The sequence below is a fragment of the Paracoccus sp. SCN 68-21 genome, from assembly GCF_001724535.1.
Taxonomy (GTDB): Bacteria; Pseudomonadota; Alphaproteobacteria; order Rhodobacterales; family Rhodobacteraceae; genus Paracoccus; species Paracoccus hibiscisoli.
In genome coordinates this window covers 1-54463 of record NZ_MEES01000013.1, presented here as the reverse complement: position 1 = coordinate 54463, position 54463 = coordinate 1, and the positions used below count along the sequence as shown (strand labels likewise).

51 protein-coding genes are annotated in these 54463 nt (G+C 67.4%); 27 read left to right on the top strand and 24 right to left on the bottom strand.

Features of this window, described 5'->3' with window-relative positions; genetic code table 11:
* Window positions 1-209: 209 nt before the first annotated feature.
* Window positions 210-683, bottom strand: coding sequence for a DUF6538 domain-containing protein (locus tag ABS73_RS06300; protein ID WP_277019255.1), 474 nt, complete (start codon window positions 681-683; stop codon window positions 210-212).
* A 233-nt stretch (window positions 684-916) separates the two neighbouring features.
* Here ABS73_RS06300 and ABS73_RS06295 point away from each other — a divergent pair, with 233 nt between their 5' ends.
* The gene (locus tag ABS73_RS06295; RefSeq protein ID WP_277019253.1) at window positions 917-1609 is read left to right on the top strand and encodes a superoxide dismutase; all 693 of its coding nucleotides are present in this window, start codon (window positions 917-919) and stop codon (window positions 1607-1609) included.
* A gap of 27 nt (window positions 1610-1636) precedes the next feature.
* Here ABS73_RS06295 and ABS73_RS06290 read toward each other — a convergent pair whose 3' ends face one another.
* The 12 genes from ABS73_RS06290 to ABS73_RS06235 form a co-directional block, all read right to left on the bottom strand.
* Entirely contained in the window at window positions 1637-2866 is a 1230-nt protein-coding gene (locus tag ABS73_RS06290; RefSeq protein WP_277019251.1) for a calcium-binding protein, read from the bottom strand.
* A gap of 122 nt (window positions 2867-2988) precedes the next feature.
* Complete coding sequence (argC, locus tag ABS73_RS06285) at window positions 2989-3906, bottom strand: N-acetyl-gamma-glutamyl-phosphate reductase (protein ID WP_277019249.1); 918 nt, start codon at window positions 3904-3906, stop codon at window positions 2989-2991.
* 67 nt (window positions 3907-3973) lie between these two features.
* Complete coding sequence (locus tag ABS73_RS06280) at window positions 3974-4303, bottom strand: DUF779 domain-containing protein (RefSeq protein ID WP_136854930.1); 330 nt, start codon at window positions 4301-4303, stop codon at window positions 3974-3976.
* Complete coding sequence (locus tag ABS73_RS06275; RefSeq protein WP_277019246.1) at window positions 4300-5355, bottom strand: DNA topoisomerase IB; 1056 nt, start codon at window positions 5353-5355, stop codon at window positions 4300-4302. The genes ABS73_RS06280 and ABS73_RS06275 overlap by 4 nt, the downstream gene beginning before the upstream one ends.
* A gap of 85 nt (window positions 5356-5440) precedes the next feature.
* Window positions 5441-6967 (bottom strand): aldehyde dehydrogenase, encoded by a 1527-nt coding sequence (gene adh / locus ABS73_RS06270; protein ID WP_277019243.1) that lies wholly within the window; start codon window positions 6965-6967, stop codon window positions 5441-5443.
* A 117-nt stretch (window positions 6968-7084) separates the two neighbouring features.
* Window positions 7085-8053, bottom strand: coding sequence for a GAF domain-containing protein (locus ABS73_RS06265; protein WP_277019241.1), 969 nt, complete (start codon window positions 8051-8053; stop codon window positions 7085-7087).
* A 99-nt stretch (window positions 8054-8152) separates the two neighbouring features.
* Window positions 8153-9376 (bottom strand): ABC transporter ATP-binding protein, encoded by a 1224-nt coding sequence (locus tag ABS73_RS06260; RefSeq protein WP_277019239.1) that lies wholly within the window; start codon window positions 9374-9376, stop codon window positions 8153-8155.
* Between the two features lie 15 nt (window positions 9377-9391).
* On the bottom strand, window positions 9392-10933 hold the full coding sequence (locus tag ABS73_RS06255) for an alpha-amylase family glycosyl hydrolase (RefSeq protein WP_277019237.1): 1542 nt from the start codon (window positions 10931-10933) through the stop codon (window positions 9392-9394).
* Window positions 10930-12063 carry a carbohydrate ABC transporter permease gene (locus ABS73_RS06250; protein WP_277019235.1) on the bottom strand — a complete coding sequence of 378 codons (1134 nt, stop codon included), beginning with the start codon at window positions 12061-12063 and terminating at the stop codon, window positions 10930-10932. The genes ABS73_RS06255 and ABS73_RS06250 overlap by 4 nt, the downstream gene beginning before the upstream one ends.
* Window positions 12063-13058 (bottom strand): carbohydrate ABC transporter permease, encoded by a 996-nt coding sequence (locus tag ABS73_RS06245; protein WP_277019233.1) that lies wholly within the window; start codon window positions 13056-13058, stop codon window positions 12063-12065. The genes ABS73_RS06250 and ABS73_RS06245 overlap by 1 nt, the downstream gene beginning before the upstream one ends.
* Before the next feature lie 61 nt (window positions 13059-13119).
* Window positions 13120-14424, bottom strand: a complete 1305-nt coding sequence (locus ABS73_RS06240) for an ABC transporter substrate-binding protein (protein WP_277019260.1) — start codon at window positions 14422-14424, stop codon at window positions 13120-13122.
* A 138-nt stretch (window positions 14425-14562) separates the two neighbouring features.
* The gene (locus ABS73_RS06235) at window positions 14563-15621 is read right to left on the bottom strand and encodes a quinoprotein relay system zinc metallohydrolase 2 (protein ID WP_277019232.1); all 1059 of its coding nucleotides are present in this window, start codon (window positions 15619-15621) and stop codon (window positions 14563-14565) included.
* Between the two features lie 147 nt (window positions 15622-15768).
* On the opposite strand from ABS73_RS06235, the gene pqqA reads away from it, so the two are divergent.
* The 11 genes from pqqA to ABS73_RS06180 all read left to right on the top strand — a co-directional run bounded on the left by pqqA (window position 15769) and on the right by ABS73_RS06180 (window position 24103).
* Window positions 15769-15861 (top strand): pyrroloquinoline quinone precursor peptide PqqA, encoded by a 93-nt coding sequence (gene pqqA / locus ABS73_RS06230; RefSeq protein ID WP_136854938.1) that lies wholly within the window; start codon window positions 15769-15771, stop codon window positions 15859-15861.
* A gap of 73 nt (window positions 15862-15934) precedes the next feature.
* A complete protein-coding gene (gene pqqB, locus ABS73_RS06225) occupies window positions 15935-16816 on the top strand; it encodes a pyrroloquinoline quinone biosynthesis protein PqqB (RefSeq protein ID WP_277019229.1) in 882 nt (293 codons plus the stop codon).
* A gap of 5 nt (window positions 16817-16821) precedes the next feature.
* Entirely contained in the window at window positions 16822-17565 is a 744-nt protein-coding gene (pqqC, locus tag ABS73_RS06220; RefSeq protein WP_277019257.1) for a pyrroloquinoline-quinone synthase PqqC, read from the top strand.
* Entirely contained in the window at window positions 17562-17855 is a 294-nt protein-coding gene (gene pqqD, locus ABS73_RS06215) for a pyrroloquinoline quinone biosynthesis peptide chaperone PqqD (RefSeq protein WP_277019227.1), read from the top strand. Before pqqC ends, pqqD begins: the two co-directional genes overlap by 4 nt.
* The gene (gene pqqE, locus ABS73_RS06210; RefSeq protein ID WP_277019225.1) at window positions 17852-18988 is read left to right on the top strand and encodes a pyrroloquinoline quinone biosynthesis protein PqqE; all 1137 of its coding nucleotides are present in this window, start codon (window positions 17852-17854) and stop codon (window positions 18986-18988) included. Before pqqD ends, pqqE begins: the two co-directional genes overlap by 4 nt.
* A gap of 4 nt (window positions 18989-18992) precedes the next feature.
* Window positions 18993-19787: a quinoprotein dehydrogenase-associated SoxYZ-like carrier gene (locus ABS73_RS06205; RefSeq protein WP_277019224.1), complete on the top strand. Its 795-nt coding sequence runs from the start codon at window positions 18993-18995 to the stop codon at window positions 19785-19787.
* A 120-nt stretch (window positions 19788-19907) separates the two neighbouring features.
* Window positions 19908-20615: a response regulator transcription factor gene (locus ABS73_RS06200; protein ID WP_136854943.1), complete on the top strand. Its 708-nt coding sequence runs from the start codon at window positions 19908-19910 to the stop codon at window positions 20613-20615.
* Window positions 20615-21766 (top strand): FIST N-terminal domain-containing protein, encoded by a 1152-nt coding sequence (locus tag ABS73_RS06195; RefSeq protein WP_277019222.1) that lies wholly within the window; start codon window positions 20615-20617, stop codon window positions 21764-21766. Before ABS73_RS06200 ends, ABS73_RS06195 begins: the two co-directional genes overlap by 1 nt.
* Window positions 21756-23075, top strand: a complete 1320-nt coding sequence (locus ABS73_RS06190) for an ATP-binding response regulator (RefSeq protein ID WP_277019220.1) — start codon at window positions 21756-21758, stop codon at window positions 23073-23075. Before ABS73_RS06195 ends, ABS73_RS06190 begins: the two co-directional genes overlap by 11 nt.
* Before the next feature lie 84 nt (window positions 23076-23159).
* Window positions 23160-23768, top strand: coding sequence for a hypothetical protein (locus ABS73_RS06185; RefSeq protein ID WP_277019218.1), 609 nt, complete (start codon window positions 23160-23162; stop codon window positions 23766-23768).
* The gene (locus ABS73_RS06180; RefSeq protein ID WP_277019216.1) at window positions 23765-24103 is read left to right on the top strand and encodes a hypothetical protein; all 339 of its coding nucleotides are present in this window, start codon (window positions 23765-23767) and stop codon (window positions 24101-24103) included. The genes ABS73_RS06185 and ABS73_RS06180 overlap by 4 nt, the downstream gene beginning before the upstream one ends.
* Window positions 24104-24113: 10 nt before the next feature.
* Here ABS73_RS06180 and ubiB read toward each other — a convergent pair whose 3' ends face one another.
* Both ubiB and ubiE read right to left on the bottom strand, forming a co-directional pair.
* Window positions 24114-25646 carry a 2-polyprenylphenol 6-hydroxylase gene (gene ubiB, locus ABS73_RS06175; RefSeq protein WP_277019215.1) on the bottom strand — a complete coding sequence of 511 codons (1533 nt, stop codon included), beginning with the start codon at window positions 25644-25646 and terminating at the stop codon, window positions 24114-24116.
* A 4-nt stretch (window positions 25647-25650) separates the two neighbouring features.
* The gene (ubiE, locus tag ABS73_RS06170) at window positions 25651-26397 is read right to left on the bottom strand and encodes a bifunctional demethylmenaquinone methyltransferase/2-methoxy-6-polyprenyl-1,4-benzoquinol methylase UbiE (RefSeq protein ID WP_136854949.1); all 747 of its coding nucleotides are present in this window, start codon (window positions 26395-26397) and stop codon (window positions 25651-25653) included.
* A gap of 76 nt (window positions 26398-26473) precedes the next feature.
* Here ubiE and mutM point away from each other — a divergent pair, with 76 nt between their 5' ends.
* The 8 genes from mutM (at window position 26474) to ABS73_RS06130 (ending at window position 36263) form a co-directional block, all read left to right on the top strand.
* On the top strand, window positions 26474-27319 hold the full coding sequence (gene mutM, locus ABS73_RS06165; protein ID WP_277019212.1) for a bifunctional DNA-formamidopyrimidine glycosylase/DNA-(apurinic or apyrimidinic site) lyase: 846 nt from the start codon (window positions 26474-26476) through the stop codon (window positions 27317-27319).
* Between the two features lie 69 nt (window positions 27320-27388).
* A complete protein-coding gene (locus ABS73_RS06160) occupies window positions 27389-28165 on the top strand; it encodes an enoyl-CoA hydratase (RefSeq protein WP_136854951.1) in 777 nt (258 codons plus the stop codon).
* A 162-nt stretch (window positions 28166-28327) separates the two neighbouring features.
* Window positions 28328-28597, top strand: a complete 270-nt coding sequence (rpsT, locus tag ABS73_RS06155) for a 30S ribosomal protein S20 (RefSeq protein ID WP_277019210.1) — start codon at window positions 28328-28330, stop codon at window positions 28595-28597.
* Between the two features lie 542 nt (window positions 28598-29139).
* Window positions 29140-30498: a chromosomal replication initiator protein DnaA gene (gene dnaA / locus ABS73_RS06150; protein ID WP_277019208.1), complete on the top strand. Its 1359-nt coding sequence runs from the start codon at window positions 29140-29142 to the stop codon at window positions 30496-30498.
* 85 nt (window positions 30499-30583) lie between these two features.
* Entirely contained in the window at window positions 30584-31702 is a 1119-nt protein-coding gene (gene dnaN / locus ABS73_RS06145; RefSeq protein WP_277019206.1) for a DNA polymerase III subunit beta, read from the top strand.
* Complete coding sequence (gene recF / locus ABS73_RS06140) at window positions 31699-32781, top strand: DNA replication/repair protein RecF (protein WP_277019204.1); 1083 nt, start codon at window positions 31699-31701, stop codon at window positions 32779-32781. Before dnaN ends, recF begins: the two co-directional genes overlap by 4 nt.
* A gap of 134 nt (window positions 32782-32915) precedes the next feature.
* A complete protein-coding gene (gene gyrB, locus ABS73_RS06135; RefSeq protein ID WP_277019202.1) occupies window positions 32916-35351 on the top strand; it encodes a DNA topoisomerase (ATP-hydrolyzing) subunit B in 2436 nt (811 codons plus the stop codon).
* Window positions 35352-35516: 165 nt separating this feature from the next.
* Entirely contained in the window at window positions 35517-36263 is a 747-nt protein-coding gene (locus ABS73_RS06130; protein WP_277019200.1) for an outer membrane protein, read from the top strand.
* A 53-nt stretch (window positions 36264-36316) separates the two neighbouring features.
* Here the strand turns inward: ABS73_RS06130 and pdeM are convergent, their stop codons facing one another.
* The 7 genes from pdeM to ABS73_RS06095 form a co-directional block, all read right to left on the bottom strand.
* The gene (pdeM, locus tag ABS73_RS06125) at window positions 36317-36982 is read right to left on the bottom strand and encodes a ligase-associated DNA damage response endonuclease PdeM (RefSeq protein WP_277019199.1); all 666 of its coding nucleotides are present in this window, start codon (window positions 36980-36982) and stop codon (window positions 36317-36319) included.
* Complete coding sequence (locus tag ABS73_RS06120) at window positions 36979-39354, bottom strand: ligase-associated DNA damage response DEXH box helicase (protein ID WP_277019197.1); 2376 nt, start codon at window positions 39352-39354, stop codon at window positions 36979-36981. Before ABS73_RS06120 ends, pdeM begins: the two co-directional genes overlap by 4 nt.
* Window positions 39351-40901: a cisplatin damage response ATP-dependent DNA ligase gene (locus ABS73_RS06115; protein ID WP_277019196.1), complete on the bottom strand. Its 1551-nt coding sequence runs from the start codon at window positions 40899-40901 to the stop codon at window positions 39351-39353. Before ABS73_RS06115 ends, ABS73_RS06120 begins: the two co-directional genes overlap by 4 nt.
* Window positions 40898-41890 (bottom strand): ligase-associated DNA damage response exonuclease, encoded by a 993-nt coding sequence (locus ABS73_RS06110; RefSeq protein WP_277019194.1) that lies wholly within the window; start codon window positions 41888-41890, stop codon window positions 40898-40900. Before ABS73_RS06110 ends, ABS73_RS06115 begins: the two co-directional genes overlap by 4 nt.
* A 60-nt stretch (window positions 41891-41950) precedes the next feature.
* The gene (locus ABS73_RS06105; RefSeq protein ID WP_277019193.1) at window positions 41951-42841 is read right to left on the bottom strand and encodes a DMT family transporter; all 891 of its coding nucleotides are present in this window, start codon (window positions 42839-42841) and stop codon (window positions 41951-41953) included.
* Between the two features lie 122 nt (window positions 42842-42963).
* On the bottom strand, window positions 42964-43263 hold the full coding sequence (locus ABS73_RS06100) for an HU family DNA-binding protein (protein WP_136854963.1): 300 nt from the start codon (window positions 43261-43263) through the stop codon (window positions 42964-42966).
* Between the two features lie 147 nt (window positions 43264-43410).
* Entirely contained in the window at window positions 43411-44892 is a 1482-nt protein-coding gene (locus ABS73_RS06095; protein ID WP_277019191.1) for an AMP nucleosidase, read from the bottom strand.
* A gap of 93 nt (window positions 44893-44985) precedes the next feature.
* On the opposite strand from ABS73_RS06095, the gene ABS73_RS06090 reads away from it, so the two are divergent.
* From ABS73_RS06090 to ABS73_RS06080, 3 genes are read left to right on the top strand one after another with little or no spacing between them, the layout of a single operon-like run.
* Window positions 44986-45837, top strand: coding sequence for an SDR family oxidoreductase (locus ABS73_RS06090; protein WP_277019189.1), 852 nt, complete (start codon window positions 44986-44988; stop codon window positions 45835-45837).
* A 49-nt stretch (window positions 45838-45886) separates the two neighbouring features.
* The gene (locus ABS73_RS06085) at window positions 45887-47110 is read left to right on the top strand and encodes a UbiH/UbiF/VisC/COQ6 family ubiquinone biosynthesis hydroxylase (protein WP_277019187.1); all 1224 of its coding nucleotides are present in this window, start codon (window positions 45887-45889) and stop codon (window positions 47108-47110) included.
* A gap of 54 nt (window positions 47111-47164) precedes the next feature.
* Entirely contained in the window at window positions 47165-48076 is a 912-nt protein-coding gene (locus ABS73_RS06080; protein WP_277019185.1) for a glutaminase, read from the top strand.
* A gap of 4 nt (window positions 48077-48080) precedes the next feature.
* Here the strand turns inward: ABS73_RS06080 and ABS73_RS06075 are convergent, their stop codons facing one another.
* Entirely contained in the window at window positions 48081-49502 is a 1422-nt protein-coding gene (locus ABS73_RS06075; RefSeq protein ID WP_277019183.1) for a UdgX family uracil-DNA binding protein, read from the bottom strand.
* Window positions 49502-50734, bottom strand: a complete 1233-nt coding sequence (locus ABS73_RS06070) for a putative DNA modification/repair radical SAM protein (protein WP_277019181.1) — start codon at window positions 50732-50734, stop codon at window positions 49502-49504. The genes ABS73_RS06075 and ABS73_RS06070 overlap by 1 nt, the downstream gene beginning before the upstream one ends.
* A gap of 151 nt (window positions 50735-50885) precedes the next feature.
* Between ABS73_RS06070 and ABS73_RS06065 the strand changes: the two genes are divergently transcribed.
* The 4 genes from ABS73_RS06065 to ABS73_RS06050 all read left to right on the top strand — a co-directional run bounded on the left by ABS73_RS06065 (window position 50886) and on the right by ABS73_RS06050 (window position 54371).
* On the top strand, window positions 50886-51476 hold the full coding sequence (locus ABS73_RS06065) for a LolA family protein (RefSeq protein WP_136854970.1): 591 nt from the start codon (window positions 50886-50888) through the stop codon (window positions 51474-51476).
* 84 nt (window positions 51477-51560) lie between these two features.
* Complete coding sequence (locus ABS73_RS06060) at window positions 51561-52802, top strand: MFS transporter (protein WP_277019179.1); 1242 nt, start codon at window positions 51561-51563, stop codon at window positions 52800-52802.
* Between the two features lie 76 nt (window positions 52803-52878).
* Window positions 52879-53634, top strand: a complete 756-nt coding sequence (locus tag ABS73_RS06055) for an HAD family acid phosphatase (protein WP_277019177.1) — start codon at window positions 52879-52881, stop codon at window positions 53632-53634.
* 62 nt (window positions 53635-53696) lie between these two features.
* The gene (locus tag ABS73_RS06050; RefSeq protein WP_277019175.1) at window positions 53697-54371 is read left to right on the top strand and encodes an HAD family acid phosphatase; all 675 of its coding nucleotides are present in this window, start codon (window positions 53697-53699) and stop codon (window positions 54369-54371) included.
* Window positions 54372-54463: the final 92 nt, after the last annotated feature.

Here is a 54463-nt window from a genome sequence, read left to right as displayed (position 1 = left end):
CCGACAATCCCGATGTCAGGCTGCCCGCCGTGGCCACCTGATCAGACTCGGACCTTTCCGGAGGTCGGCGCTCTTACACCAGTCGGTGGGACACTATCTCCGTCTGGTCCACATGCTTCTGCATCTGGGCGTGGATGCGGGGGTGCATGTCGTCGGAGATCCCAAGCACCCGCAGACGTTTGGTGTTGATCGAACGGACCCCTGCGGCATCATCCATGAACCGCTGCACGAGGACCCTTCCGGTGAACCTCTAACGGGTCATGTTCACATGCGACATCCCCGAGGCCACAGAGGCGACCATCTGCGGCAAGCTCTCTGGCTAAGTCCAGCGCGTCAGGGTCATCGGCATCTCTGGCGTTGGTGATCGCGTCACGCCACAAAGCGCCCCGCTGGGCTGGCCCTAGAGTGGTAGGCTTAGCTGGTCCTGCGGGATTCCATCCGGGTAACTCTAGGGTGGCCCTGCGGCCCGTCTTGATCTGGCGAAACTGCATGGCTGTTTGTGCTTCCAGTTCGTCGCGGCCCTTCTTGGCTTCGATGACGTCAGCGGTGTGCAGGTTGACCATGATAAACTGTGGCCCTGCGATCACCTTGCGGACTGCTGCCGGGACCTGCTGGCGGAACCACCACACGTTGCGACTGAGGAGGAGAAGGCGAGTTGCGCCCTTGCTACTCTTGCCTGCCATTAGGCTGTCCTTCCCTCGCCATGCCGATAGCACCATGCTGATAGCGTATTGCTCAAAAAATATCTAACAACAGCTACTTATTGTTTTCATCCACTTTGGTTTAGCTTTCCCTCGGCTCCACCAGATTTCCGGAACCGGCCCTTTTTCGGCGACTTTGCGCCCCCTCGCGCAGGCGTGTCGGAACTTCGTCCTGCGGTTGCTGTTGGCTTGGCAGTGACGACCAGGAGGATCACATGTTCCAGAAGATAGCAATCGCCACGCTGCTTGCGTCCCTGCCCATCAGCGCCATGGCGCAGGACGCGGAGGGTGCCTTTACCCTGCCCGATCTGCCCTATGCCGCCGACGCGCTGGAGCCGGTGATCGATGCCGAGACGATGGAGCTGCATCACGGCCGCCACCATCAGTCCTATGTCGACAACCTGAACAACTCCATCGAGGCGGGCGACGCCCCCGAGGGCACCGCGCTGGAGGATCTGGTCGCGCAGGCCGGCACCTTCACCACCGCGATCCGCAACAATGCGGGCGGTCATTGGAACCATACCTTCTTCTGGGAGAGCATGGCCCCCACCGACGAGACCGGAGAGATGTCGCCTGAACTGACCGAGGCCATCGACACCGTCTTTGGGTCGCAGGAGGCGTTCCGCACGGCCTTTCAGGAGGCCGGCACCGGGCAGTTCGGGTCGGGCTGGGTCTGGCTGATCGTCAATGATCAGAACCAGCTGCAGATCACCGCGACGCCGAACCAGGACAACCCGCTGATGGACGTGGCCGAACAGCCGGGCACGCCGCTGTTGGGCAATGACGTGTGGGAGCACGCCTATTACCTGAACTATAACAACCGCCGCGCCGACTATCTGGAAAGCTGGTGGGACGTGGTGGATTGGGACGTGGTGTCCGAACGCTATCAGGCGGCACTGGCCGACTGATGCGCGCCCTCTGACCCGCGGCGCTGGTCAGAGGATGAAATCGGCCTCCGACAGGTTCAGCTGACCGGTCAGGCGGATCACCCCATCCGCCTGACCGTCGCCATTCGTGTCCAGCAGGATGCGGGTGGTGCTGGTCTGCGGCAGGCGCTGAACGACCAGCTGCGCGCCCTCTCCTGCGTTCAGGCGGTCGGTGATCTCGAACGCCTGGTTGCCGGGCGTGCGCCAATCCGCGTCGATGGCCGACAGGTCGATCCGGTCGGTGCCCCGGCGAAAATCGGTGATCAGATCCGCCGCGCCGAGTGGACTGTCGCCGATGCTGCGGAACACGAACAGATCGGCCCCCGCGCCCCCGGTCAGCGTGTCGACGCCCTGCCCGCCGATCAGCGTGTCATTGCCCAGACCGCCCATCAGCCGGTCCGCGCCCATGCCGCCATGCATCCAGTCATTGCCCATTCCGCCTTCCAGCAGGTCGGCGCCCGCGCGCCCCTCCAGTCGGTCATGGCCCGCGCCGCCGCGCAGCAGGTTGTTTTGCGCATTGCCCAGCAGCGTATCCTGACCCGCGCCGCCCTCGATGTTCTCGACCCCGCGGATGATGTCCAGGCCCATGCGGGTGTCCTGGCGCCCCGTCACGCCCAGGTCGATGCGAACGCCTTGCGCGCCCTGGATCACCACCCAGTCGGTCCCGGCACCCCCATCCAGCAGATCATTGCCCGCATCCATCAGCAGCCGATCCTGGCCCGCGCCGCCGAACAGCATGTCATCGCCCGTGCCCCCGCCCAGGGTGTCGTCGCCGCCATTGCCATAGAGCGTGTCATTGCCCGCCATTCCGAAGGCGCGATCCGCCTCGAAGCTGAGCCGGAACACATCGTTGCCGGACAGCGCGCGTTCGATCAGGCGCAGGTCATCGGCGCGCGACAGGGTCTGGGTGGCCGCGTCGATATCCGCCAGGGACAGGTTGATCCGGTCGAATTCCCACAGCTGTTCATAGGAGCTGCCGACCAGCCGCACCTCGGTGATGACGGTGACCGTCCCGCCGGTGACGCGCACGCCGTCGCTGCGAAAGCCGGACCCGCCGAAGCCCACACCATAGATGCCGTTGCCCGCCTCATAGGCCACCACCAGCAGATCCTGGATCAATCGGCCACGATTTTCGGAATAGCTGTCGTCGTAGAACTCCGCCCCCAGGGCATCGTAATAAAGGACGCTGAGATCGAACCTGGTCTGATCGAACCCGCGAAATGCGTAAATGTCTGCCATCGTGATATCCCCGGGACCGGCCCACACGGAAACAGCCCGCTTCCACCGGTTAACACATCATTAACCTTTGTGCCGGGAACGCGTCAAAGCCTATCGGCGGTCGTCCTTAATGATCGCGCGGCCTAGAGGCCCGCATCTTCGGGCAGGCCCAGCATGATGTTCAGGTTCTGCACCGCCGCCCCCGACGCGCCCTTGCCCAGGTTGTCCAGCACCGCGACGATGGTGGCGCAGCCCGCCTCGTCATCGCCATGCACGCTGATGCGCAGGACGTTGGTGCCGTTCATCGCCGTCGGGTCGATCCGCGCGCCGATCTGATCGGCGGGCACCACCTGGACGAAGGGTTCGGCGGCATAGTGATCCGCCAGCGCCTGGTGCAGGGCGGCGACATGGCGGTCGTCGTCCAGATGCAGCGGCAGCTGCACCGCCATCCCTTGGGCGAAATTGCCGACCGCGGGCGCAAAGACCGGCTGCAGCAGCAGACCGCCATGGGTCATGATTTCGGGGATGTGCTTGTGGCGCTGGTTCAGGCCATAGACGAAATGCGCGGGCGCCGTGCCCGCGTCATATTCCGCGATCAGCGCCTTGCCGCCGCCGGTATAGCCGCTGACGGCGTTGATCGACAGCGCCTCGGATTCCTGGATCAGGCCGGCGGCGACCAGGGGCGCCACGATGGCGATGGCTCCGGTGGAATAGCAGCCTGGGTTGCTGACATGGCGCGCGGCGGCGATCATCTCGCGCATTTCGGGGGCCAGTTCGGGAAAGCCGAAGACCCAGGCCGGGTCGATCCGATAGGCGGTCGAGGCATCGATCAGCCGCACGTCCATGTCGGCGGTCAGGGCCACGGCCTCGCGCGCGGCATCGTCGGGCAGGCACAGGATGGCGACATCGGCCTGCGCGAAACAGGCGGCCCGCGCGGCGGGGTCCTTGCGGTGGGCGGGGTCCAGCTGAACCAGGCGGATGTCGTCGCGTCCCAGCAGGCGGTCGCGGATCTGCAGGCCGGTCGTGCCGGCCTCGCCATCGATGAAGACGCTGTGGGTCATGGTGTCAGCCTTTCGCGGGTGTCGCGCCCTTTTAGCGGATCGCCGCCGGGGTCACAACGCCGACGCGTCAGATGCTGCAGATCTCGGACCGGGTCAGGAAGCGTTTCTCGCGGCCGTTATCCAGGCTGAACATGCCGCCGCGCCCGGCGACCACGTCGATGATCAGGTCGGTATGCGCCCAAGCCTCGGCCTGGCTGGCCGAGATGTAGAAGGGCGCGCCGCCGATCTCTCCCAGTTTCACATCCCGCTCTCCGACGCGGAAATCGCCCTGCGGATAGCACATGGGCGAGGACCCGTCGCAGCAGCCCCCCGATTGGTGGAACAGGACCGGGCCGTGATCGGCCACGATCTCCTCGATCAGCTGCAGGGCGGCGGGGGTGGCGGTGACGGTGCTCATGTCTTCAGCCTTTTCTTGAGAAACCGCAGGACCTGCTCCTCCTCGGGGCGCAGGGCGGCGGTGGTCAGGGTGTCGTCGATCCTGCCGCGCAGATCCAGCTTTAGGTCATCGGCCAGATAGGCGTCGATGATCTGGGGATGGACATAGCACTGCCGGCAGATGGTCGGCGTGTTGCCAAGCCGCGCGGCCACGGCCTCGATCGCGTCGCGGACGTTGCGCTTGGCGGCGGCCTCGCTGTCGGCCTTCTCATATTCGGACAGGGCCAGGGCGGCCAGGACGGTGCCCGTCCAGGTGCGGAAATCCTTGGCGGTGATCTGGCGGCCCGTGACCGCGCGCAGATAGTCGTTCACCTCGGTCGAGGTGACCTGACGGCGCGCGCCCTCCTCATCGACATATTGGAACAGGTGCTGGCCGGGAATCTCCTGGATGGCGCGGATGATGCGCGCCACCCGGCGGTCGCGCAGGCCCAAGTCCCATTCCTTGCCCGACTTGCCCTTGAAGCGGAACCGCACCTGGTTTCCCTCCAGCGCGACATGGCGCATGCGCAGCGTGGTCAGGCCATGGGACTTGTTCTCGCGCGCATAGCGGGTGTTGCCGACCCGGATCATGGTGTTTTCCAGCAGGAACACGATGGTCGCCAGAACCTTTTCGGCGGGCAGGCCGCGCCGCGCCATGTCCTGTGCGATGCGGGCGCGCAGATCGGGCAGGCCGCGCGCGAAATCCAGCATGCGGTCATATTTGCTGCTGTCGCGCAGGGCGCGGAAATCGGGGTGATAGCGATATTGCTTGCGCCCCTTGGCGTCCCGCCCGGTCGCCAGGATATGGCCACGCGGATCGGGGCAGATCCAGACATCGGTATAGGCGGGCGGCACCGCCAGCGCGGCCAGCCGCTTGCGTTCGGCGCGGTCGGTGATGGTGCGCCCCTCCGCGTCCTTGTAGGAGAACCCCTTGCCCGCGCGCCGCCGGGTGATGCCCGGCATGTCGTCGTTCACATAGGTCAGGCCCGCCGACAGGGCGGCGTCCTCGGGGTCGGTGATGCTGTCCTTGGGCATGGGCGCGTCCGTTGCTGGCCTTGTGCCCCAACGCCAGGGGATCGGTCGGGGTTGCGGACGGCCCGACGGGCCGTCCGCGATGGCGTCAGAAAAAGCCCAGCTTCTTGGGGCTGTAGCTGACCAGCATGTTCTTGGTCTGCTGGTAATGGTCCAGCATCATGCGGTGGTTTTCGCGGCCGATGCCAGACTGCTTGTAGCCGCCGAAGGCCGCATGGGCCGGATATGCGTGATAGCAGTTGGTCCAGACCCGGCCCGCCTGGATCGCGCGGCCAAAGCGATAGCAGGTGTTCGCATCGCGCGACCACAGCCCCGCGCCCAGACCGTACAGCGTGTCATTGGCGATCGACAGCGCCTCGTCATGGTCCTTGAAGGTGGTCACGGACACGACCGGGCCAAAGATCTCCTCCTGGAAGACGCGCATCTTGTTGTGGCCCTTGAAGACCGTAGGCTTGATGTAAAAGCCGCCCGACAGCTCTCCGCCGTGATCCGCGGCCTCGCCGCCGATCAGCACCTCGGCGCCTTCCTTGCGGCCGATGTCGAAATAGCTGAGGATCTTCTCCTTTTGCTCGCTGCTGGCCTGCGCGCCGATCATCGTGGCGCTGTCGCGCGGGTCGCCCTGCACGATGGCCTCGACGCGCTTCAACGCGCGCTCCATGAACTGGTCATAGATCCGCTCATGGATCAGGGCGCGCGACGGACAGGTGCAGACCTCGCCCTGGTTCAGCGCGAACATCACAAAGCCCTCGATTGCCTTGTCGAAGAAATCGTCATCCTCGCGGCAGACATCCTCCATGAAGATGTTAGGCGACTTGCCGCCCAGCTCCAGCGTGACCGGGATCAGGTTCTCGGACGCATACTGCATGATCAGGCGGCCGGTGGTGGTCTCGCCGGTAAACGCGATCTTGGAGATGCGCGGATTGCTGGCCAGCGGCTTGCCGGCTTCCAGACCGAAGCCGTTGACGATGTTCAGCACGCCCGGCGGCAGGATGTCGGCGATCAGCTCGGCCCAGACCATGATCGTGGCGGGGGTCTGCTCGGCCGGTTTCAGCACCACGCAATTGCCGGCGGCCAGCGCGGGGGCCAGCTTCCAGCAGGCCATCAGCAGCGGAAAGTTCCACGGGATGATCTGGCCCACGACGCCCAGAGGCTCGTGGAAGTGATAGGCGATGGTGTCGTCGTCGATCTGGCTGATGCCGCCCTCCTGCGCGCGCAGGACGCCCGCGAAGTAACGGAAATGGTCGATGGCCAGCGGCAGGTCGGCGGCCATCGTCTCGCGGATGGGCTTGCCATTGTCCCAGGTCTCGGCCGTGGCCAGCAGATCCAGGTTGGCCTCCATCCGGTCCGCGATCTTCAGCAGCGCGTTCGAACGGTCGGTGGTCGAGGTGCGGCCCCAGGCCCCCTTGGCCTTGTGGGCGGCGTCCAGCGCGGCCTCGATGTCATCGGCGTTCGACCGGGCGATCTCGCCGATCTCGGCGCCGGTGATGGGGGTGGTGTTGGTGAAATAGCGGCCCGACTTGGGCGCGACCCATTCCCCGCCGATGAAGTTGTCATAGCGGCGGGCAAAGGGCATCACGCCCACGCCCTTGAATTCATGCGTCTGGTCGTTCGGCATCGGTTCCTCCTCCTCAGGATGTCAGACCCCGGATCTCCCGGTCCGGGTATGGCATCACGGTCCCGCAAGGGCCGATTCGGGGCAACAGCCCATCCACGCCGCAGCGCAGAAGATGTCTCAATCGTGAGACAGTCGTGCCGGTTCGTCGCCGATCCCCAACCGCGCCATGCGCCGGTACAGCGTCGCGCGGCCGATCCCCAGGGCGCGGGCGGCCTGCGTCACATTGCCCTCGGCACGCGCCAGGGCGCGAATGACGGCGGCGCGTTCGCCCCGGTCGAAACCGTGCAGGTCGTCCTGGCGGCCCAGCAGGTCGGCGGCGGGGCGGGGGCGGATCGCGCCCTCGCGCTCCAGCCCCAGGGCGCGGCGGGCGGCGCGGGTGGCGCCGATGGCCAGATCGTCGCGATCCACCGCCAGCAGCATGGCCTGTTCCGACGGGTCGTCCGAGGCCACCACGATCCGCGCCCCCGGAAAGCTGGAGCGGAAGAACACCGCCTCGATCGCGCGCGCGGTCGAGGCCACCTGCGCCGAGATCAGCCGGTTATAGCGTTCGGTCTGGTCGGCGCGCGCCGAGCTGACATCCAGCGCCGCCAGCAGCCGCCCGTCCGGGCCCCAGATCGGCGCGTCCATGCAGGACATGGCGGTGTTGCGGGTGTGGAAATGTTCGTCGCGGTGGATGGTCAGGGCGCGCCCCTCGGCCAGGCAGGTGCCGATGCCGTTGGTGCCCTGCGCGGCCTCGGACCAGTCGGCGCCCTGCCACAGGCCCCAGTCGCGAAACTGCTGGGCGTCGCCGTCCGACACCCGCTGGTCCAGCACGATGCCATGCGCATCGGTCAGCAGCACGTTGCAGCCCGACAGGCCGACCAGGTTGTACAGCTGATCCAGCTGCGGCCCGGCGACGGTCAGAAAGCCCTGCATCGCCTGATGACGGTCGGCCAGCTCGCGGTCGGACAGGCGGTCGGGGCGGCGGTGGTCGGCGGGGTCCAGCCCGTGCTTCAGCATGGACCGCCGCCAGGACGCGGCCAGCGCAGAGGTGGCGCTGCGCGATTGCGATTGCGCGGCCACACGGTCGGCGTGATTGCGGTGCATCGTGGTCTTCCTCCCCCCGATGCGGTGACTATAGCACGGTTTGCGGGGTGCGATCTGCGACTTTGGTCGCACCCCGCGGGCAGGCCTAGCGGACCGGGTTCACCGCACGGGGCCCTGCGGCTTGATTAGGCCTTCCTCGATGCGGTCATAGCCGTGACCGGGGGCCGCGGGCGTGCCGCCCATGCTGCCCGAAGGCGCGGTCATGCGCGGCTGATAGGGCGGCAGGCTGTCGGCCCCGTCGCGATACAGCAGCGACTGTCCCTTGTGGAACAGGTGCAGCGCCTGCGGGTCGGCGGTCAGGCGCACGCGCCGCCCCTTGAGGTCGGGGTGGATGCCCGGCAGCTTGGCGGTGATGGGTGCGGTCTCGGCCCCGGTCCCGAAATACAGCAGCGTGACCTCGCCCAGGGCCTCGGTCAGGTCGACCACGTCTTCGAAGACCGGGGTGCCCTCGGTCTCGCGCATGTCCTCGGGGCGGACGCCCAGATTGACGGCCATGCCTTCGTCGCCGGCACGGGTCGGGATGGCCACCTCGGCCTCCAGACCGCCGTCCAGCGCCACGACGGTCGTGGCACCGACCGACTTGATGCGGCCGGGCAGCAGGTTCATCGCCGGGCTGCCGATGAACTGCGCCACGAATTCGTTCACGGGCCGCTGATACAGCTCCAGCGGGGCGCCGACCTGGGCGATGCCGCCGCCCGCCAGCACCACGATGCGGTCGGCCAGGGTCATCGCCTCGGTCTGGTCATGGGTGACATAGATCATCGTGCGGTCGGGCATCGACGCCTTGAGCTGCGCGATCTCGATCCTGGTGGCGACGCGCAGGGCGGCGTCCAGGTTCGACAGCGGTTCGTCGAACAGATAGACCTGCGGGTCGCGCACGATGGCGCGCCCGATGGCCACACGCTGACGCTGGCCGCCCGACAGCGCCTTGGGCAGGCGGTCCAGATAGGGCGTCAGCTGCAGCATCCTGCCCGCGCGGTCGGTGGCGGCCTTGATCTGGTCCTTGCTCTGGCCCGCGATCTTCAGCGCAAAGGCCATGTTGTCGCGCACCGTCATGTGCGGGTACAGCGCATAGGACTGGAACACCATCGCGATGCCGCGCTGGCTGGGCGGGATGTCGTTGACCACCTGGCCCGCAATCTGCAATTCGCCCGCGGTGATCTGCTCCAGCCCCGCGATCATCCGCAACAGCGTCGATTTCCCGCAGCCCGAGGGGCCGACGAAGACGATGAACTCGCCCGAGCGGATGTCCAGGTTGATGTCGCGCAGCACCTGGACATCGCCATAGGCCTTGGCGACGTCCCTCAGTTTCAACTCGGCCATTGCGGTGTTCTCCCCCTACCCTTCGATGATCTGGACCTGCCACGGCATCAGCCCGCCCGTCTCGTCATCGGACAGGTTCGCGCGGATCAGCAGGGTCTGCTTGTCGTCACGGCGGCGGAAGGACAGCACCGGTCCCTCGGCCTTGATGTCGGTCATGTTGCCACAGCGCAGCGCGCTGTGCTTGCGGCGCAGGCCAACGGCCCATCGGTAATGGTGCAGCATGGACTGGGCGTCGGCCTCCTGGCTGACGACGGTGCGCTGCAGATGCGTATGCGGCACGGGCAGCCAGGGCTGGCTGGTCGAGAACCCGCCATTCACGCCCATGTCCCAGACCATCGGCGTCCGGCAGCCGTCGCGGCCCTTGAATTCCGGCCAGAATTCAATGCCGTAAGGATCGCGCAGATCCTCAAAGCGCAGCTCGGCCTCGGGCAGGCCCAGCTCCTCTCCCTGATAGAGGCACACCGACCCGCGCAGGCACAAAAGCACGGTGGCATAGGCCTTGGCCGCCTGGTCCGACAGGTTCCAGCGCGTCGAATGGCGCACCACGTCATGGTTCGACATGGCCCAGCAGGGCCAGGCATTGGGCGCGATCTCGTGCAGCTTGTCGAACACCTCGACCACGCGCGCGGCGGGCAGGTCGTCGCCCGACAGGAAGTCGAAGACATAGGACATCTGCACCCGGCCCGGCACGCCGGTATATTCCTCCAACAGCTCCAGCCCGCGTTCGCTGTCGCCGATCTCGCCGACGACGGCGGCGCCATAGGGGACCAGCGCCTGGTTGAAGCGCTCCAGAAAGGCCAGATTCTCAGGCTGGGACTTGCTGAACTGATGGCTCTGGTGGTTGTAGGGGTTCACGGCGGGAGCCGTGTCGGCCTTGCGCAGTTCGGGCGCCAGGGGCGGGTTGTCGCGCAGCTGGGCGTCGTGGAAATAGAAGTTGATCGTGTCCAGGCGGAATCCGTCCACGCCCTTGTCCAGCCAGAACCGCGCCATCTCAATCAGGGCGTCCTGGACGGCGGGGTTGTGAAAGTTCAGGTCCGGCTGCGATGACAGGAAGTTGTGCAGGTAATACTGTTCGCGCCGCGCGTCCCACCGCCAGGCGCTGCCGCCAAAGATCGACAGCCAGTTGTTGGGCGGCGTGCCGTCGGGCCGCGGGTCCGACCAGACATACCAGTCCGATTTCGGGTTGTCGCGGCTGGCGCGGCTTTCCTTGAACCAGGGATGCTGGTCCGAGGTATGCGACATCACCAGGTCGATCATGACCTTCAGCCCCAGCTCATGCGCGCTTTGCACCAGCCAGTCGAAATCCTCCATCGTGCCAAAGATCGGGTCGATGCCGGTGTAATCGCTGACGTCGTAGCCGAAATCCTTCATCGGCGAGGTGAAGAACGGAGAGATCCAGACCGCATCCACGCCCAGGGACGCGACATAGGGCAGGCGTTGGGCGATGCCGCCCAGATCGCCCGTGCCGCTGCCGGTCGTGTCCTGAAAACTGCGCGGGTAGATCTGATAGATGATCCCGCCCTTCCACCAATCCGTCGTCTGTTCAGTCAAGATCATCCACCTTTCACGGACCCGGCCAGCAATCCGCGGACCAGGTATTTCTGCATGGCAAAGAACACCAGCAGCGGCACCGCTATCGAGATAAAGGCAGAGGTTGCAAGGATCTCCCATTCACCTCCGCGCGATCCCATCAGCTCGCGCAGCAGGCCGGTCATGACCAGCTGTTCGCGCGTATTGCCCAGAAACACGGTGGCCACCAGCAGGTCGTTCCAGACCCACAGGAACTGGAAGATCGCAAAGCTGGCCAGCGCCGGGAAGCACAGCGGCAGGATGATCCGGCGAAAGATCTGGAATTCGGTCGCGCCGTCGACGCGCGCGCTCTCGATCACCTCGCGCGGCAGGCCGACCATGTAGTTCCGCAGCAGATAGACCGCCAAGGGAAGGCCGAACCCGGTATGGGCCAGCCAGATGCCCAGATAGCCCTTGCCGATGCCCAACTCGTTATGCAGCCGCAGCAGCGGGATCAGCGCCACCTGCAGCGGCACGACCAGCAGGCCCACCACGCAGGCGGTCAGCAGCGCGCGGCCGGGAAACTGCATCCAGGCCAGCGCATAGGCCGCGAAGGCCGCGATCAGGATCGGGATCACGGTCGCGGGGATGGTCACCGTCATGGTGTTCATGAAGGCCCGCCCCAGCCCGCCCGCCGTCAGCACGCGGTTATAGTTTTCGGTGGTGAAGCTGGGCGGGCTGACGGTGGTGGTGAAGATCCGCTCTCCGCGCGTGATCTCGAAGGGCTGGGCCGAGGTCAGGCGATAGGCGCCGTCTTCCGCCACGGTCAGGCTGATGCCGTCCCCCAGATCGGCGGTGTCGCCCGGCTGATATTCCGCCGGGTTGCGCGCGCCGGTGCCCCAGGCCTTGAGCGCCTGCGTGCCCTCAATCGCGCTGCCCTCGATCACGTAAAGCCCGTCCTGCTGCACCTGATCGCCCGCCACGCCCGAGCGTACGAAGCCCGTCTGTTCGGACCCCGAGAACGACTGCCACCACCCCGAGGTCGAGATCTGGTCGCGGTCGCGGAACGACGACACGAACAGCCCCAGGGTCGGGATCGTCCACAGCAGCACCAGCAGAAAGGCGGAAATGTTGACCGCCCATGCCAGCGACGATTTCTGTCCGGCCATCCCCTCCATCAGCGGACCTCCTTGCGGGCGTTGTAGATGTTCCAGACCATGATCGGCGTCACCAGGATCATCAGCACGATGGCGATGGCCGATCCACGCCCGTAATCGGGGGTGCCGCGGAACATCCAGTCATACATCAGGTTCGCCAGCACCTGCGTGCCCCATTGGCCGTTGGTCATGACAAAGACGATGTCGAAGACCTTCAGCACCACGATGGTGATGGTGGTCCAGACCACCGCGATGGTGCCCATGATCTGCGGCACCTTGATCTTGAAGAACACCTGCAGCGACGATGCGCCGTCCAGGATCGCGGCCTCGATCGTCTCCTCGGGGATGCCGCGCAGGGCGGCGGACAGGATGACCATCGCGAACCCGGTCTGGATCCAGACCAGCACGATCATCAGCAGAAGGTTGTTCCACATCGGCAGGGTCAGCCAGATCTGCGGCTCTCCTCCCAGCTGGGTCACGATCCAGTTCAGAAGGCCGATCTGCGTTTCCCCTGATGCGCGGTATTCATAGATGAATTTCCAGATGACGCCCGCGCCGACAAAGCTGATGGCCATGGGCATGAAGATCAGCGACTTGCCGATATTGCCCCATTTCAGCCGGTCGGTCAGCTGCGCCGCGATCAGGCCGAACACCGTGGACAGGGCCGGGACGACCAGCAGCCACATCATGTTGTTGACCATCGATTCGCGGAACTTGGCGTCGTTCACCAGCCAGACATAATTGTCCGCACCCACGAATCGCGTGCCGTTCGCGTTGAACAGCGACCGCCAGAAACTGTCCAGCACCGGATAGACCAGGTAAGCTCCCAGAAACAGGATCGCCGGGCCCAGAAACAGCCAGGGCCGGATCTGGTTCGCGCGGCGGATGTTGTCGCCCGCCTTGCCGCCCCGCGGCGGAAAGATCCGGTCCAGCAGCCAGTTCGACCCCCAGAACCAGGCCACGCAGCCGAACACGCCGATCGCGATCGTGCTGACCGCCAACCACAGCAATTCCATCCCTGATCTCCTCCCCCTGAAGAATAGGCGCGGCAGCCGGGGCAGCCGCGCCGGTCGGTCGTCAGTTCAGCGACGCCCAGGTCGCCTGGATGCGATCGGCCACGTCCTGCGCCGAGGCGCCGCCGACGAAATCGATCATCCCGGTCCAGAAGGCACCCGCGCCGATGGCACCGGGCATCAGGTCGGACCCGTCAAAGCGGAACACCGTGGCATCCAGCAGGATCTCTCCCATGCGGCGCACGGTCGGGTCGTCATAGGCCTCGACATTGGCGCCGGTATAGGGGGTCACGAAACCCTGCTGCGCCATCCAGATCTCGTGTGCGGCGGGGTTCTTCAGGAACTCGACAAAGGCCATGGCGGCAGGGTTGTCGGACAGCACCGCGAACATGGTGCCGCCGCCCAGCACGGGCTGGCCCAGATCACCCGAAGCGGGGGCGGGCATGTAGAAGAAGTCGGCATCCTCGCCCACCACGGTCCCTTCCGGGAAGAAGGTGGTGATGAAGCTGGCCTGGCGGTGCAGGTAGCAGGCGGGCGGGCTGGCGAACAGGCCCGCGGGGCTTTCGCGGAAATCGGTCGCGCTGACCGAACCCACGCCGCCCGCGACGAAATCGGGATTCTTGGCGAACCAGCCGAATTCCTCGATCGCGGCCACGACCTTGGGGTCGTTGAAGGGCATGCCGTTCGTCGTCCAGGCGTCGTAATCCTCGGGGGATGCGGTGCGCAGCATCAGATCCTCGACCCAGTCGGTCGCGGGCCAGCCGGTCGCGCCACCCGATCCCAGGCCGATGCACCAGGGCGTCTCGCCGTCGGCGGCGATCTGTTCGGTCAGCGCCTTGAGGTCCTCATAGGTCTCAGGCACAGCATAGCCTGCATCCTCGAGGTTCTCGGGGACGTACCAGACCAGCGACTTGACGTCCGCCTTGTACGGGAAGGCGAACAGCTCTTCGGTCCCGTCCTGGCCCTCATAGGTGCCAAGCGCGGCCCAGCTTTCGCCGGCGGCGTAATTCTCGACCAGCCAGTCGGCGGTCTCCTGGCCCAGGGGCCGCAGGAACCCGCGCGCCGCCAGGTCGGAGGCCAGACCCGGCTGCGGAAAGATCGCCATGTCGGGGGGCGATCCGGCCTCGCTGTCGATGACGATCTGCTGCTCGAAGCTGTCCGATCCGGAATAGTTCGCCCGCGCGCCGGTGACCTCGTTGAAATAGGCGATGACCGACTGGAACAGCTCCTGGTCGCCGCCCAGCCACGGCCCCAGCATGTCAAAGCTCTGGCCCTCCAGATCGGGATGGGCGGCCGCGAACTCCTCCAGGCTGGCCCAGTTGATGCGGTCGTCGCTGCCCGGTTCGATCACCAGCTGCGCCTGCGCCATGCCCGCGGACAGCGCGATGATGGCGGCGGTCGTATAGAATACGGTTTTCAAGTCGTCCTCCCTGAACGTCTCCGGGCCCTCGTCGCCCGGTTGTTAACGCGAACATTTGCCAGTTCTGGCGAATCTGTCAAACGCTTCTCATTCCCACTCCAGTTCCTTGTAGGCGGCGGTCGCGTTGCGCGCCACGGTCTCGGGGTAGGAATTCCATGAATTCTGCAAGGGCTGCAGGGCATTGGCAATGACCAGAACGGCGGACGACAGGGCCAGCCCGTCACCGATTGCCTGTCGTGTGCGGTCTGCAAGCGCTTTCAAAAACGTCTGCTGGGGGGCCGCGGCGGATGCCCATGATTCGCTGACCGGGCCGTGACCCGGCACGATCAATCCTGCCCCGGCGGCAGGGTCGCTGTCCATCCAGGCCAGCCAGCCGCGCAGCGACCCGTCCACCACCGGCGTCAGGTCGCGAAACAGCAGATCGCCCGTGAACAGCGTGCCGGTCGCCTCGTCCAGGACCGTCAGGTCGCTGTCGGTATGCGCCGGGGGCCAGGCCCTCAGCTGCAGCCGCCGGTCGCCCAAGTCGATCATGGCGCGGTCCTGAACCAGGCTGTCGGGCATCACCACCTGCGTGCCGATCCATTCGGCGGCGGGATACAGCCGCGCGATCAGATCCAGATAGCTGCCCGCCCGCATCTGCAGCGCCTGCGGCAGCGCGTGATGGGCGGTGACGGTGGCGCCCGCCTCGACCATGACCTGCGCGCCCAGCACGTGATCGGGGTGCATGTGGGTCAGGATCAGATGCGTGACGGGCCGGTCCGTCAGCCGCCGGATGGCGACATGCAGGGCCTGCCCCTCGGCCCGCGAGACGCCCGCGTCGATCACCGCGACGCCGTCGCGGCCGACGATCACGCCCAGATTGGCAATGCGGCCGTCGGGGGTCTCCTCCATCTGCTGGCTGGTGCCGAAATGGACGTGGATGCCGGGCGCGATCTCCTGCAGGGCGGCGGCGGGCAGATCGGCATTCGCGCGGCACGCGATCGCGCCGCCCACCAGATCGGGCCGGTCCTCCAGCCAGTCCGCCGCCAGCCGGTCGGCGCCCGCGCGGCACGCCTGCTGGGTTGGCGAATCACCCCGGGGCAGCAGGATCGTGCCGCACTGATCGGGCGACAGGGCCAGACAGACGCCCAGAATCACGTGAAACATCGGGTCAGAGGCCCTTTTCCATCGTCATGATCACGAAATGGTCACATGGCTACGACCTTTGTCGTGTTGATTCATCCTGCCCCCATACTAGATTTGAATCCAGTCGCCTTCTGTAGCGGCATCATCGGCATGTAGGAGGAGCACAACATGGCCTGGACCAAACCGACTCTGATCGAGATTGCTTGCGGCATGGAAATCAACATGTACGCACCCGCCGAGGACGAGCCCGTCCTGTTCTGAGCCTGACCTGTCAGGCAAAATTGCGGCCCCGTCCGATTCGTTCGGTCGGGGCCTCATCATAAGGCGGAACCCGATGCGGATCATCATCCTTGGGGCGGCAGCCGGCGGCGGCCTGCCGCAATGGAACTGCGGCTGCGGCAATTGCGATGCGGCCCGCGCAGGGCGCATTCCGTCGCTGACGCAAAGCTCGGTCGCGGTCAGCGCCGATGGGCGGGACTGGGCGATCCTGAACGCCTCGCCCGATATCCGCGCGCAGCTGGCGGCGACGCCCGCGCTGCATCCGACCGGCCCGCGCGACATGCCGCTGCGGTCCGTGCTGGTGACGAATGGCGATATCGACCATGTCGCGGGGCTGCTGACCCTGCGCGAAAGCCAGCCCTTTGATCTGTTCGCAACGCAGGCCATCCACGACGCGCTGGCAGCGAATCCGATGATGGCGGCGGTGAACCCCGGTTTCGTGCCGCGCCGGGTCGTGGCGCTGGACCAGACGATCCCGCTGACCCCCGGCCTGACCGCGACCCTGTTCGCGGTGCCGGGAAAGGTGCCCCTGTATCAGGAGAGCGCGGTGGTCGAGACCGGCTTGGTCGGAGAGACCACCGTGGGGGTGGAACTGCGCAGCGCGGACCGGCGCGCCTTCTACATTCCCGGCTGCGCGGACATGCCAGATTGGTTGCGCGACCGGATCGCGGGGGCCGATGCGCTGTTCTTTGACGGCACCCTGTGGGATGATGACGAGATGATCCGCATGGGCCTGGGCCGCAAGACCGGCCGTCGCATGGGCCACATGGCGGTGACCGACACGATCCCCGCGCTGGCCGGGGTGAGCTTGGGCCAGCGCATCCTGGTGCATATGAACAACTCGAACCCGCTCTGCGACCCCTCCAGCCCCCAGGTGGCCCAGGCCACTGCCCAGGGTTGGCAGGTCGCCCGCGACGGAATGGAGATCACGCTGTGAAGGACATCCAGGCGACCCCCCAATCGCGCGAGGATTTCGAGGCGCGGCTGCGCGCCATCGGGGCCGCGCGCTATCACGACCGCCACCCGTTCCACGCCCGCCTGCATGGCGGCGACTGCACCTCGGATGAGGTGCGGGCCTGGGTCATCAACCGCTGGATGTATCAGTCGCGCATCCCGATGAAGGACGCCGCCTTCATGAGCCGCGTCGAGGACCCCGACCTGCGCCGCGCCTGGCGCAAGCGGATCGAGGATCACGACGGCGGCGCGACCGAGGGCGGCGGCATCCGCCGCTGGCTGGCCCTGGCGCAGGCCGTGGGGCTGGACCCCGACTATGTCGCATCGGGCGTGGGCATCATGCCCGCGACGCGGTTCGCGGTGGACGCCTATGTCCGCTTCGTGCGCGACATGCCGCTGCTGGATGCGGTCGCCGCCAGCCTGACCGAACTGTTCGCGCCCCGCATCCATGCGCAGCGGATCGAGGGTCTGCTGCAGCATTACGATTTCGCCGACGACAGCAGCCTGTCCTATTTCAAGAAACGCCTGACCGAGGCGCCCGAGGACGTCAAGTTCGGCCTGGACTATGTCCTGACCCATGCCGACACGCTGGAAAAGCAGGACGCCGCGGCCGCCGCGCTGACCTTCAAGACCGACGTGCTGTGGGCCCAGCTGGACGCGCTGTGGCACGGCTATGTCGAGGGGCGCACACCCCCCGGCGCCTGGCGGCCCGGAGAGGGGATGCGCGCATGACAGCATTGATCGGACCCGACGACATTCCCTATTTGCCGCGCGGCGTGAGGCTGCAGGGCGACCGCGTGCGCGGCATCCGCGTGCTGCAGGCCCCGGAACGCGCGATGCAGCTGGACCAGATCGGAGAAGCGATCCTGTCCGAACTGGACGGCGCCCGCAGCCTGGACCGAATCGTGCGCGACTTGGCCGCACGTTACAATGCGCCGGTCGAACAGATCGGCGGCGACGTGCGCGATTTCCTGACCGGGCTGATCGAACGGCGCATGGTCTTTGTCAGGGACAGCGCATGAAGGATCAGCAGCACCAGCCCCGCGATCTGGACGGCAACCCCGTCACCCCCGGCCTGCCCATGGCGATGCTGGCCGAGGTCACGCATCGCTGTCCGCTGGCCTGCCCTTACTGTTCCAACCCGGTCGATCTGGTCCGCGCGTCCAAGGAGATCAGCGCCGATGACTGGGGCCGCGTGTTCCGGCAGGCCGCCGATCTGGGCGTGCTGCAGGTCCATATCTCGGGCGGGGAACCCGGCGCGCGCAAGGATCTGGCGCAGATCGTGGGCCATGCGCGCGACGCGGGCCTGTATGTGAACCTGATCACCTCGGGCATCGGCATCACCCGCGACCGCCTGATCGAGCTGGACCGCGCGGGCGTGGACCATGTTCAGCTGTCGCTGCAGGGCATCCGGCCCGACATGGCCGACCGCATCAGCGGCCATCCGGGGTCCTGGGACAAGAAGATGGCCTTCAGCGATTGGGTCACGGAAATCGGCTTTCCGCTGACCATCAACGCGGTCGTCCATCGCCAGAACATGGAACGCCTGCCCGACATGATCGACCTGGCCGAACGCCTCGGCGCGCGGCGGATCGAAGTCGCGACCGTCCAGTTCCACGGATGGGCCGACCGCAACCGCGGCGCGCTGATGCCCACGCGCGAACAGGCGGAATTCGCGCGCCAGGTGGTGAATGCCGGGCGCATCCGGCTGCGCGGGCGGATGGTGATCGACTATGTCCCCGCCGATCACCACGCGATCTATCCCAAGGCCTGCATGGGGGGCTGGGGCTCGACCGGGCTGAATGTCGGCCCGGACGGCACCGTCCTGCCCTGCCACGCCGCCCAGACCATCGACTGGATGCGGTTCGAGAACGTGCAGGAGCGGTCCCTGTCCGAGATCTGGCACCTGTCAGACAGCTTCAACGCGTTTCGCGGGACCGCCTGGATGCCAGAACCCTGCCGTGGCTGCGACCGCAAGACCGTCGATTTCGGCGGCTGCCGCTGTCAGGCCATGGCGCTGGCGGGCGACGCGCGGGCGACCGATCCGGTCTGTTCGAAATCTCCGCTGCATGCCGGGGTGGTGGCACGGGCCGAGGAGGATGCGGCCGCCATCACCACCGACTTCGTCTATCGGAGGATGTCCAAGGGAGGATGAGGCAATGAGACTGTGGCTGACCCTGACGGCGGCCCTGCTGGCCGGGCCCGCGCTGGCGCAGGACAACGCGCTGCGACCCTCGCCCACATGGGAGGATCTGCGCGGCGCGGTGCTGGACCTGGACACCGACCCGCCGCTGGACGCATCCGTCCTGGACCTGGAGGCCCCGACCCGCGCCCATGACGCGGCCATCGTGCCCATCCGCCTGACGCAGGCGCCCGACGCGCCCGCCATCGGCGCCCTGACTCTGGTCATCGACGAGAATCCCGCCCCCGTCGCCGCCGAATACACCTTTGGCGATGCGCTGATGCCCCTGGATTTCGAGGTCCGCGTCCGCGTCGACAGCTATTCCGACGTCCGCGCCATCGGCACCCGCGATGACGGGGCGCAGGTCATGGCCGGGCGGTTCGTCAAGGCGGCCGGGGGATGTTCGGCCCCGGCGGGCAAGGACATGGCCTCGGTCCGCGCCACGATGGGCCAGATGCGCTGGCGCACCGCCAGCGAGGAGGGCCAGACCATCGGCACGCTGATGATCCGCCACCCGAACTTTTCAGGGTTGCAGCGCGACCAGTTGACGCTGCTGAGCATTCCCGCGCATTTCATCGACCGCCTGGATGTCCGCCAGGGCGAGGATCTGCTGTTCACGATGGAGGCCGGAATTTCGATCAGCGAGGACCCGGTCTTTCGCTTTCGTTACAATCCCAACGGCCAGCCGATCCATGTCCGGGTCGAGGACACCAACGGCAACCAATGGGCCGAGACCTTTGCGGCGGATGCGGCGGGCGTTAACAAAAGCTGATCGACCCATCCGACTTTCGTCGCAGGAACAGCCTTGCTTTATGTGCAGTCCTCTTTACACTTGAATTCTGGCCGCGCCTTGGAGGAGGAGCGTGCCGCCGGACATTCAGGGAGGAATGCCATGACAGCAGCCGCCATGCAGGCGCGTCCTGTGTCGTCTCCGCGACCCACCGCAGATCAGGTCAAGGAGATCCTGATCGTCGATGACCACCCGTTGATGTGCGATGCCCTGGCCCTGACGCTCAAGATCAGCTTTGGCCTCAAGAACGTGCGCACCGCCCGCAGCCTGGCCGCCGCGGTCGAGCAGATCCGCGTGCAGGGCGCCCCCGATGCGGTGATCCTGGACCTGAACCTGCCCGACGCCCGCGGGTCCGAGGGTATCGTGACCCTGCGTCGACAATTGCCCGGCGTGCCGATCACGATGATCTCGGCCGATCTGGAGGGGGCGATGATCTCGACCGCGATGGCGGCCGGGGCGCAGGGTTATATCAGCAAGTCCCTGTCCCGCGAGGCGCTAGTCGACAGCCTGCGCCGCATGTGGGAGGGAGAGCATGTCACCCCCGAGGGATATTGCTCGGGCGATGACAACGCAGAAGGCGATGCCAAGGCCGAACTGGCGCGGCGGTTCTCGTCGCTGACGCCGCAGCAGATGAAGATCCTGCGGCTGATCTGCAAGGGCAAGGCCAACAAGGAGATCAGCTACGAGCTGTCCATCGCCGAGGCCACGGTCAAGACCCACATCACCGCGATCATGTCCAAGATCAACGCCCGCAGGCGGACCCAGGCGGTGTTGCTGGCCAATTCGATCCGGCTGTTCGAGGCCGGTTGATGAACACCGACCCGGCTGCGAGGGAGGGCGCATCCGGGCCGGTCGCTGTGCAGGCCGACCGCGGCGGGGCCGATCTGGTCCCGACCCTGCTGGACGGCCTGCGCGGCACCAATCCCGCGCTGGTCCTGCTGTTCGGGGCCACCGGCGACGCCTTGGGCGCGCTGCATGCGGGGCTGAGGCCGCATCTGCCGCAGGATTGCGTGATCGCGGGCTGCTCCTCGGCCGGTGAGATCGGGCCTGCGGGCTATGCCAGCGACAGCGTGGTGGCCATCGGCTTTCCGGCGCGCCATTTCCGGGCGGCGGCGCTGGTGCTGCCCGATCTGGCGGCGCTGCCGGTGTCGGACTGGATGGCGCGGCTGCGCAGGCTGATGCGCGATTTCGCCCCCGACCCCGCGCGCCAGCTGTTCGGCCTGCTGCTGACCGACGGGCTGGCCGGACAGGAGGACGCGCTGGTTGCCACGCTGGACGCGGCGCTGCCCTCGGTGCCGGTGCTGGGCGGATCGGCCGGGGACGGGCTGGATTTCCGCCAGACCTCGCTGCTGGCGCAGGGCGTGGTGCAGTCGGGCGTCGCGGTCTTTCTGCTGGTGCAGACCGACCTGACCATCCACGAGGTCACCTTTGCCCATTTCAGCCCCACGCCCACCCGCGCGGTCGTGACAGCCGCCATTCCCGAACGCCGCCGCATCCTGGAGCTGAACGCCGAACCCGCCGCCCAGGAATACGCCCGCCTGACCGGCCTGCGCCGCGACGACCTGACGCCCACGGAATTCGCGCGCCATCCCCTGCTGCTGCGCATGGGCGGCCGTCATCACGTGCGCGCAATCAGCGCGGCCACCGATGATGAGGGGCTGTCGCTGCTGTCCTCGATCGACATCGGCACGGTGCTGACCCTGGGCCGGTCCGAGGATCTGATCCAGGGCTTTTCCGACATGCTGGACGCCCTGCCCGCGCGCCCGCTGATGGTGCTGGCCTTTGACTGTATCCTGCGCCGCCTTGCGCTGGAGCGTGCGGGGCTGACCGGGCGCATGTCGGACCTGTATCGCCACCACCGCGTCGCGGGGTTCAACACCTATGGCGAACAGCACAGCGGCATGCATGTGAACCAGACCTTTGTCGGCCTGGCCTTCCTGGAGCCGCCCGATGCTGCGTGACGACGACCCGCCCGCCCGGCAGATCGAAAAGCTGACCCGCATCAACGCCGTCCTGATTGACCGGATCGACCGGCTGGAAGAGTCGCGTGGCTCTGCCTGGTCGATGTTCCAGGGCGCCGTCGCGCTGGAACAGGAGGTCCTGGCCCGCACCCGCGATCTGGAACGCGCCATGGACGACCTGTCCCAAAGGAACCGCGAACTGGCCGTCGCCCGCGCCCTGGCCGAGGAGGCCAACCGATCGAAAACGCGGTTCCTGCGCGCGGCCAGCCACGATCTGCTGCAGCCGCTGTCGGCGGCGCGGCTGTTCCTGTCGGCGCTGACCGACACCGCGATGGACCCGCACCAGACGGAGCTGACCGACAGGCTGGGCAGCGCCTTCGAATCGGTGGAACAGCTGATGCATGCGGTCCTGGATATCTCGCGGCTGGACAGCCAGCGGATCGAGTTCAACCGCCAGCCGGTGCCGCTGGATGATCTGTTCCGCCGCCTGGCCGCCGAATTCGCGCCGATGGCCCAGGCCAAGGGGCTGCGGCTGCGGTTCATGCCGACCACCGCGGTGGTCGACAGCGACCCGATCTTTCTGCGCCGCATCGCGCAGAACCTGGTCTCGAACGCGATCAAGTACACGCAGCGGGGCGGGGTCGCGGTGGGCGCGCGGCGCAAGGGGGCGCTGTGCTGGCTGTCGGTGCATGACACCGGGATGGGTATCCCGGCGGTGGACCGCAACCGCGTCTTTGACGAATTCCAGCGCCTGACCCATGACGGAGGGGCGCCCGGCATGGGGTTGGGTCTGTCCATCGTGCGCCGCGCCTGCGCCAAGCTGGGCCATCCGATCAGCCTGACCTCAGAGCCGATGCGCGGCACCGTGTTCCGCGTCGGCCTGCCGCTGGTCGGCGCGCTGCCGGAACCCGTGCGGGGGGCGGATGCCCCCCTGCCCGTGCTGCGCGGTCGCGTGGCTTTGGTGATCGAGAACGACCCCGAGATGCGGCGCGGCTATCAGATGATCCTGGCCGACCGTCTGGGGATGGTCCCGCGCATCGCCGGCGGCACGGCCGAGGCCTTGGCGACAATGGGAGAGGAACCCCCCGACGTCATCCTGGCCGATTACCACCTGGAGAACGGCGACACGGGCTTTGCCGCGGTCGAGGCGTTGCGCGCGGCCGCCGACCGACCGGTGCCCGCGGTGATGATCACCGCCCATCGCGACCCGGCCATCGCGCGGCGCTGTGCGGCCATGGGCATCCACCTGCTGGAGAAACCCGTCCGCCCGCCCGAGCTGGCCGAGATCCTGGGCCGCCTGCTGGCCTAAGACCAAGGGGGGATGCGCGGCCCTGCGGGGCTTGCGCGCGCCCCCTGCCCCGCCCATCATGAGTCCACGTTTGGGAGGACGACCATGAAGACCCGCGCCATCGCACTTGCCCTGTTGCTGGGGCTTGCGCCCCTGTCCGTCGCCGCCGCCGAGGCGGGGGATGCGGTCTTTGCCGAACGCGGCCCCTGGGATCTGGGCGACCGGGCGCTGGAATGGCGCATGACCGTCGAAGGCCCCGCCGCCGAGGGCTTTCGCCCGACCGAGGACGGGTCGCTGACCCTGTCGCAGGCCATCGACCCCAACGATCAGCAGCCGATCCTGCAGATGACCCAGAAGGCCGGTCCCATCGACCGCACGATCGGGCCGTTCCCGATCTCCTCGGGCGACCCGGTGCTGACGTTTTTTCTGGAACAGACCACCCGCGACATGGCCGCGCTGACCGGCGGCAGCCCGCATTACATCCGCAACCGCATGAAGGAGGCGCTGTTCCGCGGCGGAGAGATCGCCGCCACCGATGACGGCGTGACGGCGCGATTTCAGCCCTTTGCGGCCGATGCCAATGCCGCGCGGATGAACGGGTTCCAGTCGCTGACGCTGACCTTCCTGATGGCCCAGCCCGATCAGCCGATCCGCGAATTGCGCGCCGAAACCGACGCCGCCCCCGGCTATCGCAACCGGCTGGTGCTGCAATGATCCGCATGGCCGCCCTGGGGGTCGGGCTGGTGCTGGCCAGCCCCGTCCTGGGGCAGGCAGTGAACGATTATCCGACCAATGCGCGCGTCGAATACGCTTTCGCCTGCATGGCCACCAACGGCCAGACCCGAGAGATGATGGACCGCTGTTCCTGCGCCATCGACCGCATCGCCGAGGTGCTGCCCTATGCCGATTATGTCGGTGCGGAAACCATCCTGCGGATGCGCCAGACCACGGGCGAACGCTCGGGGATGTTCCGCGGCATGGCGACGATGACCGAGACCGTGGCCACCCTGCGCCGCGCCGAGGCCGAGGCCGAGATCATCTGTTTCTGAGCGCCGCGCCCTATAGCGACAGGCCGATCCCCGCCCCTGCCGCCAGCGCCAGCACCGCGACCAGCCACAATGGCACCGGATGGCGCGCCTGGATCAGGGTCAGCCGCGCCTCCTCGGGGTGGGCGCGCTCCCACAGGGCCTGCTCGATCATGCGCGGCAGCAGCGGGCCATAGCGGCCCACGGTCTGGGCGATATGGGCCAGGTCGCTGATCGCGGCCTTGGGACCGACGCTGGCCTTGATGTAATCCGACACGACCGGCTTGGCCGCGTCCCAGATGTTCAGCTGCGGGTCCAGCGACCGGGCCACGCCCTCGACCACGACCATGGTGCGCTGCAGCAAGATCAGCTCGGTCCGGGTCGGCATGCCGAAACGCTCGGTCACCTCGAACAGATAGGACAGCAGGTTGCCCATGCTGATGCGGCTGGCATCGGCGCCAAAGATCGGCTCTCCGACGGCGCGCAGGGCGCGGGCGAAGGCGGCCTCATCGCGGTCGCGGGGGACGTAACCGGCCTCGAAATGCACGCGGGCCACCAGCCGGTAATCGCGCTGGATGAACCCGTACAGGATCTGGGCATAGACGCGGCGGGTATATTCGTCGATCTCGCCCATGATTCCGAAATCATAGGCGATGACATTGCCGTTCGCCGCGACCTTGAGGTTGCCGTGATGCATGTCGGCGTGAAAGAACCCGTCGCGCAGCGCATGCGACAGGAACAGCTGGATCACCCGGCGCGCCAGTTCGGTCGTGTCGTGACCCGCCGCGATCAGCGCGTCGCGGTCGCCCATCGGCAGACCCTCGGCCCAATCGGCGGTCAGAACGCGGCGCGACGACAGCTCCCACACGGGCATCGGGATCTGGAACCCCGGATCGGTGGCGGTGTTCTCGCCGAATTCGGATGCGGCGGCGGCCTCCAGGCGCAGGTCCTGTTCGCCCATCACGGTTTTCTCGAAATGGCTGACCACGTCGCGGGGGCGCAGGCGGCGCGTGCCGGGCGACAGGAATTCGATCAGCCGGGCGCCGAAATGAAAGGCGTCGATGTCGCGCTTGAAGGCCGCGCCGATGCCGGGGCGGACGACCTTGACCGCGACCTCGCGGCCCGTCTCGCGCACCCGGGCCCGATGGACCTGCGCGATCGAGGCGGCGGCGACGGGTTCGGAGAATTCGCTGAACAGCTGATCGACCGGGGCGCGCAGCTCATCCTCGATGGCCTTCTTGGCGATGGCGGTCGGAAAGGGCGGCAGGCGGTCCTGCAGCATGCGCAGCTGCATGGCCATTTCAGGACCGACCACATCGGCGCGCGTCGACAGGATCTGGCCGAACTTGATATAGGCGGGCCCCAAGGCGGTGATCGCCCGCGTGATCGGCGGCAGGGTCGGATCGCCCTTGTAGCCCAGCCAGCGGAACGGCCAGCCCAGCACCCGCGCCGCCAGCCGGATGCGCATGGGCGCGTCGACGGCGTTCAGCACGGCCTCCATCGCGCCGGTGCGCTCGAAGGTGGCGCCTGTGCGGATCAGGCGCAAGATGTTGTGGGGGCCGCGCATGATCCTACAGCTTCCAGCCGGAATGCAGGGCGGCGATGCCCATGGACAGGTTACGCCACTGGACCCGGCCAAAGCCCGCATCGCGGATCAGCCCGGCAAAGGCGTCCTGGTCGGGAAACTTGCGGATCGATTCGACCAGATACTGATAGCTGTCGCGATCGCCCGTCACCGCCTGGCCCATCGCCGGGATCACGTTGAAGCTGTAGCGGTCATAGGCCCATTGCATGGCGGGCACGGGGATCTGGCTGAACTCCAGCACCATCAGGCGGCCGCCGGGCTTCAGCACGCGATAGGCCTCGGCCAGGGCATCGGGGATGCGCGTCACGTTGCGGATGCCAAAGCTGATCGTGTAGCGGTCAAAGCTGTTGTCAGAAAAGGGCAGCGCCATCGCGTCGCCCGTGACCCAAGCCAGCCGGTCGGCCTTGTCCACCGCATCGGCGCGCTTGCGCCCCTCGATCAGCATGGATTCGGTCATGTCGCAGACGGTGACGCGCGCGTCCGGCGCGCGGTCCAGGAACCGGAACGCCACGTCGCCCGTGCCCCCCGCCACGTCCAGCAGGTGCTGACCCGCGCGCGGCGCCAGCCAGTCCATCATCGCGGTCTTCCAGACGCGGTGGATGCCCACGCTCATCAGGTCGTTCATGACGTCATACTTGGACGCGACGCTGGAGAAGACCTCGTGGACCATCCCGGCCTTGCGATCCTCGTCCACGGTCTGAAAGCCGAAATGGGTCTGCCTGTTATCCGTCATCACGCTTGCCGTTTGTCCTGTCCATTGCCAGATAGGTCCGGCACGCCGCGCGCACAATGCGACGAAAGGAACCCGATTGCCAGAACTGCCGGAAGTCGAGACCGTCCGCCGCGGCCTGCTGCCCCATCTGGAGGGTGCTCGCATCGACCGCGCCCAGGTGAACCGCCCCGACCTGCGCTGGCCCCTGCCCGTCGATCTGGTGCAGGTGCTGACCGGCGCGCGCGTCACCGCGCTGCGGCGGCGGTCGAAATACCTGCTGGCCGATCTGGACCGGGGCGGCACCGTGCTGTGGCATCTGGGCATGTCGGGCCGCATGCTGGTCGAGGGTGCCGGCCTGGCCGGGTTCCACCGCGACCCCGGCATCCATGCGCGCCACGATCACGTGGTGCTGACCACGGAGGCGGGGACCACCATCACCTTCAACGACGCGCGCCGCTTCGGCATGGTCGACCTGATCCGCGAGGGTGCGGCCCATCCGCTGCTGGACCATCTGGGGCCGGAGCCCTTTGATGCCATCTTCACCCCCGCCTATCTGGGCGCGGCCTTTGCCGGGCGGCGCGTGCCGGTTAAGCAGGCGCTGCTCGATCAGCGCATCGTGGCGGGACTGGGCAACATCTATGTCAGCGAATCGCTGTGGCGGGCGGGGATCGACCCGCGCCGGGCGGCGGGGCGCATCGGGCCTGCGCGCATCGCGGCGCTGGTGGGCCATATCCGCGACGTGCTGACCGATGCCATCGCCGCCGGGGGGTCCAGCTTGCGCGACCACCGCCAGGCCAGCGGAGAGCTGGGCTATTTCCAGCACAGCTTTCGGGCCTATGACCGCGCGGGCCAGCCCTGCCTGCGGGATGGCTGTGGGGGGACAATCACGCGGATCGTGCAATCGGGGCGGTCGACCTTCTACTGTCCTGCCTGTCAGAGGTGAACGATTGGACGCCCGCGCGGCCCTCTGCTAGGACGGGGGCCACGCAATCTGCCAACGAGGTCCAAGCCTATGGCTTACGAAACCATCATCGTGGAGATCGAGGACGAGGTCGCCCTGATCCGGCTGAACCGCCCCGAGGCGCTGAACGCGCTGAACGCCACGCTTCTGGACGAGCTGTCGGCCGCGCTGTCGGATGCCGACCGCAACGACAAGGTCCGCTGCATCGTTCTGACCGGCAGCGAAAAGGCCTTTGCCGCCGGGGCCGACATCAAGGAAATGTCGACGAAATCCTATGTCGACGTCTATGACGAGGACCTGTTCGGCGCCCAGATCGAGGCGATCAGCCGGGTCCGCAAGCCGATCATCGCCGCCGTCAGCGGCTATGCCCTGGGCGGCGGCTGCGAGCTGGCCATGGTCTGCGATTTCATCATCTGCGCCGAGAACGCGAAATTCGGCCAGCCCGAGATCAACCTGGGCGTCGTCGCGGGCATCGGCGGCACGCAGCGCCTGACCCGATTCGTCGGCAAGTCCAAGGCGATGGACATGAACCTGACCGGACGCTTCATGGACGCGGCCGAGGCTGAACGCTCGGGCCTGGTCAGCCGCGTGGTCCCCACGCCCAAGCTGATCCCCGAGGCGATGGCCGCCGCCCGCAAGATCGCCGAAAAATCCCAGATCGCCACCAAGACCGTCAAGGAGGCCGTGAACCGCGCCTATGAGACGACCCTGCGCGAGGGGCTGCTGTTCGAACGTCGCGCCTTCCACGCGCTATTCGCGACCGAGGACCAGAAGGAGGGCATGGCCGCCTTTCTGGAAAAGCGCGAGGCGCAGTTCCGCGACCGCTGAAAAGGGTTTCCTTTTCCCCGGGTCGGGGCTATACGCCCCGACTTACATGCGTGTGGGCCCGCTTTGGCAAGAATCATGTCCGTCCTGACCGGGGACGGCGCCATGGGGCTTTTGCACGTTCGAAATTAAGACATGCAACCGACCCGATAGGAATACCGACCCATGGCCAACACGCCCCAGTCCAAGAAACGCGCCCGCCAGATCGAAGCACGCACCGACGTGAACAAGGCCCGCCGTTCGCGCATCCGCACCTTCATCCGCAAGGTCGAAGAGGCCATCGCCTCGGGCAATGCCGAAGCCGCCGCCCTGGCGCTGAAGACCGCCCAGCCCGAACTGATGCGCGGCGTGACCAAGGGCGTCGTGCACAAGAACACCGCCTCGCGCAAAGTGTCGCGTCTGGCAGCCCGCGTGAAGGCGCTGTCGGCCAACTGATCCACAGGCCCCTTGGGGCCGGATCGACCCCCGTCACGGCCCCTTGGGGCGCCGCAGGACCGCACCGGGTGCAGGCGAAAGCCTTGCGCCCGTTTTGCATTGGATTCGCTGGTGTCTTTTCAAAAACCGTGCAAATTCAACGCATTCGCAAAATTGCTAATCGAGTCAAAGGCCTCGCAGATTCGATCAGGTCAAGTTGCTGTCAAGCGCATAGTTCGGTTGCAGCTATCCACATGCTGGGGCTAGTTTCCTCCTTGCGATTCACGTCGCTTGGGGACGGGCCGACCCTGTGGACAGATCTGTTGATCTTTCCGGGACAACGGCCGGGCCGCGAAGAACATCTCTTCTGCCCTCGGGTTCACGACATCCGGCTGCCACCGGCTGTCCGGGAACCTGTGTCCATGATCGAATGCGGGCGGATGCCCCCGGCACGCCCGCTTGCGGGTGCGGGGATCTGTTGTCGTGACGGTTGCCTGGCGACGTGATTTCTGTCCCGCCGGATTGCCCGGCGGGGATTGGGGACAGGCACGGGAAACGGGACGATGATGGACAGGATCTGGGGTCAGGCATGCGCCGAGCTGGAGCAGAGCGTGGGGCCGAACAACTACAACCACTGGATCAAGCCGCTTCGCCTGACCGCCATCGATGATGGCGCGGCGCGATTCGTCAGCCCGACGCGATTCATCTCGGACTGGGTGGGGCGTCATTTCGCCAAGGACATCATGGCCGTGCTGACCCGCAACGGCACCCCGGTCGAGCGTCTGCGCTTTGACGTGGGCACCGCCGCGCGCCCCGCGGCCCAGGCCGCCACCCCGGCGGGTCAGGCGCCCGAGGCACCCACCACCCGCGCGCCGCGCGCCGATCTGGGCGCACCGCTGGACAACCGCTTCACCTTTGGCAACTTCATTGTCGGCAAGCCGAACGAGCTGGCCCATGCCGCCGCGCGCCGTGTGGCCGAGGGTGGACCGGTCGGCTTCAACCCGCTGTTCCTCTATGGCGGCGTGGGTCTGGGCAAGACGCACCTGATGCACGCGATCGCGCATGACTATCAGGCGCGCCACCCGTCGGCGCAGGTGCTGTACCTGTCGGCCGAGCAGTTTATGTACCGCTTCGTGCAGGCGCTGCGCGAGAGTTCCATCATGGATTTCAAGAGCATGTTCCGGAACGTGAACATGCTGATGGTCGATGACGTCCAGTTCATCGCCGGCAAGGACAGCACCCAGGAGGAATTCTTTCACACCTTCAACGCGCTGGTCGATCAGGGCAAGCAGATCGTGATTTCCGCCGACCGCGCCCCGGCCGAGATCAAGGGCCTGGAGGAACGCATCAAGTCGCGCCTGTCCTGCGGGTTGATCGTCGACCTGCACCCGACCACCTATGAGCTGCGCCTTGGCATCCTGCAGTCCAAGACCCAAGGGTTCCGCGCCCAGCAGCCCGATCTGGAGATCGGCGCGGGCGTACTGGAATTCCTGGCGCATCGCATCACCACCAACGTCCGCGTGCTGGAAGGCGCGCTGCAGCGCCTGTTCGCGCATGCCAGCCTGTTGCGCCGCGAGATCACGCTGGAGGTGGCGCAGGAATGCCTGGCCGACATCCTGCGGACCAATGACCGCAAGATCAACATCGACGACATCCAGCGCAAGGTGGCGGAACATTACAACATCCGCCTGGCTGACATGATGGGCCCCAAGCGCGCCCGCAACGTCGCCCGGCCCCGCCAGATCGCCATGTATCTGTCGAAACAGCTGACCAGCCGTTCCCTGCCCGAGATCGGGCGCCGCTTTGGCGGGCGCGACCACACCACGATCATGCATGGTGTGCGCAAGATCGAGGAGCTGCTGGTCGAGGACAGCACCATGGTCGAGGACATCGCCGTGCTGAAGCGGATGCTGGAAGCCTGATCCACGAAAATCTTGTGACTGCCCGCGCGGGCGGCTACACATCAGGTCCGGCAAGGGCCACAGAGCCATGGGACAGGGGAAACTGATGAAATTCTCGATCGAGCGCGCCGTTCTGGTCAAGGCCGTATCGCAGGCCCAATCGGTCGTGGAACGCCGCAACACCATCCCGATCCTGGCCAACGTGCTGATCGAGGCCACCCCCGAGGGCGTCAGCTTTCGCGCCACCGACCTGGACACCGAGGTCGTGGATCGCGCCATCGCCCAGGTCGAACGCCCCGGCGCAACCACCGTCAGCGCCGTGATGCTGAACGAGATTGCGCGCAAGCTGCCCGACGGCGCGCTGGTGCAATTGTCCCATGACGAGGCCTCGGGGCGGCTGTCGGTGCAGGCGGGGCGGTCGTCGTTCAGCCTGGCGACCCTGCCCCGCGACGATTTCCCGGTGCTGGCCAACACCGAATACAGCGCGAACTTCAAGGCCCCCGCCAGCCTGTTGCGCCGCCTGTTCGACAAGTCGAAATTCGCGATCTCGACCGAGGAGACGCGCTATTATCTGAACGGCGTCTATATGCATGTGGCCCAGTCCGAGGACGGACCCGTCCTGCGCTGCGTGGCGACCGATGGCCACCGCCTGGCGCGCATCGACGCGCCCCTGCCGGTCCATGCCGACAACATGCCGGGCGTGATCGTGCCTCGCAAGACCGTCGGAGAGCTGCGCAAGCTGTTGGACGATGACGAGGCCGAGATCGCCGTGTCCGTCAGCGAGACCAAGATCCGCTTTGCCACGCCGACGATCACGCTGACCTCCAAGGTGATCGACGGGACCTTCCCCGATTACAGCCGCGTCATCCCGCAGGGCAACACCCGCAAATTGGAGGTGGACGCCGCTGATTTCGCCCGCGCCGTCGACCGCGTGGCCACCGTCAGCAGCGAACGCAGTCGCGCGGTCAAGCTGACGCTGGACGCGGACCGGCTGGTCCTGTCGGTCAACGCCCCCGACGCGGGCGCCGCCGAAGAGGAGCTGATCGTGGCCTATGCCGACGAGCCGCTGGAGATCGGCTTCAACGCGAAATACCTGCAGGAGATCGCGTCCCAGGTCGATCGCGACAACGCGGTGTTCCTGTTCAACGGCTCGGGCGACGCGGCCCTGATCCGCGAGGGCAGCGACCTCAGCGCGGTCTATGTCGTCATGCCGATGCGCGTGTGACACTGATGGGGCTGCGGCTGGCGCAGTTCCGGTCCTGGCCCCGGCTGGACCTGGATCTGGACGCGCGGCCGCTGGCGATCTTCGGGCCGAACGGGTCCGGCAAGACGAACATCCTGGAAGCCGTGTCGATGCTGGCCCCAGGCCGCGGTCTGCGCGCGGTGGCGGCGCCAGAACAGGCGCGGCTTGGCCTTGACGCGGGCTGGCGCATCCGCGCGGTGATGGGCGATCACGCGGTGGAGACCGTGGCGCCCCCGGGCCAGCCCCGTCACGTCATCCTGGACGACAAGCCGGTGACCCAGACCATGCTGGCGCGGCTGGTGCGGGTGATCTGGCTGGTGCCTGCGATGGACCGGCTGTGGTCGGACGCGCCCGAGGGGCGGCGGCGGTTCCTGGACCGGGTGACCCTGTCGCTGATGCCCGATCACGCCGATCTGGCGCTGGCCTATGACAAGGCTATGCGCGAACGCAACCGCCTGCTCAAGGATCAGATCGCCGATCCCGGCTGGTATCGCGCGCTGGAGGCGCAGATGGCCGAGACGGGCGCCGCGCTGACCCGCAACCGCCAGGCGGCGCTGTCCGCGATCATGGCCGCGCAGGATGGCGGCACCGATTTCCCCGCCGCCCGCCTGACCCTGCTGCCGCAGGACGGGTTCGCCGATGACGCCGACCAGGCCAGCATCGCCGCGCGACTGGCCGCCATGCGGCCCCGCGACATGGCCGCCGGGCGCACCCTGACCGGCGCCCATCGCGCCGATCTGGGCGCCAGCTGGGGCCCGCAGGACATGCCCGCCGGCCTGTCCTCGACCGGAGAGCAGAAGGCGCTGCTGTTGTCGCTGATCCTGGCCAATGCGCGCGCGTTGTCGGATCAGCCGGTCCTGCTGTTGCTGGACGAGGTCGCGGCCCATCTGGACGCCGACCGGCGCGCGGCGCTGTATGATCGCATCGACGCGCTGCCCGCGCAGAGCCTGCTGACCGGCACGGGGCCGGAGCTGTTCGACGCCTTCGGCCCCCGCGCGCGCCGCCTGACCGTGACCAAGACCGACGGGGCCTCGACCGCGCGCCCGGCCGAACCGGGCTGAGCCGCGGCCCGTCGCTGTGCGCTGAACCGCGCGGGGCAGAAAACCCGTCGACAGCGCCGAAAAACCCTGTCAAAGCCGTGACTTTGCCCCCGCGAAGGCCTATATCAGGACAAGACGAACAGAAAGCCCGACGCATGACCGACACCGCTGCCCAACCCGCTTTGTACGACGCCGATTCCATCAAGGTTCTCAAGGGTTTGGACGCCGTGCGAAAGCGTCCCGGCATGTACATCGGCGATACCGACGACGGGTCGGGCCTGCATCACATGGTCTATGAGGTCGTCGATAACGGCATTGACGAGGTTCTGGCCGGTCACGCGGACTTCGTGCAGGTCAAGATCCATGCCGACAGCAGCGTCAGCGTGCGCGACAACGGTCGCGGCATCCCCGTCGACATGCATCAGGGCGAGGGCGTCAGCGCCGCCGAGGTCATCATGACCCAGCTGCATGCGGGCGGAAAGTTCGACCAGAACAGCTATAAGGTTTCGGGCGGTCTGCACGGCGTGGGCGTGTCCGTCGTGAACGCGTTGTCTGATTGGCTGGAGCTGCGCATCTGGCGCAATGACAAGGAACATTACGTCCGCTTTGAACGCGGTGACACGGTCAAGTCGCTGGTCGTCGTGGGCGACGCGCCCGGCGAAAGCGGGACCGAGGTGCGGTTCCTGGCATCGGCCAAGACCACCCATCCCGAGGGCACGTTCAGCAACCTGGAGTACAGCTTCAAGACGCTGGAGAACCGCCTGCGCGAGCTGGCCTTCCTGAACAGCGGTGTGCGGATCCTCCTGGAGGACGAGCGCCACGCCGAGGTCCAGAAGACCGAGCTGTTCTACGAGGGCGGCGTCAAGGAATTCGTCAAATATCTGGACCGGTCCAAGACCTCGGTCATGCCCCAGCCCATCTTCATCACCGGAGAGAAGAACGGCATCGGCGTCGAGGTCGCGATGTGGTGGAACGACAGCTATCACGAGACCGTCCTGCCCTTCACCAACAACATCCCGCAGCGCGATGGCGGCACGCACATGGCCGGCTTCCGCGGCGCGCTGACCCGCGTGATCGGCAAATACGCGCAGGACAGCGGCATCGCGAAGAAGGAAAAGGTCGATTTCACCGGCGATGACGCGCGCGAGGGCCTGACCTGCGTGCTGTCCGTCAAGGTGCCCGACCCGAAATTCTCCAGCCAGACCAAGGACAAGCTGGTCTCCAGTGAGGTCCGCCCGGCGGTCGAGGGGCTGGTCGGCGAGAAGCTGGCCGAATGGTTCGAGGAGAACCCGACCGAGGCCCGCCAGATCGTCGGCAAGATCATCGAGGCCGCCCTCGCCCGCGAGGCGGCGCGCAAGGCGCGCGAGCTGACGCGGCGCAAGACCGCGATGGATGTCGCGTCCCTGCCCGGCAAGCTGGCCGATTGCCAGGAAAAGGACCCCGCCCTGTCCGAACTGTTCATCGTCGAGGGCGACTCGGCCGGCGGGTCGGCGAAACAGGGTCGGTCGCGCCAGAACCAGGCGGTCCTGCCGCTGCGCGGCAAGATCCTGAACGTGGAGCGCGCGCGCTTTGACCGGATGCTGGGCAGCGACCAGATCGGCACGCTGATCACCGCGCTTGGCACCGGGATCGGGCGCGACGAGTTCAGCCTGAAGAAGCTGCGCTACCACAAGATCGTCATCATGACCGACGCCGATGTCGATGGCGCGCATATCCGCACCCTGCTGCTGACGTTCTTCTTCCGGCAGATGCCGGAGCTGATCGAGGGCGGGCACCTGTATATCGCGCAGCCGCCTCTCTACAAGGTCGGCCGGGGTCGGTCCGAGGTCTATCTGAAGAACGAGGCCGCGCTGGAGGATTACCTGATCCAGCAGGGTGCCGAGGGCGCGACCCTGCGCCTGGATTCGGGCGAGGACATCACCGGCAACGACCTGACCCGCGTGGTCGAGGAGGCCCGCCAGGCGCGGCGCTATCTGCGTGCCTATCCGACGCATTACCCACCCCACATCACCGAACAGGCCGCCATCGCGGGCGCGCTGGTGCCGGGGCGGATCGACCAGGACGCGCAGGGCGTGGCCAGCGATATCGCCGCGCGCCTGGACCTGATCGCCGAGGAATACGAGCGTGGCTGGCAGGGCCGTCCGACCCAGGACGCCGGCATCCGGCTGTCGCGGACGCTTCGCGGCGTCGAGGAGGCGCGTGTGCTGGACGGCCAGATGCTGCGCAGCGGCGAAAGCCGCCGTCTGGGAGAGATGACCCAGGGGCTGCAGGACATCTATGCCCGCCCGGCGCGCCTGATCCGCAAGGACCGCGACCAGCCGATCCACGGCCCCCTGGGCCTGCTGCAGGCGGTGTTCCTGGAGGGCGAGAAGGGTCTGTCGCTGCAACGCTACAAGGGTCTGGGCGAGATGAACCCCGAACAGCTGTGGGAAACCACGCTGGACCCCGTCGCGCGCACCATGCTGCAGGTCCGCATCGAGGACGTGGCCGAGGCCGAGGATCTGTTCACCAAGCTGATGGGCGACGTCGTCGAACCGCGCCGCGAGTTCATCCAGCAGAACGCCCTCAACGTGGAAAATCTGGACACCTGATCCGAGGCTTGTTGCCCAAACGTCACGTCCCATGCGCCGATTCGATGGCAGGCTGCCGGTCTGCCTGCTGTTTGAATTGCGCAAAGCGCGTGTTTCTGCTTTGATCAGCGCAATGTTTACCTCGTAGGACCGTGCCCCTCGGTCCCGGATTTCAGGAGTTCCTCCATGCGCGCTACCATTCTTGCATCCCTGTCCTCGGCCGCCGTGATCGTCGGCGCGGGGACCGCCATGGCCGGCGGTGTCGTTGCCCCCGTTGTCGAAGCATCCCCCATCCAGGTCGCCCCCGCCCCCATCATGGGCGCATGGGAAGGCGCCTATGCCGGCGGATCGCTTGGCTATATCCTGGGCACCGACGACCAGCTGGGCCTGGCCCTGCTGTCGGATGGCGAAGAGGTCGACCGCGCGACCAACCTGGGCGATCTGGGCATGTCCGGCGCGACCCTGGGCCTGCATGCCGGCTATCGCTGGCAGCGTGACCGTTGGGTGTTTGGTCCCGAGCTGGGCGTCGAGTTCGGCAGCGTCGACGAGGAGATCTCGTTCACGGTCGACGGCGTCGACGGTTCGGCCGAAAGCAAGATGAACAACGTCGTCACCCTGGTGATGAAGACCGGCTATGCGGTCGACCCGCAGACCCTGGTCTATGGCACCTTCGGCGTCGCCCGCGGTGACTTCGACTATACCCTGCGCGGTGATGATGCGTCGTCCACCCAGGGCTTCACCGCCACCGGCATCGCCGCCGGTCTGGGCGCCGAGCGGATGATCAACGACCGCATGTCCGTCTTTGCCGAGTACCAGTATCGCGATTTCGGCAACGAGACCGTCAACTTTGACGCCGGTGAAGGCGACGTGCTGTCCACCCGCGCCAGCGTGTCGATGAGCACCATCAAGATCGGCGCGAACTTCAAGTTCTGATCCGCCTCATCACCGCATGACAGGGGCCGGCCGCCATGCGCGCCGGCCCTTTCTCATGCGGCCCCGGCCCGTCGCCCCTGCCCCACCGGCACAGGCAGCGCCCGCGCCCCGCAGGCGATGGCGATGCCCTTGGGCACCAGCGCCTGCAGCGCCCGGTCCGTGACCTCCAGCCCGCCGGTGTAAGCACCGAAGGCCGGCAGGATCAGATGATCGCGCCCGACCAGAAAGCAGCGCCGACGCTGGCCGGCCAGCCGGATACAGGGGTGGAAATGGCCCGACACGTCCGGCCCCGCGCCCGCCTCGTGGCGCAGGATCAGGCCATCGCTCAGCTGTTCCAGACTGTCGCCCGGCAGCCGCGGACAGACAGCAGCAGGGTCGTGATTGCCGCTGATCCAGATCCAGCGCCGCCCCTGCGCCATGGCGCGCAGCCGGTCGCAAATATCGTCGGGCAGCGCGCGGCCCGCCGCATCGTCGTCGAACCCGTCGCCCAGGCTGACGACCACCGCCGGGTCGGTGGCGGCGATCTCGGCCTCCAGCCGGTCCAGCGTCGCCAGCGTCTCATAGGGGGGCAGCAGGGCGCCGCCCCGCCGCGCCATCCGTTCAGATTTGCCCAGGTGCAGGTCGGCCACGATCAGCCAGCGGCGGGCGGGCCAGAGCAGCGCGCCCGATGCCCGCGCCTGCAGCGCCTGTCCGTCGAAATCGAAGGGGTGGAACGTCACGAAAGCCCTGCCTCTGCCATCATTGCGGCCGCCTCGGCCTCGGCCATGCGCTCGCGTCCCTGTCCCGCGATGGGCACGCGGCCCAGTTCCAGCATCAGCGGCGCGGCCAGGGGGGACACGCGCTCCAGCATGCGGTGGTCCAGGCGGTCGGTGCGGTCCAGCATTTCCTCGATCCGGCCGAAATCCACAAGCCCCCGGCTGGCCTCGGCCGCGGTGATGCGCAGCATCAGGTGGTCCGGGTCGTACTTGCGCAGCGTGTCGTACAGGATGTCGCTGGAGAACGTCGCCTGCCGCCCCGACTTGCGCGCGCCCGGCAGGTTGCGCTGGATCAGCCCCGCGATGGTCGCCACGTTGCGAAAGCTGCGCTTCATCACCGCATTGCTGGCCAGCCAGTCGCCCAGCCCCTCGCGCAGCCCCTCGCGATCCAGCAAAGGCGCGGGGTCGGTCACCGGGTCCAGGGACCAGATCAGCAGCGCGTAATCGGTGGCCAGGAACCCCAGGGGGGCCAGCCCCGCCTCCTCCATCAGCCGGGTCATCAGCAGGCCCAGGGTCTGCAGCGCATTGCGCCCGGCAAAGCCATAGACCGCCAGATGCCAGCGGCCCTGATGGGGGAACGCCTCGGTCAGCAGTGTGCCGGGGCGCGGCAGGGTGCTGACCCGTGCCTGCAACGCCAGCCAGTCGCGGGCATCAGCGGGCAGGCCTGCATGGGCCGCCGGATCGCCGATCAGCGCCAGAACCCGATGGGATAGTTGCGTCGATGTGGCCAGCTTCATGCCCGAGAACGTGGCGATGCGGGGCTCCTTGGAGGGCTGTTTCGTGACCTCGACCACCATCTCGCGCAGGGTATCATAGCGGACCGTCTGCCCGCCGATCAGGAAGGTGTCGCCCGGTGCCAGGGTCGCGGCAAAGCCCTCCTCGACCTCACCCAAGGGGGCGCCGCCGCGGCCACGAAAGCGGACCTTCAGCATCTCGGCCTCGACGATGGTGCCGATGTTCATGCGCAGGTTGCGCGCCGCACGCGGATCGCGCAGGCGCCACAGCCCATCGCGTTCCATCAGCCGCTGCCAGCGGTCATAGGCCCGCAGCGCATAGCCGCCAGTGGCCGCGAATTCCAGGCAGGCGTCGAAATCGGCGCGGGTCAGGTGCGCGTACGGCCCCGCCGTGCGCACCTCGGCGAACAGCGCATCGGCATCGAACGGGCCCGCGCAGGCGGTCAGCAGGATATGCTGGCACAGCACGTCCAGCGGCCCCGGCCCCCGGTCGTCACCGTCCAGATCGCGCTCGCGCACGGCCTGCAGGGCGGCGACGCATTCGATGACCTCAAAGCGGCTGGCGGGCACGATCCGCGCCCGCGACGGCGCGTTATAGCGGTGGTTCGCGCGCCCGATCCGCTGGACCAGCCGCTTGACGTTGCGCGGCGCGCCGACCTGGATCACCAGATCCACCGCGCCCCAGTCGATGCCCAGATCCAGCGATCCGGTCGCCACCACGGCGCGCAATTCGCCAGCGGCCATCGCGGCCTCGGTCCGGGCGCGGGCCTCGCGCGACAGGCTGCCGTGGTGCAGGCCGATGGGCAGGTTCGCGTCATTGGCGGCCCACAGCGCCTGAAAGAACAGCTCGGCCTGGGCGCGGGTGTTGATGAAGATGATCGTGGTCGTGGCTTGGGCTACGGCCTCCAGCACATCGGACACGGCGTAATGCCCGCCCGCGCCCGCCCAGGGCGGGGCCTTGGCGGTGGCCAGCATGGCGATGTCGGGATCGGGGCCGGGATCGGCGTGGATCACGGTGGCGCCCCCCATGAAGCGGGCCAGCCGCGACGGGTCCTCCACCGTGGCCGACAGCCCGGTGACCTGCAGGTCGGGGGCCAGCGCGCGCAATCGCGACAAGGCCAGCATCAGCTGATCGCCGCGCTTGTTCTCGGCCAGGGCATGCAGCTCGTCCAGCACCACCCGGCGCAGGCCGCCAAAGATTGCAGGCGCCTGTTCATAGGACAGCATCAGCGCCAGCGATTCCGGCGTGGTCAGCAGGATGTCGGGCGGGTCGACCCGCTGGCGGGCGCGCTGGCCGGCCTTGGTGTCGCCGGTGCGATCCTCGATGCGGATGTCCAGCCCAAGATCCGCCACCGGGCGCGACAGGTTGCGCGCGATATCCGCCGTCAGCGCCTTGAGCGGCGACACATACAGCGTGTGCATCCCCCGATGCGGCGCGGTCAGCGCGACCAGCGAGGGCAGGAACCCGGCCAGCGTCTTGCCCCCCCCGGTCGGCGCGATCAGCAGGCTGTCCCCCGTGGCCGCCAGCAGGTCCAGCTGATGCGGATGCGGCTGCCAGCCCTGTCGGGCGAACCAGTCCTGGAACGCGGGGGGCAGCGTCACGGGATCATGTCCTTCAGCGACTCCAGCCGGTCAGCCTCGGCCGCGGGTTTGTCCCACCGGATGCGGCTGATGCGCGGAAAGCGCATGGCGACGCCGGATTTGTGGCGCGGAGAGGCGTTCAGCCCCTCGAACGCGACCTCCAGCACCAGCTTGGGCGCGACGGACCGGACCGGCCCGAACCGTTCGGTGGTGTTGGTGCGCACGAATCGGTCCAGTTCGCGCAACTCCTCATCGGTAAAGCCGAAATAGGCCTTGCCCACCGGCACCAGCGCCTCCCCGTCCCATAGGCCAAAGGTAAAGTCGCTGTAGAACCCCGACCGCTTGCCATGCCCGCGCTGCGCGTACAGCATCACGGCATCCACGACCATCGGGTCGCGCTTCCACTTGAACCAGGGCCCGCGGGGGCGGCCGCCGACATAGGCGCTGTCGCGGCGCTTGATCATCACGCCCTCGATCACGATGCTGGGCGGGTCGGCACGCAAAGCCGCCAGATCGTCCCATGTCGTGAACGGCAGCAGGGGCGAGATGTCGATGCGGTCGCTGCCGAAATCGGCGGTCTCCAGGATGGCGCGGCGCGCCTCATGGGGCAGATCGCGCAGATCCTGCCCGTGCCAGATCATCAGGTCATAGACCCGCAACGCCGCCGGATGGCTGTCCAGCATGGCGCGCCCGACGACCTTGCGGCCGAGGCGCTTTTGCAGGTCGCCAAAGGCTGCCACATCCGCGCCCCGCCGGACCAGCAATTCACCATCGACCGCACCGTCGAAATTCAGCGCCTCCAGCAGGTCGGGAAAGGCCGCACCCAGATCCTCTCCGGTGCGCGAATACAGGCGCCGCGTGCCCTGATCGTTGATCGCCTGCACGCGGATGCCGTCCCATTTCCATTCCGCCACATACAGCGCCGGATCAAAGGCCCGCAGCTGATCCAGATCGACCGGGGTGGACAGCATCACCGGGCGGAAGGGCGCCAGGGCGGCATGTTCGGGGCGCGCACCCCCCGCGATCCAGTCGAACAGCGGCTGATAGGGGGGCGTCAGGCCGTGCCAGATCTCCTCGATGTCCTTGACCTCGGGGGGGCCCATCTCGGCCAGGGCCATGCGCGCCATGCGGGCCGAGAGGCCCACGCGCATGTTTCCCGTGGCCAGCTTCAGGAAGGCCAGTCGCTGAGACGGCCCAAGCCGGTCCAGCATCGCGGTGATCGCCGCAAGCAGGCCTGCGCGCCCGGTGCCCGACAGCAGGTCCACCGCCTCGCGCAGGGGGACATCCTCGTCGCCGTCCGTCTCCCACAGCAGGGCGATCGTCTCGGCCAGATCGCCCACGAAATCATAGGACATCGCGAACAGCTGTTCGTCCACACGCCCCGCCATCAGCCCGCGCAACAGCCCCGGCGTCACCGCCCGCAGCTTCAGATCGCCGGTCAGCGCGGCCAGCGCATAGCCCCGGTCGGGGTCGGGCGTGGCCTCAAGGTAATGGCGCAGCAGGCGCAGCTTGGCGTTGCGCGCCGCGGTGAAGGCCAGGCGTTCCAGCAGATGGGCGAATGCCTTCATTCCGGCTCGTCCTCGTATCCGATCAGGCGCAGCGGGCGCGACGCGATGCCCTGCAGCTCGCACCAGCGCATCAACCCGTCCTCGGTCCCGTGGGTGATCCAGACCTCCTGGGGGGACAGCTCAAGGATGGTCTGCGTGACCTGCGGCCAGTCGACATGGTCGCTGATGACCAAGGGCAGCTCGACCCCGCGCTGGCGGGCGCGGGCGCGCACCGTCATCCAGCCTGACGCAAAGGCGATCACCGGGTCGTCGAACCGCTGCACCCAGGGGCTGGCAAAGGCCGAGGGCGGGCCGATGACCAGCTGCGCCTCCACCGATTTCGCGGTGGCGGGGATCAGCGGACCCAGGTCGATGCCTTGTTCCACGTGAAAATCGCACAGGCGCTGCAGCGCGCCGTGGATGGCGATGGGGCCGTCGATGCCCGCCTGGCGCGCCAGCGCGATGACCCGCTGTGCCTTGCCCAGGGCATAGGCGCCGATCAGATGCGGGCGTTCGGGGAATTCGGCCATGCTGGCGATCAGCTTGGTCATTTCGGTCAGCGGGTCCGGGTGGCGAAAGACCGGCAGGCCAAAGGTCGCCTCGGTCACGAAGATGTCGCAGGGGACGGGCTCATAGGGCGCGCAGACCGGGTTCGGGGCGCGGCAGTAATCGCCGGACACGACGATCTTGGGGCCGCGGTCTGGCATCACCGCGATCTGGGCAGACCCCAGGATGTGGCCTGCGGGGTGAAAGCTGACCTGCACGTCGCCGATGCGCGTTACGCCATGGGCCGGCTGGCGGCTGGCGGTGAAATCGGCGCCATAGCGGATCGCCATGATGTCCAGCGTCTGTTGCGTGGCCATCACGGCCCCATGGCCCGACCGGGCGTGGTCGGCATGGCCGTGGGTGATCAGCGCGCGGGGCACCGGACGCACCGGGTCGATGTAGAAATCGCCGGGCGGACAGTAGAGCCCGGCCTCGGTCGGGTGCAGGATCTGGTCGGGACGCATGGCACCATCATGGCAAGGGTTCACGCGGGCTCAACGCCGCCCATCGCCGCAGGGGTCCATTCAGCTGGGGGGCGGGCGCTTGACCGGGGGCGCCTTGGACAGCTGCACCGCCAGGATGCCCGCCATGATGATCGCGACGCCGATCACGTCGCCCGCGCCCAAGGCCTCGCCCAGAAACACGGCGGCGGTGGCCACGCCAAAGAACGGTGTTAGGAAATGGAACGTCGCCGCGCGCACCGCGCCGATGCGCCCCACCAGCAGGAACCACACCCAGGTCGCCAGCAGCCCCGGCACGATCACAGTGTACAGGAACGCCCCGACCAAGCGCGGGGTATAGGTGACGTCCCATGTCTCGAACCAGGGGGCGATCACGCCCAGGGTGACGGCACCGACCAGCATCTGCAGGCCCACGATCATCATCACGTTGCCGCCCGAACTGGCGCCGCGCACGGTCAGCGTGGCCACCGCCAGCGCCAGCGCCGCGACAAAGCACATCACGATCCCGGTCGGGTCGCTGCCGCCCTGCAGGCGCGCGCCCATGATGATCGCCACGCCCGCAACGCCCAGGAACAGGCCCGCCACGCCCATCCGGCGCAGGCGCTCTCCCATCAGGGACCAGCCCAGAAAGGCCACCAGCAGCGGCATGGTCGCCGCGATGATCGAGGCCAGCCCTGCCTCGATCCACTGCATCGCGGTCCAGTTCAGGCCCAGATACAGCGCGTTCTGGCACAGGCCCAGCACCACCACGGCGCGCCATTGCGCCCGCGTCAGCCCGCGCCAGGACTGTCCCATCGCCCATGCGATCATGACCCCCACCGCCCCCGACAGCGCAAAGCGCAGCGCCAGCGACATCAGCGGCGGCGCCTCGGTCACGATCATCCGGGTCGAGGTGAAGGCCGAGGCCCACATCACCGCAAAGGCCAGCCCCATCAGCAGCGCGCGGATATCCATGTCGGGCCTTTCTTGCATGTGCTGCAAATGGCTAGCAGAGCGTCCCGCCGACGCGCAAGACGCAAAGGAAAGGGGCCGTGCCTGATGGCACGACCCCGTTCCGTCATCGCAGGTTCTGCGGATCAGCTGTTGACGCTGTCCTTCAGGGCCTTCGCGATGGTGACCTTGACCTGCTTGTCAGCGGGCTTGGTCATCATTTCTTGGGTCTGCGGGTTGCGGACCTGACGCTCGGGGCGTGCGCGGCAGGCGATCTTGCCGATGCCGGGCAGGGTCACCGCGCCGCCGCCGGCGACTTCGCGCGTCACGATCGCCACGATCGCGTCCAGCGCCGTCGCGGCCGATTTCTTGTCGGAGCCCATTTCCTCGGCGAGGGTCGCCACCAGCTGGGTCTTGGTCATCGGTTTTGCTGCAGCCGTAGCCATTATCCGTCTCCTCTTGCCCTGTTGCACCGGGCCCACAAATTGCGCCTTTTGCGGCATAACGCCTGCTACACACGGTTTTCACGGGCAGATCAAGCCTTTTTCGCCACACGCGCGAAAACCCGCGTTTGCTGGTGTTTTGCCGCCGCGCTACAGAAAGGCCGTCTCGCTGAAGGATCGCAGCTTGCGCGAATGGATGCGTTCCAGCGGCATGTCGCGCAGCTTTTCCATCGCGCGGATGCCGATCAGCAGGTGGTTGGCGACCTGCGTGCGATAGAAATCGGTGGCCATGCCGGGCAGCTTCAGCTCTCCGTGCAGGGGCTTGTCGCTGACACACAGCAGTGTGCCGTAAGGCACCCGGAACCTGAATCCGTTGGCCGCGATCGTGGCGCTTTCCATGTCCAGCGCGACCGCGCGCGATTGCGACAGGCGGTGCACCGGGCCGGACTGGTCGCGCAACTCCCAGTTGCGGTTGTCGATGGTGGCGACGGTGCCGGTGCGCATGATCCGCTTCAGCTCGTATCCGTCCAGCTGGGTGACCTCGGCCACGGCCTCCTGCAGGGCCACCTGCACCTCGGCCAGGGCCGGGATGGGCACCCAGACGGGCAGGTCGTCGTCCAGGACGTGATCCTCGCGCAAGTACGCATGGGCCAGGACGAAATCGCCCAGGGACTGGCTGTTTCTCAGGCCCGCGCAATGGCCGACCATCAGCCAGGCATGCGGGCGCAGCACGGCGATATGGTCGGTCGCGGTCTTGGCGTTGGACGGGCCCACGCCGATATTGACCAGCGTGATCCCCTGCCCGTTCGCGCGCTTGAGATGATAGGTCGGCATTTGCGGCATCTTGGACAGGACCGCGATGGGCTGCTGGGGGTCGGTGATCTGCTGGTTTCCGGGGGCGACAAACGCGGTGTAACCCAGCGCCGGGTCGGACAGGGCGCGCCGGGCATAGGCCTCGAATTCGTCGACATAGAACTGATAGTTGGTGAACAGGACAAAGTTCTGGAAATGCTCGGGCGCGGTGGCGGTGTAATGCGCCAGACGCGCCAGCGAATAGTCGATCCGCTGCGCGGTGAAGGCCGCCAGATGCTGGCTGCCGTCGGGCATGGTGCCCGCGACGCCGTTCACGATGTCGTCGTTCATGGTGTTCAGGTCAGGGACGTCGAACACGTCGCGCAGGCTGAAATCCAGCACCCCCTCCTGCGGGACGGCCAGATCGCTCTGGGCGGCGACGGCGAAATGCACGGGCATGGGCGTCTCCGACAGGCCGATGCTGACAGGGACGCCGTGATTCTTGATCAGCAGGGCCAGCTGTTCGGTCAGATAGTGCTGGAACAGGTCGGGCCGGGTGATGGTCGCGGCATAGGTGCCCGGCGCCACGACATGGCCAAAGGACAGGCGGCTGTCGATCTTGCCATGCGTGGGCACGACCAGCCGCACCTCGGGGTAGAAGGCGCGATAGCGCGCGGCGGGGGACGCGCCCTCCAGGATGCGGGTGAAATGGCCCAGCAGAAACCCGGTCGCCTGGTCATACAGCGCCCGCAGATGCGCCACGGCAGAGGCCGCGTCGGTGAAATCGCGCCGGGCCTGCGGGGCGGGGCTTTCGGTGGGGAGGAAACGGGCGTCGGTCATCGGTCTGTCCTTCTGGTTGCACCGACCCTGCCAGCGCGGCGGGCTGCAGGCAAGCGTCTGGCGCAGCGCCGCGCGCGCCGTTACGGTGCGGTCATGAAGATGCTCGTTTTCGGACACGGCTACAGCGCCGGCGCCTTGACCCCCCTGCTGACGGCACGGGGATGGGATGTGATCGGCACCACACGGGACGATCCCGGTCGCGTGGCCGAGGCAGGAGCCAGCCCGCTGATCTGGCCGGGGGCCGAGGATGCGCTGCGCGACGCCATCCCCCGCGCCGACGCCATCCTGGTCAGCACCGCGCCCACGGATGCGGGCGACCCGGTCCTGGCGGCATTCCGCGACGATCTGGCCCGCGCGCGGCCGCGCTGGCTGGGCTATCTGTCAACCACCGGCGTCTATGGCGACCGCCAGGGCGGGTGGGTGGACGAAGATTCGGTGCTGGACGGGTCGGGCCCGCGCGGCCAGGCCCGCATCCGCGCCGAGGGTGCGTGGCAGGATCTGGCCTGCGCCCATGACCTGCCGTTGCATATCTTTCGGCTGGCGGGGATCTATGGTCCCGGTCGCGGCCCGTTCCAGAAAGTCCGCGATGGCACCGCGCGCCGGATCATCAAGCCCGGACAGGTCTTCTCACGCATCCATGTCGAGGATATCGCCCAAGTCCTGATGGCCTCCATCGAGGCGCCCGCGCCCATCGGCATCTATAATGTCTGCGACGACGACCCGGCCCCGCCCCAGGACGTGATCGCCCATGCGGCCACCCTGCTGGGCCTGCCGCTGCCGCCCGCCGTGCCCTTTGACCAGGCGCAGATGTCGCCCATGGCGCGGTCGTTCTACGGTGACAGCAAGCGGGTGCGGAACGAACGGATCAAGCGCGATCTGGGGGTCACGCTGCGCTATCCCGACTATCGCAGTGGGCTGGCCGCGCTGCTGGCGCAGGGCGCGTGAGGCTGCGCGCCGCATTGCCTTTGCCCCCCGCCCGTGCATTCTGCCGGGCATGACACAGGATTTCGACATTGTGATTGCCGGGGGCGGGCTGAACGGCCCGACGCTGGCTCTGGCCCTGGCGCAGGTGGGGCTGCGCGTGGCCGTGGTCGACCCGCAGCCTGCGCGGGCACGGGCGGGTGCGGGGTTCGACGGGCGGGCCTATTCGCTGGCCATCGCCTCGGTCCGGGTGCTGCGGGCGCTTGGCCTGTGGGACCGGCTTGCACCGGATGCCCAGCCCATCCACCAGATCAAGGCGTCCCAAGGCCAACCCGGAGAGGGCGCGGGCCATGTCTTTCTGCATTTCGACAGCGCCGAGCTGGGCGAAGGCCCCGTGGGCCACATGCTGGAGGACCGCTTCCTGCACGCCGCCCTGGTCGACGCGATGGCGGGGGCGGTGACCACCCTGCCCGGCCTGTCCGTCACCGGACAGGAGGTCGGCCCGGCTGGTGTCACCGCGATTTTGTCGGACGGTCGGCGGCTGACCGCGCGCCTGCTGGTCGGGGCGGATGGGCGCGGGTCGGGCGTTGCCACGCGGGCGGGGATCAAGCGGCAGGGCTGGGAGTACGGCCAGACCGCGCTGGTGGCGGCCATCGACCACGCGCTGCCGCATGACGGCATCGCGCATCAGTACTTCATGGCGACAGGGCCGCTGGCGATCCTGCCCCTGCCCGGCAACCGCAGCAATGTCGTCTGGTCGGAAACCGCCGCGAATGCCACGGCCATTTCGGCGCTGGACGATGACGGGTTCCTGTCGGTCCTGCGCCCCCGTTTTGGCGACTTCCTGGGCGATCTGTCGCTGGCGGGGCCGCGGTTCAGCTATCCGCTGTCGCTGTCGCTGGCCGAACGCTATGCGAGCGACCGCGTGGCGCTGGTGGGGGACGCAGCGCATGGCGTGCATCCCATCGCGGGTCAGGGCCTGAACCTGGGCCTGCGCGACGTGGCCGCCCTGGCCCAGGTGCTGGTCGATGCCGCCCGCCGGGGCGAGGATATCGGCAGCCCGCTGGTGCTGGAGCGGTATCAGGCCTGGCGCAGGCCCGATGCCACGACGCTGGCACTGGGCATGGACGGGGTGAACCGGCTGTTCGCGACCGATGGCGCGGCGGTGTCCGGGCTGCGCGCCCTGGGCATGGGCCTGGTTCAGGCGGTGCCCGCGCTGCGGCGCGGCTTCATGCGGCAGGCGGCGGGGCTGGCGGTGTCGCCGATGCCGCGCCTGCTGGCCGGCCAGGCGCTTTAGCGCTTTTCCCTGCGCCGCATTCCCGGCATAGGCTGCGCGCAAACGGGGGATGCCATGACGTTGGATCGGTTTCTGCAGGATCTGGATCGCGACATCCGCGCCGCCGCCGACTGGGGCAAGGTAGCGGATTACATCCCCGAACTGGGCGGCATCGCCCCCGACCAGTTCGGCATCGCGGTGGCGCTGGCCGATGGGCAGGTGCTGACCGCAGGCCAGGCCGATCAGGGGTTTTCGATCCAGTCGGTCAGCAAGGTATTTGCGCTGGCCTGCGTGCTGGGCCGCATCGGCGAACAACTGTGGCTGCGCGTGGGTCGCGAGCCGTCGGGCGACCGCTTCGATTCCATCCTGCTGCTGGAGCAGGAAAAGGGCCGGCCCCGCAACCCCTTCATCAACGCGGGCGCCATCGTTGTCACCGACGAGCTGCTGCGCGGCCGCAGCCCTCAGCAGACCCTGGCCGAGATCCTGGGCTTCATCCGCACCGCCGCCGAGGATGACGACATCCACATCGACAAGGCCGTCGCCCGGTCCGAGGCCCGCACCGGATACCGCAACGCCGCCCTGGCGCATTACCTGCGCAGTTTCGGCAACCTGCGCAATCCGCCCGACCACGTGATCGGCACCTATGTCCACCAATGCGCGATCGAGATGTCCTGCATCCAGCTGGCCCGCGCGGGTCGGGTCATCGCCGGTCTGTCCTGCGCGCCGGACCTGCTGGCCCCGGTGAAACAGCGGCGCATCAACGCGCTGATGATGACCTGCGGGCAATATGACGGGTCGGGCAATTTCGCGTTCCGCGTAGGCATGCCGGCGAAATCAGGCGTGGGTGGCGGGCTGCTGATCATCGCGCCGGGCAAGGCGTCGATTGCGATCTGGTCGCCGGGGCTGGACGGCTGGGGCAATTCCCAGATGGGCACGCTGGCCGCCGAAAAGCTGGCAGAGTTCACGGGGTGGTCGGTCTTCGGCTGAGGCCTCAGGCCACCATCTGCACGGCCTGCGCCAGATCGGCGCGCAGTTCGGCCAGCGCCGCGGGCGCGCGATCGGGCGGCAGGCGCAGGATCAGGCTTGGGTGCCAGGTGATCAGCACCGGCCCGCCATCCAGCGCCGGTTCCACCAGCCCGCGCCGTGGGGTCAGCGGCTTGCGGTTGCCGGTCAGCGCGAAGGCCGCCGTCGCCCCCAAGGCCACGGTCAGGCGCGGCGCGACCATCTGGCGTTCCACGTCCAGCCACCAGCGGCACTGGTCGACATGGTCGCGGTCGGGCGTCTGGTGCAGGCGGCGCTTGCCGCGCGGGGTAAAGCGGAAATGCTTGACCGCGTTGGTCAGCCAGGCCCGATCCGGCGGCAGCCCGGCCTCGGCCATGGTGCGGTGCAGCAGCTGGCCCGCGGGGCCGACAAAGGGCAGGCCGGCCAGATCCTCCTGATCGCCCGGCGCCTCTCCGACCAGCATCAGGCGGGCGGCAGGGTCGCCCTGCCCCCAGACGGTCTGGGTCGCCGCATGACACAGCTCGCACCGGGTGCAGCGGGCGGCCTGGGTCGCGGCCTGTGCCAGCGTGTCGGGGATGCTGTCGTCGGGCTGCTGGCGCAGTCGGGCGGTGATCTTGGGCGCAAAAGCCGGCGCATTGGACGCACCCGCGTCGCGCATGGCCTGAACCCGGCGCGGCGCATCGGCCAGCATATCGGGGATCAGGCGGGTCTCGGGCAGGTTCTTCCAGTATTTCTTGGGCATTTCCGACCGCATCGCATTGATCTTGATGCGCGCCGGGTTGAAGATGTTGGCGAAATAGGTCTGCCACAGCGAGTGGCTGGCATCGTCGGGCAGATCGGGGCGCGGGGCCGGGTCGTCATAGGCGATGGCATCGCCGTCGAACCGGGCCGTGCCCTCGGGCGTGGCGATCAGCCAATTCATGTCGGCGAAGCGCTTGGCAAAGAACGGCGTCCCGACCTCCAGGATCGGGTGTTCGGGTTCGAACCACGCGCCAAAGGCCCGGCGCGGCCCGTCAGAGGGCAGTTCGTGAAACCGGACAAAGGCGTGCATCTTGTGGATGTCGCGGCGCACCGATTTCGCCATGCGCGACAGGCGGTCCAGCATCGGATCGGCCGGATTGGACAGAAAGCGCCGGTCGTCCTGCGCCCGCATCAGCGCGCCGTACAGCAGCGACCAGCGTTCCGGGTCGGAATGGCTGGCAACTTGACGGGCCAGCTGCAGGAACTCCTGCGTGGCGACCACCGGATGATCGCCCGGCGGCGGGGCCGGGTCGGCGCCGAACAGATCGGGGGGCGTGTCGGGGTCGGCCCAGGTCACTTCCTCCATCGCGACGCGGGCGCTGGCCAGATCGCGGGCGGCATGGCGCCAGGCGTCAAAGCGTCCGAACCGCGGCAGCGTGACCCGGATCATCAGAACAGGGACAGCTGCTCGGGCGGCGGCGCAAAGCGCGCCCTCAGGCCCGCACTGTCGGTCAGCGCGCCGGGCGTCCAGTCGGGCAGCGTGACGAAGGGCTGGGCCTTGGACATGATTGCGCCCATGCGCAGCAGGTCCGCGTATCGCAGCACCCCGTTCCGGCGCGCCGTCAGGATGCGGCCCACGGTCTTGGTGCCGAAACCCGGCACCCGCAGCAGCATCTCGCGCGGGGCGCGGGCGACATCGACCGGGAACTGGGCGCGGTTGGCCAGCGCCCAGGCCAGCTTGGGGTCGATGGCCAAGTCCAGATTGCCCGACGGATGCGCCGACCCGATCTCTGTCGCGTCAAAGCCGTAGAAGCGCATCAGCCAATCGGCCTGATACAGGCGGTGTTCGCGCATCAGGGGCGGCTTGATCAGCGGCAGCATGGCCGAGGCATCGGGGATCGGGCTGAAGGCCGAATAATAGACCCGCTTCAACTGATACCCCGAATAGAGGTTGGCCGAGGTGTTCAGGATGTCCACATCCGTCGCCTGATCGGCGCCGATGATCATCTGCGTTGACTGCCCGGCGGGGGCAAAGCGCGGCGGGCGCTTGCCGGTATGGCTGCGATCCTTGGCGGCCTCGCGGCCAAGACGGACGTCGGCCATGGTGGCGCGGATCGTCTCGGGTCGCTTTTCGGGGGCCAGATGGCGCAGGCTGGCATCCTGGGGCAACTCGACATTCACCGACAGGCGGTCCGCGAACAGCCCCGCCTGCGCCACCAGGCCGGGAGAGGCGTCGGGGATGGTTTTCAGGTGGATATACCCCTTGAACCCGTGTTCGATCCGCAGCATCCGCGCGATGCGGACCATGTCGCCCATCGTCTGGTCCGGGCTGCGGATGATGCCCGACGACAGGAACAGCCCCTCGATCATGTTGCGGCGATAGAATTCCAGCGTCAGCCGGACCACCTCCTCGGGTGAAAACCGGGCGCGTTCGACGTTGCTGCTGACGCGGTTGATGCAATAGGCGCAATCATAGATGCAGAAATTCGTCATCAGGATCTTCAGCAGGCTGATGCAGCGCCCGTCCGGCGTATAGGCGTGACAGATGCCGCTGCCCCCGGCCGAGCCGATGCCCCCCGATTGCGAATCGCGTCGCGTCGTTCCGCTGGACGCGCAGGAGGCGTCGTATTTCGCGGCGTCCGACAGGATCGCCAGCTTGTCCTGCAAGGTGCGCTGTGCCATGCTCGGAAAGATATGTTCCCGATGCGTTCTTCGCAAGGCATCATGGATGAAACAAATGACGCGGAACCGTCACGGACGCGCGATGGTTGGCCCGGCATTCGTCCGCCAGACGTGATGTGCATCGAAGCCGCGAAAGGATAAGATCGGGATCATGAACATACGCACCCTCGCCCTCGCGCCCGCCCTTCTCATCGCCATGGCCTTTCCGGCCTTGGCCGAACGCATCCCGCTGAACGAGATATCGCGTTATCTCAACAGCCTGACCACGGTGACATCCGCCTTCACGCAGATCAATCCGGATGGCACGGTGTCCACCGGCACGGTCTATATCCAGCGTCCGGGCCGCGTGCGGTTCGAATATGACAACGACCGCACGCTGGTGCTGGCCTCGGGCGGGAACGTCGCGGTGTTCGACGCGAAATCGAACAGCGGGCCGCAGCAATACCCGCTGTCGCAGACGCCGCTGTCGATCATCCTGGATGCCAACGTGAACCTGGGCCGCCAGGGCATGGTCACTGGCCATTCTGAACAGAACAACGCCACCGTCGTGACCGCCCAGGACCCGCAGCGCCCGCAGAACGGCACCATCCAGATGGTGTTCACCGCGCCCACCGAGCTGCGTCAGTGGATCATCACCGACGACAGCGGCCAGAAGACCACCGTGATCCTGGGAGAGATGGCCAAGGGCGGCTCGATCCCGTCCTCGCGCTTCTCGATCCAGGCCGAACTGGGGCGCCGCTGAGCGCGGATTGCATCCCCACAATTGCGTGATTGACGTTGTCCCCGACCGGGGGCAACGCTGCGAAACCGCCACAAGGTTTCGCCCATGTCACAGTCCCGCATCCTGACCCCCGTGCTGATCGGGGGATCGATGATCCTGCTGATCAACTTTGCCCTGCGCGCCAGCTTTGGCGTGTTTCAGATCCCCATTGCCGAGGATTTCGGCTGGCCCAGGGCCGAATTCAGCCTGGCCATCGCCATCCAGAACCTGGCCTGGGGTGTGGGTCAGCCGATCTTCGGCGCATTGGCGGAACGGTGGGGCGACCGGTGGGCGATCATTCTGGGCGCGTTTCTCTACAGCGCGGGGCTGATCCTGACGGCCTTTGCCACCACCCCCGCCGGGGTCCAGCTGCTGGAGATCATGGTCGGGTTTGGCATCGCGGGCACCGGGTTCGGCGTCATCCTGGCCGTGGTCGGCCGCGCCGCCAGCGACGAGAACCGCAGCCTGGCCCTGGGCATCGCCACCGCCGCCGGATCGGCGGGCCAGGTCTTCGGTGCCCCCCTGGCCGAGGTGCTGCTGGCCTTCTACCCGTGGCAGTCGGTGTTCATCATCTTTGGCATCATCGTGCTGGGCACGCTGTTCTTCCTGCCGATGCTGGGTTCGGGCAAGCCCGCCACGCCGTCCCAGCTGGAGGACAGCATGGGCACGGTGCTGAAACGCGCCTTCCGCGACCCGACCTTCATGATGATCTTTGTCGGGTTCTTTTCCTGCGGGTATCAGCTGGGCTTCATCACCGCGCATTTCCCCGCCATGATCACCGAGATGTGCGGCCCAATCGACCCCGCCGGAATGCTGGCGGGTCTGGGCATCACCACGACATCAGCCCTTGGCGCGGCGGCGATCAGCCTGATCGGGCTGGCCAATATCGCGGGCGCGATCCTGGCGGGCTATCTTGGCAAAAGATACACCAAGAAATACCTGCTGGCGGGCATCTATACCCTGCGCACCATCGCAGCGGCGGCCTTTATCCTGACGCCGATCACGCCGGGCACGGTCATCGTCTTTTCGCTGGTCATGGGGGCGCTGTGGCTGGCCACGGTTCCGCTGACCTCGGGGCTGGTCGCCTATATCTATGGGCTGCGCTATATGGGCACGCTGTATGGGTTCGTGTTCCTGTCGCATCAGATCGGATCGTTCATGGGGATCTGGCTGGGCGGGTGGCTCTATGACGCATCGGGCGATTACCTGCTGGTCTGGTGGATCGGCGTGGGCGTCGGCGCCTTCAGCGCGCTGATCCACCTGCCGGTCCGCGAGGCGCCGCTGCGCATGCCCGCGCCTGCTGCCTGAGACCCGGGCCGTTTGACCCGGGCGGCTGGCTTCCCTACGGTCAACCGCAGATTGCATGAACCAAAGGGGATATCCGATGCTGACCATCACCCGCGCCTTTTTGACCGGGGCGGCCCTGCTGGCCGCGCCTGCGGCCCTGGCCCAGGATTGCGACGTGTCCCAGTTCACCATGGGCCTGCGGTTTCAGCAGCAATCGGCCGAGGTCCGCGCCCTGCAGCTGCAGGCCTGGAACCTGGCGACGTTGCGCCTGGATCAGGCCGTCGAGGGGGTCGAGGACCGCGCCTCCCTAGCCGTGGTCACCGACCTGGACGAGACGGTGATCGACAACACTGCCCTGCTGGCGCGCGATCTGGCCGATTGCCACATGTATGACGCATGGGACACCTGGCTGCCCTGGGAACGCGACGGCATCCCCGCGATGATCCCCGGCGCGATGGAATTCCTGACCCATGCCGACGAATTGGGCGTCACCATCCGCTATATCTCGGACCGCTCGGACGAGCAGAAGGTCGACACCATGGCCACGCTGACCGCCCTGGGCCTGCCGCAGATCAGCGAGGATTCCGTCCTGCTCTTGGGCCCGCCCAAGGTCGATCGCCGCGCCATCGTCGCCGAGGATCACCAGATCGTCCTGCTGCTGGGCGACACGCTGCATGATTTCGACGGCCGCTTCCGCAGGACGCCCCTGGACGAACAGCGCGCCACCGTGGCCGAGGAGGCCGCGAAATGGGGCGCGGAATGGATCGTCTTTCCCAATGCCAGCTATGGCACCTGGTCCGAGGCGCCGCTGACCGCTTGGTCCGCCCCCCAGCTGATCGAGCCGTGGGAGTGAGCGGCATTTGACCTTGCCCCGCGCGCGGCCTAGTCATGTCGCGCGCGATCCAAGGACAGACCATGACCCTCACCCGCCCGCCCCATGACCATGCCATCGCCGTCCGCTATCAGCAGGCCTCGGCCGAGGTGCGGGCCCTGCAGCGGCAATGCTATGCGCTGGCCACGCTGCGCCTGCAGGCGGCGGTCGATCAGGCGGGCGGTGGCGCGGGCCTGGCCATCGTCAGCGACATCGACGAGACCATTCTGGACAACAGCGCGGTCATGGCGCTGGCCATGCATCACGACGGCATGTTCCAGAACCTGGACACCTGGAAGCTGTGGGAGCGCGAGGGCGACCCCCATCTGATCCCCGGCGCGGCCGAGTTCTTTGCCTTGGCCGACAGGCTGGGGGTCACGATCTTCTACGTCTCGGACCGGTTCGAGGAGAACAAGCTGGCCACCATCGCCACCCTGTCGCGCCTCGGCCTGCCGCAGGTCCGGGCGGAACAGGTGCTGCTGTTCGGCCCGCCCAAGGCCGAACGGCGCGCCCGGGTGGAACGCGACCACCGCCTGATCCTGCAGCTGGGTGACACGCTGCACGATTTCGACGGCGCCTATGCCGGCGCCGCGCTGGAGGATCAGCACCGCCTGTCGCTGGACCATGCCGACCGCTTTGGCCAGGACTGGATCGTCTTTCCCAACGCCGCCCACGGCACCTGGATGCAGGCCGAGCTGCGCCCCTGGCAGCCCGCCTAGAGCATTTCGCTTTTAACCTGACACATAGCCTGCAGCGTGGAAGTAGTTCCAGCATTCTTCGGGTGAGAACATGCTGCAGATGTCACCAAGGG

Bases quoted from the DNA above. Each gene is read 5' to 3' on its own strand.
- ABS73_RS06185 (WP_277019218.1), top strand. From the start codon at position 23,160: ATGAAGACCCGCGCCATCGCACTTGCCCTGTTGCTGGGGCTTGCGCCC.
- ABS73_RS06240 (WP_277019260.1), bottom strand. From the start codon at position 14,424: ATGGCGCAGGCGCAGCTGGTGATCGAACCGGGCAGCGACGACCGCATC.
- ABS73_RS06095 (WP_277019191.1), bottom strand. From the start codon at position 44,892: ATGACCGACGCCCGTTTCCTCCCCACCGAAAGCCCCGCCCCGCAGGCC.
- ABS73_RS06090 (WP_277019189.1), top strand. From the start codon at position 44,986: ATGAAGATGCTCGTTTTCGGACACGGCTACAGCGCCGGCGCCTTGACC.
- adh (WP_277019243.1), bottom strand. From the start codon at position 6,967: ATGCCGAACGACCAGACGCATGAATTCAAGGGCGTGGGCGTGATGCCC.
- ABS73_RS06295 (WP_277019253.1), top strand. From the start codon at position 917: ATGTTCCAGAAGATAGCAATCGCCACGCTGCTTGCGTCCCTGCCCATC.
- ABS73_RS06085 (WP_277019187.1), top strand. From the start codon at position 45,887: ATGACACAGGATTTCGACATTGTGATTGCCGGGGGCGGGCTGAACGGC.
- ABS73_RS06055 (WP_277019177.1), top strand. From the start codon at position 52,879: ATGCTGACCATCACCCGCGCCTTTTTGACCGGGGCGGCCCTGCTGGCC.
- ABS73_RS06060 (WP_277019179.1), top strand. From the start codon at position 51,561: ATGTCACAGTCCCGCATCCTGACCCCCGTGCTGATCGGGGGATCGATG.
- pqqD (WP_277019227.1), top strand. From the start codon at position 17,562: ATGACAGCATTGATCGGACCCGACGACATTCCCTATTTGCCGCGCGGC.
- ABS73_RS06160 (WP_136854951.1), top strand. From the start codon at position 27,389: ATGGCTTACGAAACCATCATCGTGGAGATCGAGGACGAGGTCGCCCTG.
- pqqE (WP_277019225.1), top strand. From the start codon at position 17,852: ATGAAGGATCAGCAGCACCAGCCCCGCGATCTGGACGGCAACCCCGTC.
- ABS73_RS06070 (WP_277019181.1), bottom strand. From the start codon at position 50,734: ATGGCACAGCGCACCTTGCAGGACAAGCTGGCGATCCTGTCGGACGCC.
- ABS73_RS06130 (WP_277019200.1), top strand. From the start codon at position 35,517: ATGCGCGCTACCATTCTTGCATCCCTGTCCTCGGCCGCCGTGATCGTC.
- ABS73_RS06245 (WP_277019233.1), bottom strand. From the start codon at position 13,058: ATGGAATTGCTGTGGTTGGCGGTCAGCACGATCGCGATCGGCGTGTTC.
- ubiB (WP_277019215.1), bottom strand. From the start codon at position 25,646: ATGCGCGGCCCCCACAACATCTTGCGCCTGATCCGCACAGGCGCCACC.
- ABS73_RS06275 (WP_277019246.1), bottom strand. From the start codon at position 5,355: ATGCCCAAGGACAGCATCACCGACCCCGAGGACGCCGCCCTGTCGGCG.
- ABS73_RS06255 (WP_277019237.1), bottom strand. From the start codon at position 10,933: ATGATCTTGACTGAACAGACGACGGATTGGTGGAAGGGCGGGATCATC.
- ABS73_RS06290 (WP_277019251.1), bottom strand. From the start codon at position 2,866: ATGGCAGACATTTACGCATTTCGCGGGTTCGATCAGACCAGGTTCGAT.
- ABS73_RS06115 (WP_277019196.1), bottom strand. From the start codon at position 40,901: ATGAAGGCATTCGCCCATCTGCTGGAACGCCTGGCCTTCACCGCGGCG.
- argC (WP_277019249.1), bottom strand. From the start codon at position 3,906: ATGACCCACAGCGTCTTCATCGATGGCGAGGCCGGCACGACCGGCCTG.
- ABS73_RS06195 (WP_277019222.1), top strand. From the start codon at position 20,615: ATGAACACCGACCCGGCTGCGAGGGAGGGCGCATCCGGGCCGGTCGCT.
- pqqA (WP_136854938.1), top strand. From the start codon at position 15,769: ATGGCCTGGACCAAACCGACTCTGATCGAGATTGCTTGCGGCATGGAA.
- ABS73_RS06110 (WP_277019194.1), bottom strand. From the start codon at position 41,890: ATGCGTCCCGACCAGATCCTGCACCCGACCGAGGCCGGGCTCTACTGT.
- ABS73_RS06265 (WP_277019241.1), bottom strand. From the start codon at position 8,053: ATGCACCGCAATCACGCCGACCGTGTGGCCGCGCAATCGCAATCGCGC.
- ABS73_RS06205 (WP_277019224.1), top strand. From the start codon at position 18,993: ATGAGACTGTGGCTGACCCTGACGGCGGCCCTGCTGGCCGGGCCCGCG.
- ABS73_RS06100 (WP_136854963.1), bottom strand. From the start codon at position 43,263: ATGGCTACGGCTGCAGCAAAACCGATGACCAAGACCCAGCTGGTGGCG.
- ABS73_RS06260 (WP_277019239.1), bottom strand. From the start codon at position 9,376: ATGGCCGAGTTGAAACTGAGGGACGTCGCCAAGGCCTATGGCGATGTC.
- ABS73_RS06200 (WP_136854943.1), top strand. From the start codon at position 19,908: ATGACAGCAGCCGCCATGCAGGCGCGTCCTGTGTCGTCTCCGCGACCC.
- ABS73_RS06280 (WP_136854930.1), bottom strand. From the start codon at position 4,303: ATGAGCACCGTCACCGCCACCCCCGCCGCCCTGCAGCTGATCGAGGAG.
- ABS73_RS06065 (WP_136854970.1), top strand. From the start codon at position 50,886: ATGAACATACGCACCCTCGCCCTCGCGCCCGCCCTTCTCATCGCCATG.
- ubiE (WP_136854949.1), bottom strand. From the start codon at position 26,397: ATGACGGATAACAGGCAGACCCATTTCGGCTTTCAGACCGTGGACGAG.
- rpsT (WP_277019210.1), top strand. From the start codon at position 28,328: ATGGCCAACACGCCCCAGTCCAAGAAACGCGCCCGCCAGATCGAAGCA.
- ABS73_RS06300 (WP_277019255.1), bottom strand. From the start codon at position 683: ATGGCAGGCAAGAGTAGCAAGGGCGCAACTCGCCTTCTCCTCCTCAGT.
- ABS73_RS06250 (WP_277019235.1), bottom strand. From the start codon at position 12,063: ATGGAGGGGATGGCCGGACAGAAATCGTCGCTGGCATGGGCGGTCAAC.
- ABS73_RS06235 (WP_277019232.1), bottom strand. From the start codon at position 15,621: ATGTTTCACGTGATTCTGGGCGTCTGTCTGGCCCTGTCGCCCGATCAG.
- ABS73_RS06075 (WP_277019183.1), bottom strand. From the start codon at position 49,502: ATGATCCGGGTCACGCTGCCGCGGTTCGGACGCTTTGACGCCTGGCGC.
- ABS73_RS06080 (WP_277019185.1), top strand. From the start codon at position 47,165: ATGACGTTGGATCGGTTTCTGCAGGATCTGGATCGCGACATCCGCGCC.
- ABS73_RS06050 (WP_277019175.1), top strand. From the start codon at position 53,697: ATGACCCTCACCCGCCCGCCCCATGACCATGCCATCGCCGTCCGCTAT.
- ABS73_RS06105 (WP_277019193.1), bottom strand. From the start codon at position 42,841: ATGGATATCCGCGCGCTGCTGATGGGGCTGGCCTTTGCGGTGATGTGG.
- dnaA (WP_277019208.1), top strand. From the start codon at position 29,140: ATGATGGACAGGATCTGGGGTCAGGCATGCGCCGAGCTGGAGCAGAGC.
- ABS73_RS06180 (WP_277019216.1), top strand. From the start codon at position 23,765: ATGATCCGCATGGCCGCCCTGGGGGTCGGGCTGGTGCTGGCCAGCCCC.
- pqqB (WP_277019229.1), top strand. From the start codon at position 15,935: ATGCGGATCATCATCCTTGGGGCGGCAGCCGGCGGCGGCCTGCCGCAA.
- dnaN (WP_277019206.1), top strand. From the start codon at position 30,584: ATGAAATTCTCGATCGAGCGCGCCGTTCTGGTCAAGGCCGTATCGCAG.
- gyrB (WP_277019202.1), top strand. From the start codon at position 32,916: ATGACCGACACCGCTGCCCAACCCGCTTTGTACGACGCCGATTCCATC.
- ABS73_RS06190 (WP_277019220.1), top strand. From the start codon at position 21,756: ATGCTGCGTGACGACGACCCGCCCGCCCGGCAGATCGAAAAGCTGACC.